Origin of the sequence: Streptomyces sp. NPDC090077, from assembly GCF_044747545.1 — a bacterium.
Classification (GTDB): domain Bacteria; phylum Actinomycetota; class Actinomycetes; order Streptomycetales; family Streptomycetaceae; genus Streptomyces.
Window position 1 is genome coordinate 1 of record NZ_JBIVEG010000043.1, and the last position, 52,696, is coordinate 52,696.

Below are 52,696 nucleotides of genomic sequence, written 5' to 3' on the forward strand. Positions count from 1 at the left end.
TGAGCGTTGCTGTCTTGCGCATGTGTGTATTCCCCGTTGCTGAAGATCCGTTCTGGTGCGGTAACGACCGTAGATCATGCCGCCGCTCGGGTGGCAACCGCCCGAGACGGCGGGGGCTAGAACAGGTCAGGGGTCCAGGTAGGGGCGGGGTGGTCTGGTGTGCCCGGATGGCGTCCCGCAGGTGGGCGCGGCCCCGAACGTCTCGGTCCGACGGCTGGGCAGCGGTGAGGAAGGTACCGTGCCCGTTGGCACAGAGCTCAAGCGGGGGCAACGGCGGATCGGGTCCGCGTGGCACACCGGGGATCGTTTCCGGTCCGGGCCGGCGAGCGGGGTGTGAGGAGTGCGGTGGCAAGCCACAACAGGGCGCCGACGGCGGTGATGAGGGGCGGAAGGCCGGCGTGGTGCGCGGCGACCAGCACGGTGGTGGTCTCCAGGGCGCCGGCGGTCGTCGCAAGGTCGCCGTGCCAAACCGTGCGGTGGAGCATGTGCTCGATCAGGCGGCGCACGCCGGTGGCGCAGGCGACCAGGGTGGGCCGCCAAGGACGCTGATCGCGAGGGCGTGCGCCCACAGAGAAACATCGGTGACGAGGACGGTGAGTGCCGCGCCACCGGTGAGGGCCAGGAGGGGCATGAGGGCGCCCGTAGTGATCCTCAGCTGATCGGGCTGCGGGGGCTGGGGCGAGGCGAGGAAGTAGAGGACGGCGAGCAGGAGCCCGGTATGCACGCCGAGGCCAGCTGTCCAGAGTGTCGACAGAGGGATGGCGAGCGAGAGGGCGCTGGTGATGGCGGCCGCCGTCAGGCCCGCTGCGCAAATGGTGCTGGTACGGGCGCCCGGCTCGTGGTGGCGGCCGACCGGGGTGCTGGAGGGGGTCGTGGTCGGCTGCTCGAACTGGCCTTCCGGATCCGCGCCCACCCGCACTGGCGGGAGCACCAGCCGACCCCCGCGGCCCGGGCCGCCCTGCACCGGGCAGCCGTCGCCTCGCCCGACGGGGGGCCGGAGGTGGTGAAGAAGGCCGTCGATGGCTGGCTCGTCGTCGTGCCGCCGGGCGGTGTGGGCCCGGGGCACGACGAGCGCGGCTGAAGAGAGCAGGGTCTATTGCGGGGCGGGGGTGTAGGCGACGGTGTCGGTGCCGCAGCCCGCGGCGATGTCGAGGAGCCGGCCCTGTTCGGCAGCGTCGACGGCCAGGTCCCAGCGGAGCTTGGTCGCGGTCCACTCCGAGACGTACCGGCACAAGGCCCCTGGGGCCGGCGGCAGCACCAGCCTCGGGCCGAGGCGTACGGCCGGGCCCGCCTGCCCGGATGCGCCGGCCACGGCGGGGCCGGAGGTCCTACTCGGGTGCTCTCGGTGTCAGCACGGAAAGCCAGTCGCTGTCGTCTGGAGAAGGGCCCGCACCGCTCGCTCCGGGACCGGGGGCGGGCTTGGTCTCCATGGACTTGCGGAGGTGAGCGACGGTGGCCTGGGCGGCCGCGCGGAGCTGGGCGTCGTCGGACTGGCAGGCGGTGGCGTCGAGGAGGACAACGGCTGCCTGGAGCACACCGACGTGCACGGGCACGGTCAGGAGCGCCGCGAGGGCTGCCGCCGCCTGTTCGGCCGGCGCGGCCGGGGAGTGGGGAATGAGCTGGGCAACGCCTCGGCCGAGGCCTCGCTCGCGGGAAGGTGTCGTCACGAGAGGAAGTCTGCGGCGCAGGCGCCCACCCGCCCAAATCCCGTGGGCCAAGCCCCAACTGCGGGTACGAAGCAGATCTTCCTACCCCGGCCGGGCCCGGCCACGGACACGCCGGACGCCCCTGCGTCGTACGTGCCCGGGCCGTGCTGGGTTGGCGGAGTCAGGTGCGGAAGACGCGCAGTTCATTTGTGGTGAGGGGGTCGAAGTCCGTTGGGGGTGCTCCTTCCCTGATGCCGGTGGGGGTGGTGTAGGTGTGCGGGACGGCCAGGTGCATGTTCTCCGGGGTGAGGGCGGGTTCGGGGTCGGCCGCGAAGAGGTACAGCCGGTCGCCTTCGGGCCGGGCGGCCAGGTGCGGGCCGGGGGCCGCGGACAGTTCGACGTCGCGGATCGCGCCGGCGGGCAGGGGGGTGCGGAAGCGGTTCCGGAGCCGGTCCAGCGCGGGGCGGCTCAGGACGTCGGGCCCGGACGCCGCCTCTGGGACCTCGTCGGCGGCCGGGCCGTCGGCGGGCAGCTGGGCCCCGGCTAGCAGCAGGGTGAGGAGCACGGGGACGGCCTTAGCGGTGAGGGCCTGCGTGGCGGCGCCGAGTCGGTGGGCGCTGCTGTAGGGCAAGGAGAGGGCCAGGCTGCCGGCCTCCGTTCCCAGAGTGACGGGAACGGCGGCGCAGACCGTGTGGGAGGAGTACTCGCGCAGGTCGTAGACGGGGTCGTTGGGGGTGACGCGCTCAAGCCGGTCCAGGAGGATGCGCGGGCTGGTGATGGTGCGCGGGGTGAGGGCTGCGGCCCGGTACCGGGCGAGGTGGTCGACGCGGGTGGCGGAGTCAAGCTGGGTAAGCAGGCATTTCCCGACGGCGCTGGCGTGCGCGGCCGCGCGGAAGTCGACCCACTCGGTGACGGCCGGCGTGATGGGCCCGTCGGCCATCTGCGTGATCCGGACCTCGCCGTCGGTGTAGCGGCTGAGGTAGACGGCAGCGCCCGCGCTGTCCCGGGCCAGCGCCAGGGTGTGCTGGAGCTGCGTCGCGAGGCCGCCTGGGGAGGCCAGGCGGGCCAGGGCAGGGCCGGGGGCGTAGCCGCCGCCGTCGCTGACCGGCTGCACGAACTCCTCCTCCATCAATAGCGCCAAGACCTGCCGCAGCTGTTGGGCGGGGATGTGCGACTCGCGGGAGATCTGCCGGCCGGACACGCCCCGGGGGTGCTGCTCCAGGACGCGGACCACGCGCTCGGCGAGCCGGGCCCGGCGGATCGCGTCGCTGTCTAGCGGGTCGGGCCGCTCCTGGGCACGGTGGGGCGCCAGCACGAGCGACCAGCCGGAGTGCGTGTCCCCGCCGGTTGCCGGCTCCGGGTCTTGGCGTTCGGGGAGTTCAGCCTGCCGCAGCAGGCGGGGCGCCCCGCCGGGTTCGACGAGCTCCTGGACGAACTCGACGAGGCCCTTCTTCGGAGCCGGGATCACGCCGAGGAGGTCGTCGTCGTACTCGCCGAGGCATGCAGTCAGCGTCGGGGGCAGGGCGCGGTTCTTGGACGGGACGCTGCCGTAGGGGCCCCAGCGCCGGAACGGAACGAACTTCTCGTGATCGAGCCAGGCCGCCCACACCTCGGCGTCCTCGTACTCCCCCTGCCGGCTGTGGTCGAGGAAGAGGCAGTAGACGGCGGTGTCGCTGCCCGCAGCCGCGGCCAGCTGCCACCAGAACCTGGCCCCCTCATGCCCGAGCAGGTGCAGCAGGCAGGCGAAGACCAGAGGGCCGTGCCAGTCGGCCGGACCGTCCTGGACGAGATCGTCCAGGGCAGAGCCGGAGTCGGGCGTGAACACCGTCCGCAGGCACACCGCGCCGAGGGCCCGCCGCGCCTCCAGGGCGTCGGCAGGATGGTCGTGGCGGGGGTCGAGCCAGTGCTCAGGGCGGAGCGGGGCCGCGGCTGTCTCGGGGCCCGGTTCGGGAAGTTCCGACACCAGTCCGCCGCCGGAGCGCCGGCCGCCCAGGAGGGCCGCCGTATCGAGGCCGAGCAGACGGGCCCGGGCTCGGGCCATGTCGGGGTGGGGGTAGCGGTCGGGGACCTGCGGCCTGGCGTAGATGTCCGCCAGGTGCTTGAAGAACTCGCGGTCCCTCATGTTCTGACCTTCCTGTCTCCGTTGGTGCTGCCGGGGTGGGCGAGTAACTGGAGGAGGCGGTTGCGGGCCAGGCGCAGCTGGGAACGGACCGTTGCATCCTCGATGCCCATGAGCTCGGCCGTGGCGGCTGTGGAGAGATCGAACCCGTAGTGCAGGATCACTGCGTCTCGTTGTCGTTCGCTCAGCCGCCGGACCGCCGTGTAGAAGTGGATGGTCCCGGCGAGGACCTCGTAGTCGTCTTTGCCATCGGCGAGGACCGCCTCAAACGCGGTCACGTCGGTGGGTTCGGGCCGCTTGGCTCTCTTGCGCCGCTCGTCGATGATCCGGCCCTTGAGGATCGCCCAGGCGTATCCGTCGAGGCTTTCGAGGCCGAGCATGTACAGCCACTTCTTCATGATCTGCTCGAAGGTGTGGGCGACGGCCTCCTCGGCGTCGGCGTCCGACCCCAGCTGGACGTAGGCGTATCGCAGGTATTCGGCGTAGCGCCGTTCGTGGAAGGCCCAGAACGTCACTTTGTTGTCGGTGGTCCAGTCGCTCATGGCCGGACGGCCCGCGGAGTCCGCGGCGTCTTCGGCCCCGCCGGAAGTCTCCGGCCCGCCGTGAGTCACCGCCTGGCCCGGTGGTGATCGTCTGGCTCGGCGCCAGCGCGACGGGCGGCTCCCGCCATGGTGGTGATCCCGATCCGCACGCCGGCGGCAAGCAGCCGCCGGCAGCAGCGCACCGCGTCCGGTCCGAAGACGCGGATGGCCAGCGTGACCTCCAAGACCGCCAACCACGGAGCAGCGTCTCGCTGCACGTGCCCCTCCCAAGGGATGTCGTCCAAGGGCGCCGCACCCCGCCGTCCGCGGCGCCGGAGGCGTTCTCGCCTCCACCCCTATACCGGTTGGGACCCCTCCGAATGTGCAGGCCAAAAGCGATCACTTCCGAAGCCCCACCCGAAACTTCCCGCGCTTTGGCGATCCTCCGCCCCGTAGCGGTCTGGTCGGCCCGCTGAGCAGCAGGTACTGAGACCGACGACCGCGAGCCTGAGTCGCATCCCGGCTTCGCGGGGACTGCTTCCGGCAGGTCATGGCGTGCGGCGTGCCCGCTACGGGGCAGAGGGATGGCCACGGTCAGGGGGCGAAGGCGATGTAGGTGCCGGTCGTCAGGCCGGAGAAGGTGATCAGCTGCCGGGGCTTGAGGCAGCTGAACGCGGCGTGCATCGCGATGCCGGCGACGACGGCGTACGGCATCGTCTGCGGGATGAGGAGCGCGATGGGCAGCGCGAGCTCCGCCGTGATGACGGCGGCGGCAGTCAGCCGCCACAGCCGGATGTCGCGGTCGGTGAGGTTGCCCAGGTGGCGGCGGACGAGGGCGGGGACGGCGTACTGGCCGCGGCGGTGCGGGAGACGTTCGCGGACCTGGGTGTAGGTGTGGACCCACTGGGCGAGGTAGAGGCCGCTGCGGAACTGGTCGCTGCGGATCTTCTGCCAGGCGCTGTTCCAGTAGATGTCCGTGGTGATCAGCACAAGGAGGCACAGGGCCCACGTGTTCGCCGCGCTCGGGCCGTGCTCGATGCTCAGCCCATGGCCGAGGTCGCCAGCGAGCAGGAGGGCGGTGCCGGTCAGCAGCGTGTAGCGCACCGCGTTGGGGCTTTTGAGGTACAGCAGTTCCATGGCGGCGCCGGCCAGGACCACCAGCAGCGCGAGGCGGGGGACGAGCCCGAGCGCCAGGGCGAGTGCGGCGACCGTACGGATGAGCAGCGAGGGCCGGTACACGCTGGCGAGGAGCCGGGCCCGGCGGGGGCCGTAGCGCTGTTCGGCGATGTGGAGGCTGAGGGATGCGGGGGCGAGGCGGTCCCATCCGCCCTGGCCCAGGGCGAGCGTGAACCGGGCGGTGAGCACAGCGGCGAAGACGATCCGGAACAGCTGGAGCCGGCCCGGGTCGGTGGGGCGGGTGAAGCCGGAGGCGATCGCGTCAAAGAACCACACGGCTGGCCACCACCTTCATGAGCTGTTCGCCGCGGGCCGTGAGGACGCGGCCGGTGCCGTCGATCCGGTCGTACCGGCCGCTCGCGGTGATGTGGTCGAGGATCGCCTGGAGCTGGGGCGGGCCGAGGATGAAGGAACCGGGCGAGAGGTGGTCGTAGACGTTGACCTGCTCGGCGTGGCCGTCCTTGGTGCCAGTGAGCGTGACAATGGTGAAGGTGGCGCGGCAGAACATCTTCCACCGCATCCAGCGGCCGGGCAGGGGCGTGAAGCCGGTGATCATCCACGCCACGAGGGCGACGGTGAGCACGATCTGGGCAGCGGACAGCACGGATTCGCGCATGGGTTAGAGACCTCCGTGTCGGGAGGGTGAAGGCGACGGCGGCAGGCCCCGTGGGCCGGGGGTGCCGCGGGGGTCAGCGCTCGGGCTTGGGGGGCCGCTGCATCAGCGCGGACGCGGCCTGGTCGAGCGTGACCTTCTCGTGCAGCAGGTCGGAGATGATCTCGGTGATCGGCATCTCGACGTCGTGGGCGCCGGCCAGGGCGAGGATCGCCTCGGCGCTCTTGACGCCCTCGGTGGTCTGGCGGGTGGCCGCAGTCGCCTCGGCCACGGTCAGACCGTGACCGAGGTGGGTGCCGAAGGTGCGGTTGCGCGACAGTGGGGAGGAGCAGGTCGCCACCAGGTCGCCCAGGCCGGCGAGCCCGGCGAGGGTGGCCGGGTGGGCGCCCATCGCGGTGGCCAGCCGGGTGGTCTCCGCCAGGCCACGGGTGATGAGCATGGCTTGGGAGTTGTGTCCCATGCCCATGCCGGAGGCGATGCCGACCGCGAGGGCGATGACGTTCTTCACCGCGCCGCCGAGCTCGCAGCCGGTGACGTCGGTGGAGGTGTAGGGCCGGAAGTACGGGGTGTGGCACGCGTGCTGGACGCGGTGGGCTGCGTCCTCGTCAGGGCAGGCGATAGTGGCGGCGGCGGGCTGGCCGGCCATGATCTCGCCCGCGAGGTTCGGGCCAGACAGCACCGCGACCCGCTCGACGCCGATGCCGGTCACCTCGGTGATGACCTGACTCGCCCGCAGCCCGGAGCCGGTCTCGATGCCCTTCATCAGCGACACGATCACGGTGTCGGGGCCGATGTGCGGGGCCCAGGCCGCGAGGCTGGTGCGCAGGGACTGCGCGGGGATGGACAGCACGAGGAAGTCCGCGCCGTCCAGCGCGGCGGCCGGATCGGTCGTCGCGGTCACCGTGTGGGGCAGCTCGACGTCCGGGAAGTAGCCGGGGTTGCGGTGCGTGGTGTTGATCGCGTCGGCGATCTCGGCGCGGCGGGCGTGCATGATCACGCTGGTGCCCGCGTCCGCCATGATCTTGCCCACGGCGGTGCCCCAGGAACCAGCCGAGAACACCGCCGTACGGGCGTGGTGCTGGTTCACTGCGAGGTCTCCTTGCCGGACGCGGGCCCGTCGCCGGGGTGGCGGTCGGGCGCGGTCATCCTATCGGCCGTCCCGTCTTGGGCCGGGTCTGCCGCCAGGTGCCGCAGCGTCAGGAGGACGGCCCGTCTTCCGCGGATCTTGGGAAGCATCCGGTGTGCTTCGCAGAGCATGTTCTCGGCCGGAGCCTGGCCCAGCTCGCGCCGCAGCTGGCCGGCGTGGGCGATCCACAGCTGGTAGAGCCGCTCCCACATCACGGGCTCGCCGGGCCGCTCGTCCAAGTGCTCCTGCGTCAGGCCGGCAGCGGTGACCTGCTCGTGCCACGCCGGTTCCGCACCGCGCCGCAGCGCGCGGGTGACGACGAGCCGGCCGCCGGGGGCCAGAACGCGGCCGAGCTCACGCAAAGCCGCCCCGCGGTCGGCGGCGCCGCCGAGGGCGTCCACGCACACGATGCCGTGGGCGGCTCCGTCGGGCAGGCCGGTGTGCTCCAGCTCCCCCACGTGGAAAACGGCGCGGCCTGCGGCGGGGCCGAGGAAGTGCGCGCGGCGGGCGGCGGCCTGGACGACGGCGACTGGGGACAGGTCGAACCCGGCTACGCGGACGGCGAGGGCGCGGGCCAGCCACAGGCCGATGCCGCCGGTGCCGCATCCTGCGTCCACGAGGAGCTGTCCAGGACGCAGCCGCAGGCGCGCGGTCAGCAGCCCGAGCAGGGGCCAGTCGCAGGAGCTGGAGGCGGCGACCTCCACCGGGTAGTCCTCGCCCATCGCCTCGGCGTACAGGCTGGCGACCAGGTTGGTGCGGGCGCGGGCGGCGTGGAAGACGTCGTACTGCGCCGAACGCCCCTGCGCGGGTGCTCGCGGCGCCGGGCTCTGGCTCGGGGTCGGGCTGGTGGGTGTGGGGTTCATCGGGGCACTGACCTTCTGATCCGGGAGCGGGTGCCGGGGCAGACGACCTGCACAGCGTGGACGGGACAGTCGGGGGCGGACAGGTCCAGGGCGACCGGCTCGTGGGCGGTGACGTGCTGGACGCGGCGGGCGATGTCCTGGGCCTGGCCGGCGAAGCCGCCAGCGGCCGGGGTGAAGCACGCCGTCGCCTGCGGCCACGGCGCGAGCCCTGCGGCCTGGGCGGGGCGGAAGGGCGAGGTGTCGAAGCTGCCGAGGTCGGCGGGGAGGTCGTCGCGGGTTCCGGCGATGGCGGTGAGCCGGGACTGCGCGGCCTCGGTGACCGCCCGTGTGAGCGCGATGTCCGGGCTGCTGTGGCAGCCGCCGCCGGCGAAGACGACGGGGTAGTCCTCGGACCACAGGTACGCGACGCACACCGGGAGCCCGTACGGGCCGTCCACCAGGGCGATCTCCAGCGCCATGCCCGCGGCCGCGAGGCGGGCGATCACCTCCCGGCCGAACGGGTCGGCGACCGAATCGGGGTCGATGAGCGTGCGCCGCCGGCCACCGGCCTGCGCGTCCCGGTACAGCACGTCACGCTCGACGACCTCGAACAGGGCGTGCACCGCCGCCTCGTCGCGGGTGTTGCCGCAGGCGAGGCCGGTGCTGGTCGCCCGCCACACGTCCGGGGTCCACGGGGGGCGCTGGCCGCGGCGGCGGACCAGGTCGACCGGCAGCAGCGTCTTCGCCCCGCTCACCAGGCCGGCGCCGGGCGTCCACTGGCACTCCACCCGGGCGAGGGCGTCCTCGGGGTACGGGGCGGTGGTCGGCAGCGCGGTCACGGGGCAGTCGGGGGCGACCTCGGCGGCCGGGCCCACCGCGGCAACGGACAGCGGCTGCTCGACGTGCCACAGCTCGATCGCCTCCATCACCGCCGACAGCTTCGCCAACAGCGCGGTTGCGCCCTTGCCCTGCGAGGTGGACAAGGTCTTCGACGCGGGCCGGATCGCCGTCCACACCGGCAGCCCGATCACGTCCAGGCCCGTCAGGTCCGCGACGCGGGAGATGCCGAATTCATCCAGGCGGCCAGCCACCGCCTCCCACGTCTCCTGCGGCGTCCGGGCCCGTACGGTGCCCAGCAGCGCCACCAGCTCGTCAACGCCCACCACGGACCGTCTCCGTCCTCTTGGTCTCTTCCCGGAAACCGGGCACGAACCGCTTGGCCGCCTCCACCGCGCTCGCCGCCCCCACCAGCCCCCGTGCGGACGCCTCCGCGTCGAACTCCCCCTCGTCGCACCGCCACACCCCCAGGAGAAAGTCGCGCGCCACCCCATCGCGGACCGCCGCCGTCGAGAACCCGGGCCGACTGCGGCGAGCCCAGGCGAGGGCCTCGGCGTACCGGGCGACCGCGCGCCGGTCGTCGGCACTCTCGCCGCCCAGCAGCAGCGCCATGGTCTGCTCGTCGCGCAGATCGACCGCCGGGCGGAACACACGGTCGGCGGGCAGGTCCCCGCCGCCCGCCCGGGCCAGGCGCTCGGCGAGCGGCAGCCCGGGCCCGCCGTCGGCAGGATGCAGGGAGAGGTGTTCGAGGTAGGCCGACCACCGCTCGCCGAACGCGGGGTCGAAAACCTGCTGGTACACCAGGCGGTCCTCGGTGGACAGCACCATCCCGTCCACGCACCCGCGCGCGGCGGCGTTGGACCAGCGGCGGAAGTAAGCCGTCTCCCACCTCGGCACGCCAGCAGCCTTGTCCGTCGTCTCCGTGGGGCCGTCGAGCGCGGTCCGTACGGCGGTGAGCGCGTCGGCGCGCTTGAGGTCACCGAAGTGCCGGTCCTGCTCGCGCCGCTCGGTCAGCCAGCCGGCGAACGCCGTCTCGCCCTGGCGGCGGCACACGGCCCGTACGGCGGCCCACGTGCGCTGCGGGTAGTACACCGCGCGCAGCGCCTGAAGGAGCCCGGCGGCCCGATCGTCGTCGAGCAGGCCGGCCGGGACGGCCAGGTCCAGCACGTGCCGGAGGTTGACCAGCGGCCAGGTCAGCGCGTCCCACGCGCCGTCCGGGGCCTGCCCGACCGCCACCTCGTCGTCGCCGTCGATGTCCCCGCGGACGTAGGCGGTGTAGATGTGGCCGACGCCGAGCATCCCGTACGGCGCCAGTTCGGCCGCCCGCAGCGCGCCGATACTCGCCGCCCCGACCACCCCGACGCCCCGGCCCATCGCGGCGAGGATCTCCTTGTGCCGCAGCGCAGGCGCCTGGTGATACACGCCGTCGATGAGGACGACCGTGTCACCGCCGCTGATCGCAGTGTTGAACAGGTCGCCGTGCCGCGCCGGCGGCCAGACCCGCACACCCGGCGCGGCGAGCTGCGGCTCGGACCTCGCCAGCGTCGGCCCGACGAACACGTGAATCACTACCGGCCTCCAGGGTGAAGCGAGAGGGGCGCCCCTTCCCCGGCCCGCGAGCTGGGGAAAGGGCGCCCATGCCAGGGCGAGGACGGGGGCGAGGACTACTCCTCGTCCTCCACGTCGACGGCGACCACGACGGGCCCGGTGACCTCATCGGTCTCCTGGGCCGGCGCCTGGGCGCTGATGGCGGCGAGGGTGGACTTGGACTGCGCCATGGGATAGCTCCTTCTCTGCGGAAACGGCGGTGCGGGACGGCTGCCCGCCTCCGGTGGTGCTCCGGGCCCGGGGGTTCTCACCCCGGGCCTGGCCTGCCCGCCCCTGGCCGGGGCGGGAAGCTGATGGGCGGGTCGGACGTTGCCGACGGCGGTGGTGAACTCCCTGCCGGACGCGTTCCTGATATACGCGAGCTCCATCCAGCGCTCGATGCCGGTATCCGAGACGTTCTCGTTGATCACGGCCATCAGCTCGCCCTCGACACCGGACGCGATATCGCGGACCCGCTTCCGAAGGAGGAGGTGAGGCTGGTACTCGTAACGCTCACTCACCGGAGGCCTCCCCCGTGGTCCTGAGGAAGCGCTCCCAGCCGACCCGGGCCCGGTCGAGGAGATCCAGGCTCGGCTCGGGCACAGGCGCCAGCCGCTGATACGGATCGTCGGAGGTGTCGATGCCGAGGACATCTCGGGTGCAGTGGCGAATGATGCGGCCGGTCACAGGTCACTCCCTACCGTCGTCAGCGGGTCGGCAACTCGGATCCGCTCGAGCCGAGTTGCCCGTGGAAGTAGTCTGGATCTCACGGACCGTGAGCAACATCGTTTGCATGTCCGCACCTGTCCGCAGCGGTGCGGACAGGTCCGGATCCTCGGAGGGGACCCGTGCCAGAAGCCTTTGGTGAAGCTCTACGACGCCTCCGAGGAAGCCGCTCGGTGCGGGACGTCGCGCAGCTGGCCGCGTGTGGAAAGACGTACGTCAGCGACCTGGAGACCGGCAGGAGACAGCCGACGGCAGCGATTGCCGCCGCCCTGGACCACGCACTTGGCGCCGGGGGCGAGCTGATCGCCCTGGCGGACGTCCGCCCCGGCGCCTCCCCGCTGGACCAAGCGGACGCGCTTCAGCAAGGCCTCCATCAGGCGCTCGCCGCTGGTCCGCTGACCGATGCATCGCTGGACGAGTGGGAGTACACCGTCAGCCGGCACGGCAGGGCGACACGGTACAGACCGGAGGGCGAGTTACTGCCGGAGCTGCTCGCGGACTTCACGGACCTGCGGCTCGTGCTGACACACCGGCAGTCGACGGCGGCCCGGAAGCGGCTGACCATCGCCGTGGCGCAGATGTCGGGGCTGATGGCCCTGACCCTGCTCAAGCTGGGGAACCAGCGCTCGCGGGCCTGGTGGCGTACCGGCAGGGCGGCGGCCGCAGCAGCTGAGGACCGGTCGACACTCTCGTGGATGTACGCCCAAGAGGCATACCAGCTGTACTACAACGGCGACCTGGAGGGAGCCGTCGAACTGGCGGCACGGGCCCAGCATCTGGCCGGAGGCCTGCCCTGCGTGGGACCCGCTCTCGCCGCTCCCCTAGAAGCCCGCGCACTGGCCCTCCTCCAACAACGCGACGGTGCCGAGGAGGCCCTCGGTCGCGCCGAGGCGGCCCTCGAACGGCTTCCGGCAGCGGAACGCATCGGGTCCGCCTTCGGGTACTCGGAGTCGCAGCTGCGCTTCCACGCGGGCAACGCCTGGACCCACCTCGCGGAAATCGACCGGGCCGCGGAGCAGCAGGCGCGCGCCCTTGAGCTCTACCCACAGTGCGATCACACCGATCGAGCACTGATCGCCCTCGACCAGGCCATATGTGCCGCCGTTGCCGGTGATGCGGCCGCCGCTGCGGCCCACGCGACGACCACGATCGTAGGCCTGCCGGAAGAGCACCGCTCCGCACTGATCATCTACCGGGCGCGCGAGGTGGCGGCTAGGGTGCCCGAGGCACGGACCGTGCCAGAGGTGCGGGTGCTGCGCGAGGTGCTGGCGCTGCCCCCAGGCGAGAGGGAAAGCGGTGCGGATCGAGCAGGCCACCGAGCAGGACATTGACGTCATCTCCGTGATCCTCGGCGAGATCGAGGCCTACTACGGGGGCAAGCCGGTACCAGGGAGCCCCGACCAGATTCGGTCTGCCCTGTTCGGGAGCCGGCCCGCCGCGACCGTCCTGCTCGCCCGTGACGACGACGAGATCCTCGGGCTCGCCAGCTACTCGTTCCTGTGGCCGGCCGCCGGCGCGGACACCAGCCTGTACCTGAAGGAGCTGTACGTCCGCGAGTCGGCCCGCCGCCAGGGCGTGGCGGCCGCCCTGATGCGGGAACTGCGGGCAGCTGCCGACAAGGCAGGATGCTCGCGGGTCGAGTGGACGGCGGACCGTGACAACGAGGCCGCGCTCGCGTTCTACGAGGCGCTGGGCGCGACCCGACACGACGGGAAGGTCTTCTACCGGGCGGCAGGCTAGCCCGTGGCCCGCGCGACGGCGAGGAGGATCCTGCGGGCCTACCGCCACGCGCAGGTTTCGCCTGAGGTGGAAGGTGCTAGCTCGGATTGAGCGGGTAGATCCCGGTTCCCTCATAAGCCTCAGGGGCCAGCGAGAGCACAGTGACCGGATCCCCCGACTTCGCCGCCTGCCAGGCGATGGCCGCCGGATGTGTGACCGCCCAGTCGGTGGCGGGCCAGGAGCTGGCGTCCAGGGCGTGGGCCGCGGTGAAGGGGACCGTCGCGGCGAACCGTAGGCGCGCGGCGTGGGAGCCGGCGCCGGGTGCCGTCCGCTCTGCGGCCAGGACGGACAGGGCCGGGATCAGGACCCGGCCGGTGCCCCGGGACGACTCGATGTACAGGCCGGTGAAGAACGGGTCGGCCCGGTAGAGAGCGACGAGCGCTGTGTGATCGAAATCAGCCGTCAGGTTCACGCGGCGGCGCCGCCCTGATGTGCGCGGATCCTGTCCCAGGCCGACTGCCCGGCCTGCTGGACCTGCTCGGTGTACTCCAGCCCCAGCTCCGCCGCAGCCTCCAGCACCCGCTGCTCCTGCTCGGCCCGGGTCAGCCGGCTGTGGGCCAGCTCCTCGAGGAGCTCGGTGATGGTCGTGCCGCGCTCCTGCGCGAGGAGGCGCAGCCGGTCCCGGGTCGCCTCGCTCGTCTTGATGCTCGTGGGCTTGCTGTCACTCATACAGATATTCTGCCGACAGTAGAAACCCGCTGCCATGGCATCTAGCTGAGCCCGGAGTCCGATGCCAGGTCGCCCTGTTGCCTCTCAGGGAACCTTCCGACGGTCGGCCGGCGGTACGCGCTCGCCGGTTCAGGCCTCCACAGGGTCGTGACCCTCCTCGAAGACGCCACCGGGAAGCGGCTGGCCACGGCCACCACCGCCCGCCTCGCTCTCGCCGAACTCGGAGTCCCCGTGTGCTGGACGTGGAACCGCCGCGGGGCCGTCCCCGCGACTACGCCCGGGGCCGCGAGGTACGCCAGGTCGGTGCCTGGCCGGATTCGGCCAGGCACCTACGGAGGGTGGCGTGCTGGCGATGTCGGCGGACTGGACCTCGGCCGCCTCGACCTGGCCGATCTAGGGAATGGGCCAGGTCTCGAGAAAATAGTGCTCGCCGCTGTCTTCCCCAGGGCCTGTGGTATCGATGGCTTGTCCTTGATCACGTCCGCGGGCACTGATGCGGAGGTGGTAGAGGCCGGGGCCGTGTGCGGCAAGGTCGGGGAGATCCTCGATGGCGCCGTCTTCCCAGGAGTGGACGAGCAACGATCCGGTGGTGGATTCGAGGGTGCCTTCAGAGCTGGTCCCCCAGGCGCCCGCCGGCAGTGTGTCTGGACGCTGGGGAAGGCACTGCGCCGAGACCGTCACGTACCCGGTGTTCAGCCCGGTACGGACACAGGCGCCGTCGCGTCCCGTGGCGAGGATCCCGTCGGTGGCCTGTTCGGGCGTGGGAAGACCATCGGTGCCCAGCTCGGGGTCGGCGAGGTAGAACTGCGCGTAGTGGACCCAGACGCGGGCTTGAGCAGGTGCGGAAGGGGTGCTGTCGTTCATGAGACGGCTACCCAGAAGGCGTCCCCGTCGATGATTCGGTGGTTTTTGTAGGCTCTGAGGAGGTAGTTGGAGCCCCCGGCGGTGGAGTTGTGGTCGGCGTTGATCATCCGCCGACTGTAGATCCCGCTGGCGCCGCCTTCCTTGGTGGAGGCGAACGGATACTCGTCGCAGCTCTGGCCCGCCGGCCGCTCCAGAGACTTCGGACAGGCGGCACCCCGGTTCGCGGCGATCACGCTCTTGTCCATGGTCCGGTGCAGCGGCTTCCCATCACCTTGCCGGCCAGGATGCCCGGCCAACTGCCCCTGGGCCTCGAGCACGTGCTCCGCGGCCTCCCGCACCAACGGGTCCGTACGCGCGAGGGAGAACACGGGGACCGCGGCCGGGTGGACACAGCCTCCCTTGGCTGTCGTGATGCCCTTCACGGAGTCGCAGCGGACCGTGCCCAGCTGAGGCAAAGTACCGGTGGTCGGCGGGCCCCCACTCGGCGTGAGCGCGATGAACGGCTGCTCCTTGTGGGTGAGCGTTTCACTGCCGGGCGAGCTGAGGGTGAACTCGAAGACAGCGTCCTGGCCCACCGTCAGGGTCCGTGCGGCCGGCGCCTTGTCGACCCTGCACGCCTTCGCGCCGCTCCCACACCCCATCGTCACCTTCACGAATGCCGAGCGGGCCGCGCCGTCCGCGAAGGTCGGACGCAGGGTGACCCGATGCATCCAGGTCCTCGAGTCCCGGGCTGCCAGGACCGTGCGCTGGGTGACCCGCACCTTCATCGACCCGATGCGCCCGCCCTTGGAGTTGGTCACCACCAGCTCACCCGGGGCGATCGAGCAGCCTTCATGCCGGTCGTAGGAGAGCTTTCCCTCGACGCAGACCGCACCCAGCACCGTAGAGGGCGCAGCCTGCGGGGCAGCGAAGTTCAGCGATGACACGCCCCGGCCAGCAGGCACCGCCTGCGCCCCCGAGAGCACGGGAGCCGACACAAGCACGGCCCAGACCAGCACTCCTACCGTTGCGACCCGCCGGGCCCGCGTTCCCATCCGCACTTCGTCACCATCCGCAGAAGACCGTCCGCCCGCGCGAGAGCTGCGCCGGCTTTGGCCAGGCTCGTACGTTCAAGGGGGATCAAAGACGCCCGGAGCCCACTTAGGGCTGGATCCCGCCGAGCCCCGAAACACCTGCGATGGTCGACACAGGTGTACCGAACTCCAGCGGCTGCTCGACCAGGGCGCCCCCCAGGAGAAGCATCCTGACGATCTCCTTGTCGTACGCGTCGGCCTGGGCCGCGGGAGCCGACAGCGCGACAGCCGCCGCAGCAAGCGCCACCGGCGCCAGAAGTCTCTTGATCATGCAAGGCCAACGACCCGCACGGACCCTGGTCACTCATAACCGCAAAGAACGGCCTTCAAGAGGAGGTGGCGCCGGTGCGGCCGCGCTCGGCGCCCGCATCCGGCCGCCCGTGCACCTGCAGATCCCGGCGACCGCGCCGAGGGCTCGATGCCTCCCGTCACGGCCCAGTAGCCGTTACGGGGCGGGACAGCCGCCGCGCCCGGCGAGGCCGAGGCAGTCCGCGAGCAGGGGCGAACAGCTGCTCCTACGCGCCCGGGGCACCGAACTCGTCAACGAGCAGGTACGGCGGCTGCAGCTCGGCAGGCTTCACCCGGTGCTCGGCGACGCCGCAAGGCAGGCACCGTCCCCGCTGGCCGACGAGCGAGCGGCGGATCGGCGAACCGGACCGACGGCCGTGCGCTCGACGAACGGGTTGTGCGCCTTGCTCCGGCCGGTCGGGGTCTGCCCGGCGAGCTCCTCGTCGGCGAGGCGCTGCAGCAGGGTGCGCCAGGCGGGGCGACGTCCTTCTCGTCGGCGCCCGGCGAGGTGATCGCCTCGACCGCGGCGGTAGCTGTCCGGTGGCGGCCGACGCTCCACCGGCGCGGCGGGTCCGGTCGTCTGCAGGACCGGGTCGCTGGCCGTCGCTGCGGGTCCGACCTTCACGGGCGCGGTCGGCCGGGCGCGGACGTTCGCCCTCGGCGCCGTCTGGTCGGCCGCCGTGATTAGCTTCGGTACTCGCTCAGGGTTCTGCAGATCTGCCCCTCGACGGCGGCCTGGTGCGCAGGGTCCACCGTTCTGGCAGCCCTGGACTGACGCTGTGCGGCGATGGCCTCGCGGTACCCGGCCAGGGTGAGCGCGAATGCTGTCGCCTGACGGCGATGGGCACGGCACAAGGCGGTCGGCCCTAAGGGGAGTTGTTCAGAAGACCAGGACGTGCGTGATGACGACCTGCGGCGGGTCCTCGTCGCGGCTGATGACGTACTCGGCGATCCCGAGCTCACCCTCGGCGCCGAGCGCAAGCCGGCGCTGCTGGGGCCTTCGCGGAGACGCGGTGCTCCCCGGCACGAGCCCGCCTGTCTCGCCGATGGTGACCATCGCGGCCACGATCGCGCCGAAGACGCCCGGCGGCAGCGAGGGATCCATCATCAGCTGGGAGACGGTCTCGGACAGCACGCACGGCAGGGCTTCGTCGTACGGATCAGTCAACGGGGAGCCCCGCCGCCCGGCGTCGCACAAGGAGGTCGTCCAGCGAGACGGTGGGCACCGCGCCGGCCAGCACCGCGTCGGCCCGCGCGTCGGCGCCCGGATCGGTGTCGAGCATCGCCTGGCCCCACCACCGCAGCAGCACGCCCTTGGCCTGCTCCGGCGTCGCGGCCAGGAGCTCGGAGTAGAACTCCTTCGCGCCCTCCACCGTCAACGCGGCAGCGATGCCCCTGGCATTGCGCGGTACCCGCTCCGGCTCGTGCCGCTGAATCGGCTGTGCGCTCATCGCCCGCCCCTTCCCTCCGCTCCCAGTCTGCCCTGCCGGGACCGTCCCGGTCGATGGCCTCTCCGGGAACGGCCGCGGCGTTCACGGACACCTTGAGGTCTGTCACCGGCGAGGACCTCGACCGTCTGCCGCTGCCCACCGCGAAGGCGGCGGCGCTGAATGCGAACCTGCTCGATGGAGGCCGGCACAGCGTCCGCGACGAACTCCGCCGCCGCTCCGGTCATGCGGAGGACCGCGGCGACCACTCGGGCGCCTTGGCCGACGTCACAACGTGCTCGTGCTGGACACAGTCGACCAGGCCGCCGCCGAGCTACGCGACCGTCTCCTGACGCTGCCGCAGCTGCGCGAGCGCGGCGATCCAGTCCCGGGTCTTGGTCTCGGTGTCGACGGCAATCTCGCGCAGCGGCTCGGCGTTGTCGAGAAGCGAGGCCGACGTCGAGCCGGCGGGCGCGGCCAAGCCGACGTCCGAGGCGGCCGGCGCCGCGCGCAGAGTTGCCGCAGGTGCTCGTCAGCGTGCACGCAGCGGGGGTGTATGTATTCGTCGCGCCCCGGTAGGCCAGCCGCCCTGAGATCAGCAGCCGGTCGATCTCCTCGCGGGCCGGGTGCGCGCACACCGGGCGCGGGGATCAGGGCGAGGGCGCGCGGTTGAGGTATTCGTCGCATCCCAGCCGTCCTACGTCGGCAGACCACGAGGCAGGCCGGCCCGTGCAGCCTCGGCGGCCTGGTCCTCGCGCCACATCTGCAGCCCAAGGTCACGCCCGGCGGGCAGCTGGTACGGACATAGCCGTCGCCGGGCTCGGCGGCTGCCGGTCCACCAGCGCCCCTTTCACGCTGCGCTGCTCAGTGATGACGGTCAACGGTCACCTTCAGGCGGGGTTTCCGTGAACCTCTCACGCTCCGAGTAGAGCAGGCTTCGCTTACTGTCGAATGCTCGGATCTCCTTCATCTCGCCAGGCGCCGCGGCGTACGCAAAATAACGCTTCCCGTCTTTCCCGCTTCCCTTCTTCAGGGCGAGTTCGACAGTCTCGTTGGACGCGACCAGAGAAAGTGAATCAACGTCGCCAGAAACGGCCCCGTAGGCAAGTCGAATATTCCCGTTAAGCCCATTGTAGGCAAAATTTACAGGCATGTCTGGGGGTGTGGGAATGCTGCATGCCGTCCCAACCTGCTTCGCCCCTACGGCAGCTACGATGCATTCCTCGTCCCGGCTCCTCCCAAGGGTGACGCTCCATTCCATTCCCTGGAAATCACCTTTGCCTACATTGGCAACAACCGTAACCGGTGGCGCAGAGGCCTGGGCTGAAGGTTTTTCCGCACTGCAGCTTGTAACGGCCAAGGCCGAAGAAAGCAGGATGACAGCGTAGGTACGTCGCAAGAGCACTCCAGGGTTTGCCGCTACAGAAGGATGGGGGCCCAGCGATCCGCAGCGGCACTGTCGTCCCCGGCTGGGTCAGCGAATGGCGCTGACGCCCTGGCAGGGTGCCTTCTTGCCGCCGTTCCCGTACCAACGCAAATAGTAGGAGCTGTTCATGTCGACCCCTACCCATTCAGGGCTGTCGACCCACCCTCCTGTGATGTTGAAGTAGATTCCGTTGTACACCGCACTTTGCGTGGAGGTCTTCACCAGCTCGGTCCTTGACGAGGTGGCGGCGCCACCCGTGCAGCCCTTCGTGCCGAGGCGGATGGCGGGACCCCTGGGGATGAAGTCCTTGCTCGGGCGGTAGCTCGCACTGACCCCCCATTCCTGGGTAACGTCAACTTCCACCGCCTGGGCCGGAACCGCTAATGCGACGACACCAGCCATTCCCGCAACTCCGACAAAAATGCGCCGACCGATCATTCCGGCTCTTCCTTTCGCTCCGGGATTTCCGCTCGGGTCACCTTAGTCAACTGTTCAAAATTTTTGCAATGAGAAGTTGCGTCGTAGGCCAGATTTGATTTCGGCTGTCCGTAAAGAACTTCTTGACGTCGCGAAGGTCATCAAGTAGTCGAGATCTTGAAACTGCTTTCATGCTGACGGTGGTCGACGGCAGCCTGGCCGTGCTCCGCGACGGCGGCATCGCCACCGCCCGCCGCCAGGACACCGCCGATCAGGCCACATCGTGGAGGCCTCAACGCTCAACCCTGAGCCGCCGGTGCCGTCGAAGCCCACCTCGCCGCCGCCGACTGCCTGGTCACGCACACACGGGCGGATTGAGCAACAGCTCCGTCCACGACAGCACGCGGGACGGCTCCCGCGACGTTCCCGTCCGGGCAGAGCCGACCGGCCTCGGTCCGGAGTCGAGGAGCCCCAGCTCGCCGTCGAGCCGGCAACGCGGGCACGCGAGGTGCCGGACCAATGAGCGCTCGCGCGGGCCCGGTACCGGGCTGCGGCCGCAGCGGCGGCAAACTACCGGCGCCGCAGCAGGACAGCGATGCCGACCAGCGCCAGCTCCCCGTACGCGAAGTCCTTGCGATCGGGGAAGGCCCGCCGGCCGAGCTCCCGCAGCGCGGCGTCCTGCCGCTCGACCGCCCCTTCGCGACGCCGGGGTCCACCCGGCGCGGCACCGCGACGGCCTGGCGCGCGGCAAGCGCGCGACGGCAACCCTCGCACGCTGGCCGACGGGCACCGCACGGTGACACCCCAGACCCCGGTCGACCAACAGGTCCGAGAGCTCCGATCTACCGCCTCAGGACTCGCTTCGATCGCGTCACGCGAGACCGGCAGCTCGCTCCACTCGCCCCCGGTGCGCCCCACGTGGGGAACTGCAAACCTGGCCAGCTTCACTGCCGCAGTCGGGGCACTCCACACCCAGTACTGCCTGCGAGCCCGGAGGAAGGGACCTTGCCCTGCGCTGGCGTGCCCTGATCTTGCGTTCCTCCAGGATGGGCCGAAGCCGCTCCTCGTGAGGCAGTGCCCGGACTCTCTTCTTACCGGTCCGATCATCATTGACGCAGTCCTTGCCCGCGACAGCGAAGCACTGCGGGCACTGTTCCCTGATCCAGAACCGGCGCGCCACCTGCTCATGCCCTGGCACTGCCGTCCTCGGAGCAGCTCGGTTACTCGGCCGTGTCGGCGTCGGCACCACAGGCGAGGCTCCATTCGCACTTTCGAGACCCGCGCGCACCTTCCATTCAGAGATCTTGCTCACCTCATCGGGGGAGAGGAGGTCGCCTGCGCCAGCCGCCGCACGAGACAGCCTTTCCACCAACCTGCGCACGACCGTTGTCGGCGTACGGCGACGGAGGCTATCGAGGCTCTCCAAGGCCCGCCGAACCCGCTTCGCGGCCTTCCGTTCCATCAGCTGCCTCTGCTGCTGCAGGTTAAGCATCTGCAGACCAGCCCCACGGGCGACGAGGTGGGCAGTGGCTGCATCCGCGATGCGCCGTTCCTCCTCCGTGCGCTCGTGACCGGCTGTCGCGTTGGCGCGGACCAGAAGCTGGCGGACCCGGCTGGTGTTTTCATCGGTCACCGCCTCCCCGAGATGGCAGAACAGCTCGCGGCGGACTTCAGCCTGCCCATCCAGCCAATGGCGCGCGTCCTCCACAACAACTGCGAGCTGCCCGCGAGTCTCTCCGTGCACTTCGATCAGTGCCTCGATCTCGTCGCACAACCTGCTCACCACGACCGCCGACTCCACCTTGCGGGCATCGGCCAGGCGGCGAAGCAGCCCGAGCGCGCGCACCGGGGCGTCCGGCTCTTTCCTGGCCGTACCCGAAGTCCACGGGGACGACGGACGGGTGCTCCGGGACCGCACGATCTGTTCCACTGCCGGAGTTGAAAGCCCACGCTCGGTCATCTCGCAATCGTGCAGCCCGAACCACTCAATGGGCCGTGCGAACGCCTCGGTGCCGACCTGTACCCGGCGGGCGGTGCCTTCGCTGTCCAGGCGGATCCGGTGCACGTACCAGCGGCGGATCAGGGTGTCCCGGTCGACCGGCACCGACATCCCCAGCACCGGCTCGATGCCGTCGTCGTCCCACACCGGCGCCACCGCCTGGTCCAGGTGCACGCGCAGGCGGCGGTGCCGGGAGGTGATGTCCACCAGCGAGCCGACTGGTGCGCCGTCCGGCTGGGCGAAGGCGATGTCGGCCTCCTCGCCCCTGTTCCGGAACCAGGCGGCGGCCGCGGACTTCACGTACAGGTGGTCGGCGCTGGAGATGCCCCGGGCGCGGCGGCCGCAGATGTGGGGTTGGCCGTCCGGGCCGGGGTGATGGGCGAAGTGACAGACCCGGTCGGTGTAGAGCTTCGTGGTCAGCTGGGCTCCGCATCCGCCGAGCAGCAGCCCGCACCAGAACGTGTCCTGCTCGTGCTGCCGACGGAAGGCATCCAGCTCGATCGCCTCCAGCGGCAGCATCAGCGGCGCCTCCGAGGCCGCATCACCCAACACCGCCGTCTGGATCCGACGGTTGTCACCCCGCACGCTCCCCACCCCCGTCGACTCGGCGCTTGTCCGTCACGCTACGCCGAACGAACCGACAGCGGCAGGGAAATGTGATCAGGCGTCACGCACACCCGGCGACGGACCCAGCAGCATCAGGGGCAGCACCGTGACGGGGAGCGAGCTGAGACAGGATGACCGCGGCCCCCGTCCGCCGGGCGCGCTCGGCTCAGGCTCGGTACGGAACACCCCCGCGTCGGCGGGGAGCACCCTTTCAGCGTCACCTCGGCCTTGTAGAGGTCGGCGATGTCGTAGACGAAAGCGTGCTGCTTTCCGGCGTGGACGAAGCCGAGTGCCGGTAAGCATCCAAGGGCCAGCAGTGCCGCGTGCAGGATGCCGTAGAGGCATGTGTTGGCTACCGAGAGGGCCAGGTTGACGGGGTCCTGCTCATGCCACTGGTCGGGGTGGTAGTTCCGGCGGAACCTGCCGATACCGTGCTGCTGGGCCAGGAGACGGTACAGGGTTCTCATCCGCTGGCCCTCCATGCCGCGGAGGATATCCAGGTTGATGCCGGCTGGGACTTCATCGTCGAAGCGCATCTCGTACATGCTCACCGCGACGGCCAGCCGGCGTTCGATGTCGGCGTAGGAGTGGACCTGGCGTTCGAGCCAGGTGGTGGTGAGGGAGTCCGGTAAGACGGAGGCATAGGTGCGCACGCCTCCTGCTCCGGTCATGATCACACTGGTTCTGTGGCGGGCGAGGGTGGCCATGGCGCGGGTGGTGATGGAAACACCCGGTCCGAGCAGGAGACACGACAGCGCCGCAGTAGGGATGTAGACGGTGTCGGTGCGCTGCTCATCGAGCGAGTCAGACTACGAACCACACAGCGACCTGACACCAACGTCACGCAAACCAAAACCAGCTAGGGTCTAGCTGTGAACGCATCCCTCAACGCGCACAATCAGGCAAAGGAACTGCAAACCCGCTAGAACGTTGCAGTTCACGAAGGGTGCTCCCCGCCGACGCGGGGGTGAACCGGTGTGGCGTGGTGTGTATCACGAGGCGCTGCTGTGCTCCCCGCCGACGCCGGGGTGAACCGGCACCCCGCCCCCGCTGGGCGGTACGTACCAGGTGCCGCCCAGCGGCCCGGCTGTTTGCTCCGCCGTCACGCCGTCATATGCAGCGCAGCAGGCTGCTGTGGGAGGGCGGTCTGCGTGCTGGCCTGTCGGTCGATGCGTTCGGCACGGGCTCGGCGCAGGGCGGCGGCCTCGGTCACCGCAGCCTGGCGGAGCCGCTGTGCGCGGGCAGGATCGATCGGGGTCGGCGTATCGTCCGGGAATGCGCGACGGGACAGCTCCCGCGTCGCGGCGTTCTGGCGTTTCACCGCCTCTGGGATGCCCGGGTCTGTCCGGCGCGGCGGCGCGGCCTCCTGGTGGGCGGCGTCGGCGCGCCGGTAGCCCTCGCACGCGGTCTCCCTGGTCCTCGGCGGACCGGTGGGGGCGGCCGGGGCCGGGTCCATCGGAGCAGCATTGGTCGGCCCGGGAATGGGCGCGGCGCCGGGTGACAGGATCCGCAGGGAGGTCACCACGGTGCGGACCGCCGCCCTGTCGGCGGCCGCCATGAGGCGGGTCTGCTCCAGCCGGGCCTTCGTCGCCCAGGCCGACGATTCCGGGCACACGGTGAGCCGGCCGGAGCCGGGGTCGTACAACACGGCGGCGACGTGACCGGCGAGCTCGGGGGGCGATGGCTACCCACCGCTCTTGCAGCGTCGCGCCAGCAGCTGGCAGCTCCCAGGCCCGCTCGGTGACCAGCGCACCGAGCGCCGTACTCAGTCCCATCGGCTCGCGGCCGTCCCGCCGCACTGTACGAATCGGTCGCGGCATCGGCTTCGCCTTCTGGCCGCCGCCGTTCTTCCGGGCCGCCTCCATCGCGGCCCGCAGCGCTACGCGGGCCAGGTCCACCCCGGGCGTCTCGATGCCGCTCATCTCTGCCCCCAGGTGGTGTAGCCGAGGTCCAGGTGACCGAGCCCGGTCAGGTGCTGTGCCTGGTCAACCAGCTGGTTGCTGAACAGGCGCCTGGCCGACGGCTCGCCGTAGCGGTCGATGTGGTCGAACACCACCTGGTGATCCTTCAGCGCCCGCACCCGCCAATCGCGCACCTGCTCCCGGGTGAGGTCCTCAAGGGCCAGCTCCTGGTCGTCCTCGACGGCGGGCTCCGGCTCCGGAGCAGGGACAGCGGCCGGGCGCTGCGCGGGCAGCACGACCGGGACCATCGGCGCGGCCGGAACCTCGAAGGCTGGCTGCGCGGCCCCGGCTTCTGCGCGGTGGGCCTTGGCGGCGGCCTGCTGCTCGCGGACCTGTGCCCACCGGTGCTCGCGGATCCACGCCTGCTCGGTCACGTCCTGGTGCAGCTGCTGCTCGGTCACCGCCCGGCGCTCCGCCTCGGAGGCACCGGGCATCGCGGCGTCGACGGCGGTCGCGACCGTACGGCGCTGGTCGCGGCGGTCGTCCTGCTTCTCCGCGCAGTGCGGGCAGTCCCGGCCGGAATCCAGCAGCACCCGGTCGTCGCACCGCACGTCGCCGCACCGCTGACGCTGGGGCAGGGCCAGGCCGATCAGCCAGCCCACGGGGTCCTTGATCGGCCCGGCCAGACGGATCTGGTCCTCCAGGCGCCGGGCGATCCGGTCGGCGAGGACCTGCGGAGCGTCCATACGGCCGGCGAACCCGACCACCCGCTCCAGCTCGCTACGGGCAGAGGCCTCCACCAGCTTCCGGGCGCCCCGACGCTCCAGGCGCGCCCAGACCAGGTCGACCGGAGCCAGGACGATCCGCAGGTCCTCCGGTGGCAGAGGCACCCTCCCCCGCTGCTGCCTGCCCTGACCCAGACCGTCCACGACCCGCACCGAGCCGTCGGCCATCGGCCCGCAGCCGCCGTTCATGCCTTCGACGACCGGGGAATCCTTCGGCTGTTCCCCGCGGAGCGGGCCGCCGTCCTCGCGCGTGCACGCGCGGTCCGGCACACCGTGGTTCCCACCACGGCCTTCGCCGGAAAAGCCACCAGAAAGCTGCGGGGGAGCGACGGGAGTAACCAGGTGAGGGTGATCAGTGTGAAGGGCTGCCGCAACGTCGGGCTCTGCAACAGCAGCCTCATCCTTCACCGGGCAGCCGCTGACCTGTGCTTCCGTCACCAGGTCCGGCGACTCACCAGGCCCTGCCATAACGTCGGGGTCTGAAAACTCGGGCTCCAGGGCCTCCACACGGTCCTCCTGGACGGCGTCAGCGACTATACGGCCGTGCGCGGCGGCGACCGCCGGCACCATCAGCCGCGTCCGGGCCGCCAGCCCGGAGCCCGTCCGCAGACGCACCCGCAGCACCAGCTCCCGGTCCTCCAGGCGCTCCAGCACCCGCTCCCCCGCCGACGCCGTGCAGCCCAGCAACCGGGCCACCGTCGCGGCCGCCCGGCCGCGCTTGGTGTCCACCGTGCCGCCGCACTGCCGTACCCGCCCGGATTCCCGAGCCTCCAGCACCAGCAGCAGCAGTGCGAGGCGGTCCGTTGCCGCGCCGCGACCAGTACGCGTACCGATCAGCCCGGCCGGGGTGACCGAGCCGTCCCGGTGCGTCCAGCCCGGCGCCATTACGGCCTCCAGCAGCCGCAGCAGCGTCGCGTACTCCTTTTTCGCCAGGTTCAGCGGGTGCCCGGCCACGTCCTGCGCCGCCCACAGCGGCAGCACCCTGCACTTCAGCCCGTCGTCCTGGCCGTACTCGCCCTCCGCTGTCTCCACCGACACCACGCCCGAGCGGCGCAGCACTGGCACCACATTGGAAGCCACGTGCGACGCGGACAGCCCGATCCACCGGCCCAGCTCCGAGGTGCGGATCTCCACCACACCGGTCTCTGACGGCGTCCGCGACGCCAACACCACCACCGCCAGGCGCACCGCGTCCGAGACACCGTTCAGGCCGGCCACATCCAGCAGCACCCGCACCGCACCGCCCAGGCGGGCGCGAGCGTCCCGCCCGAGCGACAGCGGATGCCCCCCCGCCCGCTCCGGGACCGGCCCGGCCGGGACGGACAACTCCGTACGGGGACGCGGGAACACAGCGGCCGGCGCCGCCACGGCGCTCACCGGCCCGTCCGGACGGACGAGATAGAGATCATCTCGGCAGCCTGGCGCAGGCAGCCTGTGGACAGAGTCCCGGAAGCGGCGGGAGCCCTGTTCCGTCCCGCGGGGCGGGCAGAAGTCTGCGAGCACGTCCCGCCCTGCGGGACGGAGCTGTGGAACGTTCTGGCCACGAGTGCCGTCAGGAGGACATGGGCCCCCCTCCTGGTATAGGTACGCCGGACCGGGGTCCGTGTGACACTACGACCCCAGGAATCTTCGTGGTTAATGCCGTGAACAGGGCAAACAGGGGCAGCTGATTCCGTCACACGGGAAGCGCGGGGAGCTCGAATCAGGCCTAATCGGACAAGGCCGAGCTGACAAGGAGCGGTGACGTCGTGCACTATTACGGGGACACCAACCTTCATATAGATCGCCACAACCGCGACCAGGCCCCTGCCAAGGGACCCGAACACGGCCAAGCGCTTCGTATGGATGGACACCAACGCGGAGCCCCGAGCCCGACGGCCTGCCAAAGCCGCCGAAGCCCGGGATGAAGCAAGAGGCTCGACAGAGGCCCCCTGCCAAAGGGGCACCTGCCGTGCCGGGTGGCCCGCTGCCAAGCGGACCGGTGGACCCGCCTGCCAAGGCGGGGTGTTACAAGGTGAGAAAGACCAGCTCGATGAGCTGGAGCCCAGAACCGGCACCAAAACCGGGGACTGGGCGGCCGATACGGGTGCGAAGTCCGATCGGCGAGACGGGCCGCGCGGGGCCAGGTGGATGCCATTCCACCTATCGGCGCGCGTGGCCGGTGACGCTACGTCACCCCGACCCCCTTCAATTCGAGGCGGGCGTCGGCATACCCGAAGGCGCGCCCGATGGTGTGATCGCGATGGTGAAACGGCGCAGCAGCGCGTGTAGTTCCGCGAGTGCGGGTAGCCTTCATCCCGCGACCACCTCCCATCAGGTGTCGCCCAAATGGAGCTTCGCCCTGTTCGAGAACCCCTGGACTCTGGACGGTCCGGGGGTTTACGTCGTTTTCAGTGATCCACAGCCCAGCCCCACAACCGGACACAACGGTGGGACGAATAGGAGCGATGCTGAACGCCGCACTGGTCACTGGCCACCCCGAAGTTCGCGAAGGTGAGCGACGAATGCCTGGGCCTCGGAGGCGTGGGCGTATTGCGACTGGAGGGCCTGCCCCAGGTCGGCAGCCACCATTGCGAGCGACGGCAGCGACTTCCGCTCGCCGGCGAGGGCTTTCTCCCCGAACGCCAGCGCGGTGTCGAGGTCTCCTTCGCGGGCCGCGACCACTCCGAGAGTGACCCGGGCCTCAGCGTTCCGCATCGGCGAGCGCTCCGTGCCGTCGAAGTCCGTCCCGGCCCTGAGTACCTGGTTCGCCAGCTGCTCTGCGAGACGGTTCTCCCCGACCCGACGCAGCGCGTCCATCCGGTAGAAGTCGTACTTGGCGGGGTCGACGACGAAGTGATTCTCGATGTTCTCCGGGTACGGAAGGCGCTCCAGGAGCAGGCGTCCCTTGTCCAGCGCCACCTCGGTCTGCGACCGGTCCCCCAGCCGGGCCCACGCTTTGGCCTGCTGCGCGGCCACGCTCTCGTTTGGCGCCACGGCGATCCCGGCCTCCGCGGCCGCGATGACACCGCGGTAGTCACCCCGGGTCAGCGAGAACCAGGCACGCATCTCGTGCGCCCAGCCCTGCACGCTCAGCTCCCCGGCCTCCTGACCGAGCATCAGCGCGGCCTGCCGAGTCGCTTCCGCGTCGCGGGGAAACCCGGAGTCGTACTCCACACAACCCACCAGGAGTGCCAGCTTCCCGGCGAGGGTGATGATTTCCTGGTGCTGGGCCAGGCTCACGCGCTGGTGCTGGAGACCGACGACCCGGGCCAACCACGCCTTGCCTTCGACGAGCAGCTGCTCGGCGGGCATGTACGCGTACTCGCAACACAGCCGGTCCACCGTGATCCGCAGCGCGTCCAGCGTCGAGACATCGACCTCCGATGCCCGCAGCCGCGCGATGATGTCTATGGTGTCCATGCCGGTGACCTGCAAGATTTCAGCGCGTCCGTCACGGCGGGGCTTCTCGGGGAAGAACGCGCCGGTGGTTGTGCCGAAGGTCTGGGCGATCACCGACCGGTACTTCATCGGCTGCGCTTCCCCTGCTTCCCACCGCTTCCACTGCCGCAGCAAGTCCTGCTCGCTTAGGACCTGGTCCTCGGGAAGGCGGGCCATTAAAGCGCGGACCGCATCGAGCTGAGACCAGTCCCGCGCGGCACGTTCCTCCACCATCCGGCGCGCCCAGGCCGGGCGCTCGTCCACCATCGCGATCCCCTTCCCCCTACCGTCCAGCGACGCAGCCTGAGCTCCGTCCGGGTGATGCCCGCGGAGTGGAGGCCGGCCCTTCTGCGGCCGAGCATCGCACGGCCTGTTGATCGCACGGAGGTGACAAGTGGCGGTGACATTCAGGATGTCACCGTGTCCTGTCACTTTTCGCGGCGGCAGGACCCGAGCACGGTCATGGTCAACATATGCCCGGTGCTGCGTGTGGGAGGTAGGGGTCAATGGGGGCCGCCATCCGAGGAAGGGCGTGCACGGCGGAGCTCCGCCAGGACATGCTCCGGATGTCCGTCGTACAGGATGTGCGGCTCTCCGTCGGTCGGCGGGACGAAGCGGGCCGCGTGGCGCAGAAGGTCTTCCTCGCTGAAGTGGATGCTGTTGGCGTCGGTCAGCGACTGCTCGTTGCGTTCCTGGATCCGGCCCCAGCGCACCTCGTGCGGAACCGGCAGGTAGACCAGTACGGGCGTGCCGCCAGCCTCCATCACGGTCGCTGCCCAGTGGGCCCGTTCTTCGTGAGTCCAGAAGCCGTGGTCGACCACGACGTCGTGCCCAGCCGCAAGGAGCTCCTGGAGCTCAAGGGCGATCTCCTTCAGGACGGGGGCTTCCCGGACCTTGAACTCGCCGCGGGGGAAGTCTCGGCCGTAGTGGCCGTACCGGCGGAACATCTCCTCGTCCGGGCAGAGGCGCCGGAATCCGGCCTGCTCCAAAGCGCGGGCGAGGAACGTCTTGCCGGATCCCTGCAGGCCGGACAGGAGGACTGCGCGTGGAGCAGGCCCCGGTTGGCCGGACAGTGCTGCGGAGATGCGTCGGATCTCGAATCGTCCTTCCGGAGGCAGGGTGTCGGTGCGCTGCGCGTGCAGGAGTACGTCCAGCCGGCGCTCAAGGCAGCCAGCGAGGGTGTCGTCCAAGAGCTCGGCCTCGCGTGTAGTCACCGCAGGACCTCTGAGGTCGTCCTGCGCGTCCGGCCTGGGGCGCCCAGGTCCACGCCGTACTCCAGCACCTCGCCATCGGCATCCATGAACCGCGCGGTGAGGACCAGGATCGCCGCAGTCGTGCCGGCCTCCAGCTCAAGGAGCTCGAGGTCGTCCGCGGTAGCGATGCGTGCCGACTCCTCGTCAATCCGCCTAGCAACCTGCCGTCCTGTGGCCTTAGCGATCAAGTCGAGCGACAGCCCGCCCTTAAGCCGCGCGCTGCGCGCCAGCTCCGGGAGCAGTTGGGCGAAATCGGCCAGGATCCAGGACGTGGAGTGGGAGACGACGCCGTGATCGTCTCGGTAGACACGGCTGCGGCGAATCACGTCGTCACCAGGCGTAATGCCAAGCGCGTGCGCAACATCCTCGGGAGCTTCGACTATGCCGGCCGTGTGGCCGGACGACAGTTCGCCAACGCCCCAAGAAGACTGAGTCTTGTTGCTGCGGTCGTGACGCTCCGATCCGGAGGACAGCGAGATGGGGCGAGCCATCACCTCCGTGCCCACGCCCGGGATGCCCTGCACGAGCTTCTCTTCGCGGAGCAGCCGCATCGCACGGTCCGCGGTAGCGGTGCTGACGCCCCATTCGGTGGACAGCGTCTTGATGCTGGGCAAGAGGTCGCCGGGCGCGAGGGCCCCGGAGCTGATGAGGTCGCGGTAGTGGCCCGCGATGCGCGCGTACGGCGGCCGATTGTCGGCTCGGGGTGGCCCGGACATGTGCCTTCGCCTCCTTCAGGTTCATCTGGTTGCCTCACTATACCGCTTGACACCTGAGGGTACCTGATGCAACCTGATGCATGTAAGACGGTGGTCCTCGCGGAACACCGACTACCGCAAGACCGTAGGAAGTTGTCCGCCTCGTAAGAGGGGGCCGGGTCGATGGCAACACCAAATCCCCGGGTTCTCGACTTCCTGCATGCAGCGCTATGCGCTGTCCGTCCGTCAGGACGCCGGGATCACCCGTGCGGCCTGGTGGGCGGAGAGAGCACCGCGAAGCGCTTACTCCCCCTCCCCTTCGCACATGAGGAGATTTGCAATGGCCATTACTGCCGCGATGCCCACCGCCAAGGAACGCCCCCGTCGGACCCGCACAAAGCGGGTGAGCGCCTTACCCGCCCTCAAGCTCTCCAAGCTTCTGCCCTCGCACGTCGACCTCCGTGACCCGCTCAAGGCCGTTCTGGTCTGCGGGGACTGCGGCACGTGGGTGCCGATCACCGGCATCAACAGCCGCGTGCAGAAGTTGGTCCCGCACCACACCGGCAAGGCCAGCGTTGCCGACGCGATCCACTGCAAGAGCAGCAACCGCCGGATCGAGTTCGACATGACGATCCCCGAGTGGCGCCAGGCCCTGACCGACGCCGCCACGGAAGCCTCCAGTCGCCAAGCCACCACGGTGCTGGCCAAGGCGTTCAGTTCGCAGACCGACCGGACGTTGCGGGCTCGTGCCGAGCGCACCCCGGCTGGCCGCGTGGCCGACTGGGAGGCGGTTCAGGTGCAGGTTGGCGTGGCCGACGCCGCACGGAAGGAGTTCCCGGACGGGGAGCGTCCGGCTGATGGCCCCGAGGTTCCGCAGGAGCCGGAGCACCTGGAGCGTCACGATCGGCGGCAGGCGGAGCTGGGCAGGTACACCCGTGACGGTCATCCGGCAGAGGGGGCTCCTGCGCAGTCCGAGTGTGCGCACTGCGGGACCACCGAGCTGAATTTCGTTCGCGCAGCCGCTGCCGGATGGCGTCAGGTCCTCCGTCGGACCCACTGCGGTCGGTGCGCTGGCCGATTCCCGGCCTGGATGCGCACCCAGTTCTGACTCGCACGCGGAGACGATCGCCCACGGCCCCGGCCGCCCCGCACTCGGGGGCGGCCGGGGCCGTGGCTGCTCGTACGAACAGCCTGAACAGCACGACAGCCCCGGTGACTTGAGACCCTCCGGGGCTGTCCAGGACCCGCTTGGAGACCTGATGCCCACCAGCATCGCACGGAACGACAGCGACTCCGACCCGATCATGGACGAGGCCCTCCGCCGCGTTCGCGAAGGGCGGTGACCGGCATGGACTGGCGACACAACGCGGTCTGCCGCGCCGAAGACCCCGAGCTGTTCTTCCCCATCGGCAACACCGGTCCGGCGCTCCTGCAGATCGAGGAGGCCAAGGCCGTCTGCCGCCGCTGCCCCGTCATGGAGCAGTGCCTCCAGTGGGCGCTGGAGTCCGGCCAGGACGACGGCGTCTGGGGCGGCCTGTCCGAGGACGAGCGGCGGGCGATGAAGCGCCGCGCCGCCCGCAACCGGGCCCGGAAGGCGAGGAACGGGGCGGGGGCGGCGGCATGACCGACGCCGACCAGAAGCGCCTGGAGGACAACCTCCGCCGCACGAACCAGGAACACGACCTCGGCCGGCGCCTGCACGGCTGAGCCCCGGTATGGCTGACCGCGGTGCGGGACGGACACCCAACTCCGATCCCACACCGCGCTGCTCCACCAGGCCGGTCGCCCGCCACACGGGCAGCCGGCCTTTCGCACGCCTCCCGCCCGGGAGACTCTCGGGCCCGCATCCCCGCAGGAGAGCCCATGCGTACCAGCACCGACACCGCGACGACCGCCGCCACCACCCGGCTGCCGGAATCGCTCTGCACCCACAACCCCGCCTGCCCGACGGCCGACAGCCCGGACCGCGAGGCCGCGCGCGTCGTGGCCTCCCACCCGGAACAGGGCTGGAGCCTCCTCTGCAATGCCCTGATCACCTTCGACGACACCGGTGAGCTGCTCCCCGACGGCCGGATCGTCGCCCCGCACCGGCCCACCGGCGCCGTGGACACCGCGCTTCCCCTCCTCGCGGGCACCCACCCGCTCATCGGCGGCACGACGCGCAGCGGGAAGGCCAGTGCGGCCGCTTCCCTGGCCAGCACCACCGCGTGGTCGGCCTGACGGCTGTCTGATCCGCCCGCACCGGCCGCCGAATCTCGGCGGCCGGTGCGGGCGGTGACTGGGAGCCGGACAGTCCGGACCACCTGAACCGCCAGGAGTTGCCGTGCGCGACACCACCCAGAGCACCGCCCCCGCGACCACCTACAAGCGGGGTCAGTACGTCCTCTACCGCAACCCGGAGATGGTCTGGACCGGGCAGGAGGGCCACACCTTCGTCTGCCGTGCCGAGCGGATCTGCGTGGGCGGTGCCACCTACGACCTGGCCCCGCTGCCGTCGGGTCGCCAAATCACCGCCGTGAGCCCCGACTACATGAGGCTGCTGCCGGCCATCGACGCGATGCGCGACATCGACACCGCCCCGCTGAACACCGACACGGCGGACGACATGACGGCGGCTGCCATGGCCTGGCTTGCCCAGCAGGCCGCGACGGCTAACCGGCGACCGGAACTGCCCGCCCAGCGCTGACCGCCTGTTCCGCGCAGACGGCCCTTCGAGTCCCCGGCATTTGAGCTGCCGGGGTCCCGGAGGGCCTGGGACGACCTTACCCACCGCCGTAGATCCACGGTGCCCTTTCGCGGAGGCGCCCGGAAGAGAGAGGACATTCCGTGGCCACCAAGCCCGCCGCCCGCCGCCGGCGCCCCGCGGCGAACCCGAAGACCCGCAACGGGCGCGCCAAGGCCCCGGCGACGCCGGCCTCCGTTCCCGCTCAGGCCGCCGCCCCCGAGGAGACGGTGCTGCTGGTCTTCCCGGAGGCCGACCCGCTCCTGGCCGACGCCGCCGACCGCGCCGCCGACCTCCGGGACCAGGCTGCCGAAGACGTCGCGCGGATCCTCGCCGACGGCCAGGTGCTCGCCACCGAGCTGCTGGACGGGGCGCGCACTGAGGCGGCCTCGATCACCGAGGCCGCCCACGGCGAGCGATCCCGCCTCCTGGACGCCGCCGCGACGGACGCCGACCGGGTCCGCGCGGAAGCCGCCACCACCGCGGCCGCCGACGCCGACCAGGTCCGCGCCCAGGCCGACGCCACGGCGGAGCAGCTGCTCGCTGACGCGCGCACGGCGGCCGACACCGTCACGGCGACGGCGGCCAGGGAGGCCGACCAGGTCCTCGCCGACGCCAACGCGGCTGCCGAGCAGCTGCTCGCCGACGCCCACCGCCAGGCGCAGGAGGCCGCCGCCACGGCGGCCGCGCAGGCGGAGCAGGTCCGCACCGAGGCCGCGCAGAGTGCCGCGAAGGCCCTCGCCGAGATGGAGATGGTGCGCACCGAGCTGCTGACGGCTGCGGAGCGCACCGCGGCGGAGATCTGCACCCGTGCCACCACCGACGCTGACGAGCTCCTGGAGCAGGCGCGCGGCGAGGCTGAGCGGCTGCGTGAGAGCGCGGGCGCCCAGGCCGCGCAGGTGAAGGCCGGGGCGGAGAAGGCGGCCGCCGAGCTGCGTGAGGACGCCGCTCGCGAGCGGGAGGAGTCCCGTGCGGATGCGGCGCGTACGCGGACGCTGGCTAAGGAGGACATCGGCCTGCTGCGGGCGACGGCGGCTGAGGATGCGGACCGTCTGACCCGCACAGCCCGCGAGGAGGCCGACCGCATCCTGGCCGCTGCTCGGACCAAGCGGGACGCGGACCTCAAGGAAGCCGAGCGGGCGCTGGTGCAGGCCCGGCTGAGGGAAGCGGACGCGGAGGTCACGCTGAAGGCCGCCGACGACTTGGTCGCGGAGGCCGGGGCGCGGATGGCGCGTGCTATGGACCGCACGGAGCGGGCGCTGGAGCGCAAGCGCCTCAAGCTTGAGGCTAAGGGGCAGCGCCGGGACGCGAAGGAGGCCCGCAGGGCGAAGCTGCGGGAGCTGCGGGCCGCGGACCGCGCCGGGAAGCCGTCCGTGGCCGACCGCGTGAAGAAGTTCGTGAAGGTCAATGCGGAGCGGCTGATGGTGATCGGCCCGATCACCGCGCCGATGGCCGTGGCGTGGACGGGGCAGGCCGGCTTCGCTGAGGACATCCTCGGCTGGGTCGTCCCCTTCACGATCCTGTTCGCGGCCGCCTGGGAACTCAGCACGGCGTTCGTGGGCTGGATGTACCACCAGGCCCGCCAGGGCGGCGACGCCGGAACCCTCTACCGCGTCTCCACATGGATCTTTGCCCTCGGGGCGGCGGTCATGAACTTCTGGCACGCCTCCGGTGAGCCGGTGCCCGGCAGCCGGGTGTGGGACGCGAAGAAGGAGATCTGGACGGAGCAGATCACCTACTGGCACTTCACGCCGAAGGCGGTCGCCTTCGCCGCCATGTCCATCGTGGGCATGGTGCTGTGGGAGCTGTACGCCTCGCTGATCCACCGCCGCAAGCTCCGTGAGGAGGGCAAGGTCGCCAAGGCCCGCCCGTCCATCGGGGCGGTCCGCTGGTTCCGCTACCCGCGCCACAGCTGGACCGCCTGGTCGCTCGCGATCACCGACCCGAACCTGACCACGCTGGACCGGGCCTGGACCGCAGCGGGCGCGGAGCTCGCGGACCGCAAGGCGGCCCGGACCGGTCTGGCCCTGCACCGCGTGGTTGTCCCCCGCATTGCGGCCGACGACCACGGACCGGCTGCCATCCCCACCGTCCTCACCCTGACCCGCATGGACCGGTCCGGACCGGTGGCCAGCCTGGTTCCGGTCCGCCCGGTCCAGCACGGCGGCTATTCGGTCCGGTCCGGTCCGGGCGACCGGAACGCGGTCCACGGTCCGGTCCGAACCGCCGGGGCCACGGACCGGACCGGCGGACCGGCGCTCGCCCTGGAGGCCGGTCCGGCTGGACCGCAGGGCGCTGACCTGCGGACCGGATCGGGTCCGGACCGTGGATCCCGGGCCGTGCCCGCCGCCCAGGGCCCGGCAGCTGGCCGGGGTGTGACGGTCCGGACCGCCGATGCCGCTGCCGGGCCGCAGGAACCGGATCGCACCGGACCGGCCGACGAGGAAGCCACGGAGGGCGACTTCGGTCCGGATCGGGGAGAGGACGGTGGTCCGGACCTCACGGTCATCACGCTCACGGACCAGGAGCGGACCGCGCTGGACCGGCTCCGGACCGCGAAGGAGCCGCTGAACCGGACCAACATCGCCAAGGCGGTCCGGACCGAGGGCGGCACCATCGCCACGGACCGCGCCGGACAGATCGCCGTCGCCCTCAAGCAGCACACGGTCCGCTGACCGGACCGGCCGCACCACCGTCCTGCCGCACATGGTCGCCCCCGGTCCGCGCTCCCTCCGAGCGCGGACCGGTGACGGCCACGGCCGGCAGGCCGCTCGCCCACACAGCGCCCCCGAGCGCAGACAGCGGGCCAGGCACAACCGAGCACCACCCGTCCCGCGCCACGACCGCACCCATCTCCCCTACACCCAGTTCGGGCACCGCCCCGAGCGGCTGGAGATCCCCGACGCGCGTTCAGGCGCACGCAGGCCCCCCGCTGGAGCGTGATCAGCGGGGGGCCTCGCCTTGTCGACTCACGCAAGAAAGGAGCACAGCATGCCCACGACGACCGGGCGCTTCCCCCGTACGACGACCCCGCCGGCGCCCGCGCTGGCACCCCCCGCGGTGATCCCGCCGGCCCTGGAGATCTGGGCGCCCGACCCCCCGACCTGGGGCCAGCGACTGATCCCCAAAGGGGTCCGGTCCGCGATGGCTGACCTGGGGCTCTGGCAGGAGCCGCGTCCCTTGAAGCCCTCGTTCCACCTGGTCCAGGTGATCGAAGTCCTCACCCGCTACGGCTGGTGCCAGTCCTTCGACTTCTCCCCCACCGGACGGATGTGCATCCGGGGCGCCCAGACCTTTCTGGAATCCACCGGGCACGTCACCACCATCGACCGGGGAAAGGCCGTGAATTACCTCCAGTCCCAGCTCGCCCGCCAGGGCGTGAACATGCAGTTCTGGGAATGGAACGACCTTTCCCACAACACCTTCCGAGGTGTGGAGGCCACCATCTCGACGGCCTCCGACATGGCACGTAAGAACGGAGACTGAAATGACACCGGACGAAGAGAGGGCATTCGAAGGAATTCAGGCCGGAATGGCAGCAGGAATGACCTTCGGAAACAGTGCTCCGGACGCTTCCCCGTACGCCGAAGAAGGGCCGTACGGGACCCCGGTCGTGCACAAGAAGGCCGGTCTGACCCGCCGGGGAAAGGCCGCCATCGCAGTGGCCGGGGCGGCCATCGTCGGTGGCGGAACCATCTGGTTCCAGGTCCACTCGGCGGCCGTCGCGAAAGACGAGAAGGAAGCCGCCGCCCTCCAGATCCAGATGAAGAAACTGGAGCTCGAGGAAATGAGGATCCGCAACGAGCAGATGAGCAGCGACAAGAAGGCCGCGACCGCCTCCGCCGAGAAGATCCAGGCGGCCGTCGACAAGTGCGTGAAGGACTCCTCCAGCCAGCTGGACAAGGGGTACGGATCGCCCCCGAGGAGCGCCGTCGTGGCGGACTGCAAGCAGCAGTACGAGACCACCGACGCATCCGGCATGCAGGCCGCGGGCAGCGCCCAGGCGGCTGCCGGGAACGCGGGGGACGGCGGGATCAACTCCCCCGCCCTGCTGGGTCTCGTCGCCGGCGGCGCCCTGGCCGTCGCGGTGTTCGCGCGCAAGGGCAAGAAGGCCGACGCATAGTTACACATGGTGATTACCTACTCCCTCCCTTCCTGGCGGAGAGCACCGCAATCGGTCCCCCCATGGCCCGGTGATCGGCTGCTCTCCGCTGGAAGGGAAGGAGTAGGGAACCATCGGCGACCACAGAGAGTGAGGAATGATGGCGACCGATACGGCGCCCCCGGTCCCTGTGGGGCCCCCCGAGCCGCCCGCTGCGCCGGCCGCCAGCACCGCGCCGGCCCCCGCCGCGGACACCGGCATCATGGCCGCCCTGATGGCTGCGGTGGAGCCTGCCCGACCGGTCACCGCGACCGGCGCCGGGGCCAGGCCGGACGGGGACGACCCTGCCGCGAAGGCGGACCCCGACGGAGTGGTGGACCGCTCCTCCCCAGGCGTCACCAGCGAGTCGTTCAAGGCCCCCGAGGACCTGACCGGCGCCGGATCCGACGCGGCCGGTACCCGGCACAAGGAGGGTGTGTTCAAAACGCTGATCCGGGCGGGCGCGACCCGCTGGGCGAAAGGCGGCGGGACCGTGAACAAGCGGCTGGACCTGGAGAAAGCCAGAGCCAGCGCGCACCAGGTGAAAGAGACCCGGAACACCACGGTCATGAACTCGCCCGGACTTCCCACACGAAACGGCTCCGGAGGGGCCGGTGGAGGGGACCACAATTCCGGCGGAAGCAGTGGCGGGAATTCGGGCCGCAATTCCACCGGGAGCGGCTCCACAGGGACCGGACGCGGCGGAAGCGGCGGCGCCACCGGAGGCGGCGGGCGCGGCTCGTCCGGCGCCAATGGGAACGGCGGATCCGGCGGCGGGCGCGGCAGCAGTGGAAACGGCAGCAGCGGATCGCCGAAGGACACCAGCCCCAAGGGCCCGAAGGACCCCGCAGGGAAGGGGAAGGACGGCTCCGCGGGAAACGCGGGAGCTGGCGGAAAGGCCGGTAAAGACGGAAAGAGCGGTGCCTCCGGAAACGGCGGCGGCTCGACGTCCGGAGGCTCTTCCGGCGGTAATTCCGGCAGCTCGAAGGACAAGGCCGACCGGGGCAAGGACGCGAGGGTCGACCTGAAGAAGGGCGGCGGTAGCGGCCAGGGCTCGGGCGGCTCCTCCGGGACCAGCGGCGGATCCGGCTCGCGCGGCTCCTCGGGGAGCGGTGGCGGATCCGGCAAGAGCGGCTCCGGGAGCGGCGGCGGATCCGGTTCGAGCGGCTCCTCTGGCAAGAACGGCGCGGCCAGCCCCGGCAGCCGGACCCCGCTCCAGCGTTCGCGGGAGGTCGGTCACGGCGACGGCTCCGCGGTCCGCAACGCGGTCGATCACGTGAAGGCGTACGCGCAGGGCGCGAAGGACGGCTACCAGGACAAGAAGGAGGAGAACGGCAAGGAGCACGCACGGCTGGACAAGGCGCACGCCGACCACAAGGCGAAGCAGCAGCAGGATCCGAAGAAGGACAACCCGAAGGGGACGACGGTCACCGGGCCCAACGGCCGGACGCTCGTCATCGCCCCGCCGGATGAAGGAGACGACGGAGTGAGCACGGACGTGAAGCCCCTCCAGATCAGGGACATCGACGCGAACACGCTGAACCTGGGCGTGGGGTCGATCAGCCGTAAGGAGCTGCGCAACTTCAAGCAGTACGAGCGCAAGCTGGGGTCCAAGGAGACCTACCTGATCAAGGTGGCCGAGGCGTGCAAGTCGCTCCAGGCACAGGCGGCGGACGAGGCGAAGGACTGCCAGGACCTGGCCGACCAGGCGAAGGCCGTTGCGGGCGGGGAGAAGCTGGCCGCGAAGCTGACGAAGCTGGCCGAGGCGGCGAAGGGCCAGGCGGTGGAGGCCGCCGACCTCCACCGGCGCGCGAAGCGTGCGGCGGAGATGTGCAAGGTCGTCCTGACCAACATCGGGACCCGGTACGCGCCGCTGTACAAGGCGGTGGTCGACAGCGACGAGACGAAGCCGGCCGAGCTCCGCTTCTACAACGACAAGGGCTCCTACACGCCCGCCGCGTAGGAGAAGACGGGAGAGACGATCATGGCGGAGCTGACGTACAAGGCCCTGGTGCGAAGGACCGAGGCCAAGGAGAAGGCCCTGGCCCGCAACGCGGAGAGCGTCAAGAGGGCAGCGGAGAACATCAAGATCCTGGCCGATGACACCGCCTCCGACGCGGACGCGCTGGGCGCCAAGAGCGTGGACCGCGACTCCCTGTCCGAGTGCCAGGAGCTCGCGAAAATCATCCGCGGGGTCTCGGACAACGCGATCAACTACGCGGCAAGGACGGCCGACACCGCGAGGGCCGCGAAGGCGGCGGGCGACCAGGCCCGCACCACCCACGGCGGGTTCCAGGAGGCGTTCGACCGCTCCAGTGTGTCGGGCCTGGAGAAGGTCTCGCGCGACTGGTTCGAGCAGGAATAGCACCACCCACCAACAGAGCGGCCGGCCCGGGGAACGGATCCCCCGGGCCGGCCGCTCCCTTTGCGGATCACCCCAGGATCCAGACAGGAGTAGCCCCCGATGTCCACCCTCACCAAGACCGTGCCGAACGCGGAGCCGGCGGAGCGCGCCGCCGCGGCGCTCCAGGTCGTCCTCCCTGTCGGGGTGGGCATCCTGGCCCCCTTCCTGGACCCGAACGCGGCGGCCTACGCCGGCGCCGGGTTCCTGGTCGGCGCCACGTTCGCCGGCGCCAACTACATGGGCCGCCTGGGCCGCTGGGCGAACCAGCTCCCCGGAATCGACATCGCGCGGGCACACCGCGACACCATGGGGATCGCCACGATCACCACCGGGATGGGCCTGGCCCTGGGCCAGCTGGGCGGCGCCGAGGCGTCCGAGACGCTGCTGGCCGGCGTCTTCGAGCCGACCACGGTTCCCGGGATTCTGTCGCTGGGCTGGTGGGCCGCGGTCGCCTTCACCGGCTGGCGCCTCCGCGGTGTTTTCGGCCGCCGGAGGATCGAGGTGCAGCAGGCGCCGACGCAGGCCGCCCTGTCCCACACCGGCACTCCGGGCCCGGTGACCCTGGCCGACAAGATGATCGCGGCCTGGGGGCGGGTGATCAGCGACCCGAAGAACGGCCGCCACCGCAACCAGGTCCTCTCCGACGTCGTGATCTACGCCGATCGCTGGGAGGGACGGATCACCGCGGCCCTCGGCGACTCCGTGAACGTGTCGAAGGAGGCCGTGAGTAGCCTCTTCGGCCGGTCGGTCGACGACATCACCCTGAAGTACGGGGCGCACTCCGGGGAGGCGTTCATCACCGTCTGGTACAAGCAGCGCGCCGAGCTGGACCCCTCCACGCTCCAGGGCGCCTGGAAACGAGTCCAGGCGCGCGTCCTGGCCAAGACCCACCTGGAAGAGGTCGGCGAGGACGTGAACACCGGCGGCCAGGTCGCGCGCGTCGTGGCCGACGACGACCTCGACGCACTTCCCCGCGTCGTGAACCTCGGGGAGCTGGCCGGCGCGCTGCGCCGTTCCATCGACCTCGTCTCCTACGAGCCGGGACGACGGGACCCGCGCCGCGCGATCATCCGCGTCATGGACCACAACCCGCTGGAGGCTGGCCACGACTTCCAGGGCCTGGACTCGCTCAAGGCCACCCCGGGCGGCTGGGTCAACATCGGGAAGATCGTCTCCGGGTTCCCCGCGAAGATCCAGCTGTTCGACCCGAAGCTGGGCGCCCTCCACGTGGTGATCGCCGGTACCACCGGATCCGGCAAGGGCGGCACGGGCCAGATGATCAGCCTGGCCTACCACGCCAACAAGATGGCCCAGATCTACGGCGACCCCAAGGGCGCCAGCAATCCCGCGATCCCGAAGATGGCGGCCTACAGCGGCCTGACGCAGTACGGCGCCCTGGGCGCCATACGGCTGTCCTGGTGGGTCCTCCAGCACCGGATCGAGGAGGCAGCCCGCCTGGAGCTGAAGAACTTCGTGCCCTCCGACATGCGGCCCTACTGCGCCACGATCCTCGACGAGGCCGCCCAGATGCTGGCCCCCGGCGCACCCAACCGCAAGGAGGCAGTGAAGATCGTCAAGGACGGCGCCTCGCTGACCCGCTCCATGGGCATGCCCTGGGTCCTGATCAACCAGACCGTCAACCTCGACCAGCTCGGCGGAGAGCAGGCGATCCGCGCCAACCTCCTGGCTGGCGGCACCTGGATCATCCTGCGCACCGACAGCGACCAGGTGAACCTGGGCGACCTGCCCCCCGGCTTCGAGGGGATCGACCCCTCCCTGATCCCGCCGGTGTGGGTGGAGGAGGACGACTCCCTGGTCTACGACCCCACGCTGGCGGAGTCGGACCCGCGCCGCACCTTCGGCCTCGGCTACGTTGCTGCCCCGGGCGGCCGCGCGGGCATGATGCGCATCGACACTCTCGAGGACGCCACCGAGCACATCCGGCCGGAGAACATCCTCGCGCCGGTGGACGTGCCCTGGTGGGGCGACGAGTCGCACATGGAGATGCTGGCCATGACCCCCATCCCCGGCTTCGAGGAGAAGGACGGCGAAGGCGGCACTGGCGAGGCCGGGACGTCGTTCGCCGGCGTTGACCTCCCCAAGGCCAAGGAACTGACATCGGAGGAGAAGGTCCTGGCCGCCCTCCGCGACCAGTCCGACCCCATGTACGTCGACATGCTCGACCAGGGCGACGAGATCGACCCCGACGACATCGACTACGTGGAGCGGGGCCAGCTCCAGGCCGCCTGCGGAGTCGGCGAGTCGACCTTCGCGAACGTGCTGAACAAGCTGGAGAAGGCCGGGAAGATCCACCGGGTCAAGGAAGGCAAGACCTCGAAGGTGGCCCTGGGCCCCCGGCCGGAGGCCGGCGAAGAGGCCGCCTGACCGCCGCCCCGCAACGGCGCGCTTCCCACACGGGAGGCGCACCGTCCCTGTCCCCCCTCAACCCCACCCCCCGGCGCTGACCCGCGCCCGCTCGTCCAATGCCACCACCGAGCACCGAAGGAATGGCATCAACGCCAAGGTCACCGCCACCCTCGACGACACCCGCCCCGAGCCGTACGCCTGGACCTACACCTGTACCTGCGGCGCGCGCCGATCCTTCCCGACCAAGGACGAGGTGTTCGACACCGCCTGGCGGCATACCCACCCCACCCGCCTCGATCGGCTGCGGACCTGGGCCGCCCGCCTGCTCCGCGCCCGCGCCGCCCGCTGACCCGACGCCCTGCCTGGCCCTCGCTCACCCGCCCTGCGCGGTCGGCGAGGGCCGGACAGGCCGCCCGGCCGCACGCACCACCACATCCGCGAGCGAGAAGGAGCACACCGCACGCCTGCGGCCCACAGACCCGCCGCATAGCCGTTCCGCCCGCTGCGCCCCGCCGACACCAGCACAACGTCGGCGGGGCGCAGCGCTGACGACCGCCGACCAGCAGGAGAAGGACCCGATGTACGAGCTCGACGAGCACACGCCCTACCGGCACGCGCGCTACCAGTCCACCCCGCTTCCGCTGATCCAGCGCGGGCTTGCTTTCCATGAGGCCGGGCACACCGTGCTCGGCCAGCTGGCCGGGTTCACCTGCGAGCTCGTCCGGGTTCACCCGATCACCCGCGACGGCTTCACCGGCTGGACCGGCGCCACCACCTGGGCGAGGTCCTTCGGGACCTACCTGGACGTCGCCGTGGTCTGCGGTGCCGCCGGTCAGGCCGCCGACCTCCACCAGCTCGCCGAAGCGGGCCGCCTCACCTCTGAGACGGCCCGCCTGTGCACGGCCGAGCACGACAAGCAGATGGCGCTCAGCATCCTTGCCGCCGCGGGCGTCCAGGTCACCGAGACCGGGCCTGCCCCCGACGGCGGCTTGGCCTGGGACGACGTCATGGCCACCGCCCGGCAGAGGGTCGAGCGCGAGTGGGACCGCATCACCGCCGTCGCCGAAGCGCTCCTCGCCGCCCCCGGCTTCACCCTCACCGGCACCCAGGCCGCGCAGATCGCCGGCATCACCACCGCCTGACTGACAAGGAGCAGCTCCCATGGCACTTACCTGGTTCACCCGCCGTCCCGAGCCCGTCGAAGCGCCGGCCCCCGAGCCGTGGCCGGAGACCGCCGAGACCTGGACGCCCGAGGGCGTCACCGTCGTCGAGCGGTACCTCACCCTCGGCTACGCGGTCGTGCTCGTCTACCGCTGCACCGGGTTCCACGTCGTGGCCTGCCTCGGCTGCCACCACCAGACCACCAGGCTTACGTCGAAGTACGGCACCCTGCTGTCCCTGGAGCAGGCGGCCGAGCTCGCCAACACCCACGCGGCCGGATGCCGGGCGGTGCCCCGCGCAATCCCCGCCCGCCCCGATGACGCGGCCGCGCGTGAGCAGCTGCGTACCCTCGTGCGCGGCCTGCGGGCCCGGGACGAGAACGTGAGCCTGTGCCTGTTCCACCTCGACCTCCACCGCCTGTCCCTCCAGCGGACCAACGGCTGGATCACGGTTGAGCTGGAGCGCCTGGCCGACGACGAACCCGAGGTCCTGAAGGTCTCGGTGACCGCGTGGAGCACGGACTTCCGCCTGCAGGCGCTCCCCGAGAGCTGACCGGCCGGGCTCTGTCCGGCCCCGCACGCCGGCCGCCGGGGCCGGGCGGTGTGCGCCCGGTCACCCGAGACCAGGCGACCGGCCCTCCCCCGGAGGTCACCGTGTCCCCCGCCCGCCGCACCCTGATGGAAGCCGCCGCTCGTGCTCATCCCCCGCCCGCGCCGGCGGATCGGCCGGCCCCGCCCGCAGCGCCCCGGCCCCCGCTACCCCCACCATCCCGACAGCCTCCCCACCGCCTGGAGCAGGTGATGCCGCGCCCGCGGAAGAAGCGCCGCGAGGTGAACCGGGTGCCGCGCAGCGACGCGCTGATGCCCGAGTACGACCGCGGGGCCGTCCCCGACGGCCTGGTCACCCGGCGCCAGCTACGGGAAATGGGCCTCAGCCCCGGCGGCAACGACGGTTCGGTCGCGATCCTGCGCTGCAAGTGGTGCTCCTACCGGCTGCAGTGGTCCTGCAGCCACCCCACCCGCGGGTTCCTGCTCCGCGTCGACTTGGCGATGCCCAAGCGCGTCCCGACGGTTGCGCAGGAGCGGGCCCTGGACCAGGCGATGGCGGCCCGGCAGACCTGCGGTGAATGCGGCCGCCGGTTCTGCATCTGCCTTTCCAAGAGGCTCGGCTGCTGCCTGGGGTGCTTCGACGGTACTCCCGTGGACCCGAGCAGCTGCATGACGGCCCCGGCCCCGGCCTCGCACCGGCTGGCTGCATGAGCCAGTTCTGTCCCGACCGCAACGGCCAGGACAGGGCTGGCGCAACCAGGCGGCCGTATCACCGGCAAAGGCCAGCCGGCCGCTCCCTCACCCTTCGAGATCAGGAGAGATCCAGCATGACTCACCGCCCCGCTGTCTTTGCCGCCCTCCTCGGACTGACCCGCGCCGGAAGCGCGATCGGCGACTTCTGGGTCCAGAACGACTACTGCGCCCGGGTGAAGGGCGCCTCCGACAAGCACCCGGTCATCTACAAGGACCCCGTTACCGAGAAGGAGACCACTCACGGCAGCGTCGACGGTCGTGCCGCCTGCCTGCACCACTGCCTGACCTACGTGGCCACGCAGGCGATCGTCGCGGGGCTCGGCGCCCGCGCGCTCGGCATCCGGGTCCACCCTGCCGCGGCCGCCGCCGCGCTGGCGCTCTCGTTCAGCACCCACTACGCCGCCGACCGCCGCGTCCCCGGCAAGAGTCTGCTGGAGATGCTCGCCGACAAGACCGGCAAGGGCGGCTTCTACCGGCTCGCCTCGCACGGCGTCAACGGCGCGTTCCACCTCGACGGCGCCTTCCACCACGGCTGCGAGACCGTCGCCGCGCTCATCGCCACCACCAGGGCCACCACCCGGTGACCAGTCCGCGCACCGACCGCCTCCGCATGTCCGCCGGGCTCCCCCGGCAACAAACCCGTGCTCTCGACCCGCAGGGAGAACCCCGCATGAAGCCGCTCCGCCTGGACAACGTGCTGCCCGTCGACATGACCATCCCCGCCCCCTCTCTCGTGGTCCTGATCGGTGCGGCCGGGTCGGGCAAGTCGACTTGGGCGAGGACCTGGCCCGACACCCAGGTCCTGGAACTCGACCGGTTCCGGGCCCTGGTGAGCGATGACGCCGGCTGCCAGGAGGCGACCGGCCACGCCGTGCTCGCGCTTGAGGCCGTCCTGGAGGCCCGCCTCGCACGCCGCAAGATGACGGTCGTCGACGCCACGAACTGCGAGCAGGCTGTACGCGCCAACCTGATCGCCACCGCCCGCCGCCACGGCATGCCCACCGTCGCACTGGTCGTGCCCACCCCGGCCTCCGTGTGCGTCGCACGCCAGAAGGCCCGGCCCGCGAACCGGCGCGTGCCCAAGCACATCGTCCTCGCCCAGCACGCCGCCATGGTCGACGCCTGGCGCGGCCTGCCCGGCGAGGGCTTCGACCACGTCGTCGTCGCGGACAACCTCCACCGCCTGGAAACACTGCTCACCCCGCTCAGCGACGCCCGGCACGCGGACCTCGGCTGGGACGGCAGCGAGGGCCTGGGCGACCTGCTCCTTGTGCGCCGCTACTTCGGCCCCGAGCTCCTGCCGCTGTGGCGCTGGCGCGACGGCTCGCAGCTCGCCGACGGCGACCGCGTCGCGGAGATCCGCCTCGGAGCGGACCGCATCGTCCTCACCCAACGGACCGATGTCGACGGGGCGGGCGACGTCGGCTTCGACGTCCTGGTGGGCTGCCCCGCCGCCGACGAATGCGACGGCCAGGCGTGGGCGCCGGTCTACAACGTGACCGATCTCCTGCGCGCCCTGACCGGCGAGCTCATGAACGACCCGGACGTGCGCTGCACTGTCCACGGCCCGCACAAGAACGATGGCCAGGAGGACGACCCCGAGGGCCGCGCCGATCTGGAGGCCCAGTACGCGGAAGCGGTCTGGGGATGAGCCGCGCCGCCGACGGCCCGCAACCGCACCCGCTCACCCCGGCCGACCTCCCGGCCGGCGACGAGTGGCTGTACGGCTGCGACGAGTGCCAGCTGCCCATCCAGGGCGGCGCCGCCGGCCTCGCCGCGCACCGCCGCACCGTCCACAACCCCCGCCGCGACTACGGCGCCCGCCGCATTCCCATCACGGTCCACCTCGACCTCGGCTTCTGACCCGAAGGAGACCCGTCCATGCCCACGTCCGAGACCGCGAAGGCGTACTACGCCGCCCACACCCAGGCCCTGCGCGACCACAGCGCGATGAACGCGGCCCGGCTCTGGCCGCGCCAGGCGCTGCAGTACACCACTGTCAACGGCGCCCGCCTCCTGCCGTTCCCGTCCCGGCTGCCCGACAGGTCCGTGGCCCCGGCCGTCCGCTCCGCCCTCAAGAAGCACACGGTCCACGAGTACGACGTCGCCGCCCGCGACGGCTCCCCGCTGCACATCGTCTACGTCCGCCACGCCCCCGGCACCTGGTCCGGCGGCGAGGACGTCATCGACGTCTACGAGGTCCCCACCCAGGAGCTGCCCGCGCCGTAACAGGTGATGGCCTTCCGCGCCGCCCCGGCCCCGTTCGACGGAGGCCGGGGCGGTCGCGGTGGTCCCTCACCGCCGAGAAGAACGAAAGGAGATGGACGTCATGACCCTGCTCCCCCTCTACGAGGTCGACGTCACGATAAGCAGCACCGCCGGCCTGCGCGGTGTGCACGTCTTCACCGGCCACGCCGACAGCCCCAGCGCCGCGGTACGGATCGCCCACGAGGTCTACGACCAGGCCGCCGCCGCGCGGCAGGCCGGGCTCGAGCTCCCCGGCAGGCGGCCGGACGGATGGACGGCGCGCGGCTACCGGCCCGGCTGGGAGCTCGACTGGAAGGCGGCGACCGCCAGCCGCTGGAACGACCCGTACAGCTGGACCCGCGCCGACGACGGCGACTTCGAGCTGTAGCTACGCCCCGGGACAGGCGCCCAGGCGTCCAAACCGATCGCCTGCCCCGGGCCTTCCCATCCCGCACGAGACGAGAAGGAGATCCCCAGTATGGACTCCGTCCTGCGCACACAGGCCCGGTTCGGGCAGCGCGCACTCCTCCTGACGACCGCGGCCGTGCCGCTGACCGGCTGGGCCGTCCACGCCATCGCCCTGCACAAGAAGATCGCCGCGAGCCGACGCGACCCGCTGACCGGCCTGCTGCGCCGCGATGCCTACACCGCCCGCGCCCGCCGGCTCCTGGCCCGCCACGGCGACGACACGACCGTGGTCATGGTCGACGCCGACAGGTTCAAGGAGGTCAACGACCAGCTCGGGCACGCGGCGGGCGACACCGTCCTCGCGTCGGTCGCGGCCCGCCTCATGGCCTGGGCGGGCCCGCGCGCTGCGGTCGGCCGGCTCGGAGGCGATGAGTTCGCCGTCGTCCTGGAGCTGCCCGCCAGCCGCCGCGCTCTTCGCCTGGAGCAGCTGGTGCAGATGCTGCACACGCCGGTCACCCTGGACGACCAGCGCACCGTCTACGTCGCCGCCTCGGTCGGCGCCGCCACCCCGGACGCCGTCGGCTCACGCGACCTGTCCGCCTTGCAGCGGGCTGCCGATGCCGCCCTCTACGACGGCAAGCACTCGGGCCGCGCGGTCCTGGCGACCACCGCGCACGCCGCCGTGCCGTCCGTCAACGGGCGCCGCGCGGGCAGGCCGGGCACGGCCGTGTGGGGGCGAGCGGCATGAGTACCCCGACCCTTCCGCCGGCAGGCGACTGGATCCGCGGCATCACGATCCGCCAGCCCTGGGCCACCTGCATCCTCGCCGGGAAGAACACGGAGAACAGGTCCGCCCACTGGCCGTGGCGCGGCTGGGTCCTCGTCCACGCCGGGAAGGCGAAGCCGGACCCCGCCCTGCTGCGCGACCCGTTGGTGGCCACCGCGATCCGCGGCCGCGCACTCCACCGGGGAGCGGTTATCGGCGTCGCCCGGCTCACCGACTGCCACCTCGACCAGGGCCCGGAGCGCTGCCCCAGCCCCTGGGCGCAGCGCGAGATGCACCACCTGGTCCTCACCGACGTCCATGAACTGCCGCTGCCCGTGCCCGCCACGGGCGCGCTCCCGGCCTGGAAGCCCACGCAGGCCCTCGTGGACCACGTCCTCCAGCAGCTGCCCGACCTGCGGCCGTGACCCGCACGTCCCGCAGGAAACCGCTGTGGGAACCGGGCCTGATCCCGGTCCCCTGCGGCCTGCTGGACTGGCGCGACGCCCAGCACTACGACCGCTGGACCGACCGCCCCTGCGCGCGGTGCGAACGGCCCACGCCGATGCGCTCCCACCACGGGGAGCCCGTCCACAAGGCGTGCGCCGAATCCTGGATCGCCGCGAACCCCACCGAGGCCCGCCTCGGCCGGTTCGCCTCCGACATCCAGCCCAAGCGCCGGCGCGACGACGACCACGCCTGAACCCCTCCACCCAGAGGCCCTCATGGCCCACAGCACACCGAATGATGTCGACCACGCCCTGGCCTACCCCGAACCGCCGGCCTCGCCCCTCTGGCACCGGCACCGGGCGAAGGCCCACCCGCTCACCCCCGAACAGCAGCGCCGCAACCGCGAGCTGCTGGACATCGCGCAGCGCACCACCCGACCCCGCTCCCCTCGCCCCACCGAGACCCTGGCGGAGGCCAGCTGATGGAAACCAAGCACTGCGCCGTCGACGGCTGGGTCGACGCGATACCCGTCCTTGGCCCGCGCGGCATCGTCTCCTTCGACCTGGTCGTCCGGCCCGTCGACATCGACGCGCTCGACGACGACGCCCCCGACACGATCGTCAGCTGCACCAGCGGCGACCCTCGGATCACCCACGAGCTGCTGAACGGCATCCAGCCCGGCGACCTGCTCCGCGCGACCGGCACCCTGGTCCAACCGCCGGCGCCCGGCGAGCCCGCCCGGCTCACCGTCGACGCCCTGGAGGTCCTGGACACCGCACTGGTCCCGGTCCTGCGGGAGATGGTGCTCGACAGGTACGGCGACTACGTCGTCATCTTCGACGCCGACCGCGACCAGGTCCCCGTCTTCACCGCGCACGGCACGTGGGTCGGCTTGGCGGACAACCCCGACGCCATCGCCACCCTCATCGACATCCACGAGCGCGTGAACGGAGGCGACGCCTCATGACGGCCACCACCGCCCAGGCCCGCACCGTCCTGCAGTGGTTCCCCGCCGGAGGCCCCCGCGGCTCCTGGCCGGCCGAGGAGTACGCCGCCGCCCAACGCGCCCAGGGCACGAAGGCGCAGGTCGTGATGGACCTGCCCACCGACCAGTTCCTCGTGGTCACCGAGACCACCACCCCGTAGCCCCACCCCGCAGCTCCGCGCCCCGCCCTCCCCGGCCGGGCGCGGAGGCCCGAACGCCAGCCCTCTCCCACCACCGAGCAGGAGACTCCTTTGCGACCGATCCGTCTGACCTCGTTCGGCTACCTGCACCTGCCCACCGGCCCGGACGGCTCCCCCGTCCCGCCCGCCGCCGACCGGATCGAAGACGTCCGCGACCGGCTCCGCGACCCCGCCGCCGCCCGCGACATCCTCGACCTCGACGGCCTCAACCCCCGCGTCCAGGACATCGTCCTCAACACCCCCGGCGCCCGCGAGCTGCTCGCCAACCTCGCCGACTACGCCGACCTCCCCGCCGGCCCCAGCCACATCGCCATCGGCTGTGCCGGCGGTGCTGGCCGAGGTGGTCGGATACCTCTCGCTGGACGGCGGGCTGATCGCCCCGCAGGCCATGCATCAGCCGCTCGCCTAGGTCAGCGTGCCCGGGCGAGGTCCAGCAGGTGGTGCATGACTGCCACCGGCAGTGCCGGATTGCCTGCGGCAGCGGCGGCATGTGCCGGCAGGGTGAGCCGCCGGAGCAGTTCGTCGGCGGGCAGCCTGGGGTCGCGCACCGCCCAGCCACCCACCTCAGGGTCGTCGGCCAGCCGCAGCACCAGCTCCGGCCCGGCCTCCGGGTCGTCCAACGCGGCGTGCCGCAGCCGAGGGTTGGGGTCGTCGGCGAACCGCGCCAACCCGGGCCGGGCGAAGTTGCGGTGGTTGCGGTACCCCGACCAGTACCGGTCCTGCACCGTGGCGTACAGCTCCACCAGCAGCTCGTGCGGCGCGTCCTCGCACGATTCGGCCAATGTGCGCCGCACCCACTCGTCCTCGTCCGCGGCCAGCAGGGCCACCACGCCCGGAGTCAGGTGTGGCTGAGCCGCGAGCACCCGCCGCAGCCCGACGTGCGCCGACCGCGCGATCCGGTGGGCCGCCTCCGGGTCGGTCGCCTGCCGTGCGATCCAGGGCGGCGGCGACCAGAAGTGCTGCCACACCGTGCAAGGGATGGCCGTGCGCTGTTCCTCCGTCAGCTCCTCCCGCATCGACACCGCGAGCCGGACGTCGTTCTCGGGATCCTCCGCCAGTCGCAGGGCCAGGACGGTCGGTACCTCGGGGTCAGCAGCGGCCTTCATCCGCACCGCCGGATCCGGGTGCGTCACCCGCTGCTCTGCCATCAGCACGGGCGGCGGCTCCTGCACCGTGACGGGCGGTTTCTCACTCTCGCCGACGATCCGCCGGATCTTCGGTTCCAGGTCCTGCTCCAGGATCTCCAGCACCCCGGAAGGGATACGGCGCTTGTACTCGAAGAGCGTCACCGCGTACACGAACCGGACCCGTGGTTCCGGATCCCGCGCGAGCCGGGCCAGCACGTCGACGTCCGCCGTCGCGTTCTCCGTCACGTCCAGCCGGTGCTGGATCTGCGGCGAAGCCACCAGCAGCTCCGTCGCTGCGGCATCCAAGGTCCTGTACTTGAGCCAGAAGCTCGGCATCGGCAGCTCGTCGAACTCCAGCAGCCGGGCCAGGATCTCCACCGGCAGCACCTGATTGCCCGCCAGCCCCTGGAGCCAGCCGTCCACCACATCGCCATCCGCAGTTGCCCGCTCCAGCGCCCCACCCAGTCCGTCCATCCCGCCATTCTCGCTGCCCCGACGCCGTGGGTTCGCCGTTGGCTGGCGCCACCAGGCCCGCCCAGCACGGGCGCACGCCCGGCCATGGAGGAACAGGGAAAGGGACGCTGGGGCCCGGTCGCGGCTGCCGTCGCGATTTCGTGATCGGCGATTGCGGGGCTGCGATTTCTCCGCGTAATCCCCCGCCCCACTGGACCCCGGTGACCGCTCAGACGGCTACACGAATCGGCATAGCGTCCGCACGTCCGTAGGCGAGTACCTGGGCGAGGACTTCTCGGAACAGGACGACGTCCTCGGCCGGGGCCTCAATGACAGCTTCGATCTCGCTGTCGCTCAACCGCAGGTCATCCAGCGCTTCAGGGTCGAGCGAGACGCGGAGGATGTTGCCTGTTAGAACGGCTTCGCGCACACAGCCGTACGCGGTCCCCTGTCCGGCTGTGACCAGGCAGTGTGTGTCCATGCCCAAGGCGACCTCCTGATCATCTGGGTCGTCCTCGCCCACCATGAACATCAAAATGAATCCGCTTCCCTCCTCCCCTTCGGCCAGAGCAGCCTCGGTGAAGTAGCCGTCAGGGTCGATCTCTGTTGTGGCGACACGAGCAGTGAACCGGTATGTCATGACGGGGTTCTATCAGGGCGTTCAGCTGAGGCAGGACACAGGGGCGAGGCCAGGTGAACCGCGACTGGTTCCCACCGAAGCAACAGCTCGCAATAGGCGAGAGAACAGGAGGCAGGCACAGGGCATCCGGACTCACTGAACTCCTCGGCCGCGAACTCCGCGCCCGTGGCCGCGCGGTCGTCATCGAGCACCTGCACGTCCATCTGCCGCGCGTCCTCAAGACGCCCACCACCCACCCCGAGCAGGAAGGCAGGAGCACCTGATGATTCGACGCTTCCTCCGCTGCGGCAACGCTCCCAGCACCCTCGCTCCCGAGGACCAGGCCGCCGTCAACGAGTTCCGCGCGATGCTCGCCGCCGTACGCTCCCCGGAACCGTGGACGCCGGGCAGCGGCCGGGACGTTGCCGTGCGGATCGGCCCGTTCATCGAGCGCGCACACCCCCGCCCCGGCGACGACCACGGCACCGAGATGATCGCCGTCGCCCTGGTCCACCCCGACGCCCCGAACGCGGCGGCCCACCGACACGGCCACGACCTCGGCTACACCGACCGGGGCTGGCTGCGCTGCAAGACGACCGCGATCCTCGGCGCCTGGCAGCCGCCCTACGCCATGCTCTCCCATGCCGCCGCGAACCTGCCTCTCCCCCACGACCTCGCCATGGCCACCGCCCACTACGGCGTCCACGTCGAAGCCCGCCGCCCCGACGGCAGCGGCTACACCCTGCTGCGCCTCGGGCCCTATGCCCAGACCTGGCTCGCCTCCCGCGACGCCGACCGCCTCAACACCCACCTGGCCGGCCGCGCCGCCCACGGGCACGGTCGAGAGCGCCGCGGCCCAGTTCGGGAAGTTCCGACACCAGTCCGCCGCTGGAGCGCCGGCCGCCCAGGAGGACGGCCGTATCGAGGCCGAGCAGACGGGCCCGGGCGCGCCACGTGCGGACCCTCCCGCCGGGTGAGTCCGGCCTCGCGAGCAGCCCGGCATGTGTCAGCGGCAGGACACGGTGGGCTGGCCGGTGTTACTCACTGGCGTCCGCGTACGAGCCGGACGTCCCCGCGTGTACCCGGACCGACACCCGGCCGTTCCGCGGCCGCCGCTCATGCTGCGGTGGCTCATGGCGGCCCGTCTGCCCGCAGCCTCACAAGCCCCGGCGCTAGTGCACCGGTTCGGTGCCCTGTACCCGCTGCCGACATGTCGCAGAGGGCCTGCCGGGCCTGGCGGCTTCGTTGCGGTTGGGTGCCGGACGGGGAGTCCGGCGGCGACGCGCCTCCCTTAGGGTGATCGTTTCCAGAGGGAGTGAGGAACAATTGAAGACGATGCGCATCCGGCGGCGCTTGGTGGCCGGTGTGGTCATGGCGTTGACGGCCGCGACGGCGGGATGTTCGCAGGCGCCCGACCGTCTTGACGCGGTACCACCCGCAGTGAAGCAGCCCGTGGTACCGCCGAGGGTCGCCCACGACCCGCCGGCGACGTTCAGGCCGACGGGAGTTCTCATGCCGTGGGAGGCCTACTCCGGCCTTCTGAACATCGCAGG

Annotated in this window: 58 protein-coding genes and 5 pseudogenes; 30 read left to right on the forward strand and 33 right to left on the reverse strand. The window is 71.2% G+C overall.

What is annotated here, in order from left to right; translation table 11 throughout:
* Nucleotides 1-493 precede the first annotated feature (493 nt).
* Nucleotides 494-724, reverse strand: a complete 231-nt coding sequence (locus ACIPW5_RS36855; protein WP_401254918.1) for a hypothetical protein — start codon at nucleotides 722-724, stop codon at nucleotides 494-496.
* A gap of 114 nt (nucleotides 725-838) precedes the next feature.
* Between ACIPW5_RS36855 and ACIPW5_RS36860 the strand changes: the two genes are divergently transcribed.
* The gene (locus tag ACIPW5_RS36860; RefSeq protein WP_401254921.1) at nucleotides 839-1,081 is read left to right on the forward strand and encodes a hypothetical protein; all 243 of its coding nucleotides are present in this window, start codon (nucleotides 839-841) and stop codon (nucleotides 1,079-1,081) included.
* A gap of 12 nt (nucleotides 1,082-1,093) precedes the next feature.
* On the opposite strand, the gene ACIPW5_RS36865 is transcribed toward ACIPW5_RS36860, so the two are convergent.
* The 12 genes and pseudogenes from ACIPW5_RS36865 to ACIPW5_RS36920 all read right to left on the reverse strand — a co-directional run bounded on the left by ACIPW5_RS36865 (nucleotide 1,094) and on the right by ACIPW5_RS36920 (nucleotide 11,154).
* Nucleotides 1,094-1,312, reverse strand: a complete 219-nt coding sequence (locus tag ACIPW5_RS36865) for a hypothetical protein (protein ID WP_401254923.1) — start codon at nucleotides 1,310-1,312, stop codon at nucleotides 1,094-1,096.
* Nucleotides 1,313-1,328: 16 nt separating this feature from the next.
* Complete coding sequence (locus ACIPW5_RS36870) at nucleotides 1,329-1,667, reverse strand: hypothetical protein (protein WP_401254926.1); 339 nt, start codon at nucleotides 1,665-1,667, stop codon at nucleotides 1,329-1,331.
* Nucleotides 1,668-2,190: 523 nt separating this feature from the next.
* Nucleotides 2,191-2,907, reverse strand: a pseudogene (locus ACIPW5_RS36875) (IclR family transcriptional regulator C-terminal domain-containing protein); the annotation flags it as partial.
* An 857-nt stretch (nucleotides 2,908-3,764) separates the two neighbouring features.
* Nucleotides 3,765-4,307, reverse strand: coding sequence for an RNA polymerase sigma factor (locus ACIPW5_RS36880; RefSeq protein ID WP_401254929.1), 543 nt, complete (start codon nucleotides 4,305-4,307; stop codon nucleotides 3,765-3,767).
* A 573-nt stretch (nucleotides 4,308-4,880) separates the two neighbouring features.
* Nucleotides 4,881-5,738: a hypothetical protein gene (locus tag ACIPW5_RS36885; RefSeq protein ID WP_401254932.1), complete on the reverse strand. Its 858-nt coding sequence runs from the start codon at nucleotides 5,736-5,738 to the stop codon at nucleotides 4,881-4,883.
* A complete protein-coding gene (locus ACIPW5_RS36890; RefSeq protein ID WP_401254934.1) occupies nucleotides 5,725-6,078 on the reverse strand; it encodes a hypothetical protein in 354 nt (117 codons plus the stop codon). Before ACIPW5_RS36890 ends, ACIPW5_RS36885 begins: the two co-directional genes overlap by 14 nt.
* A 73-nt stretch (nucleotides 6,079-6,151) precedes the next feature.
* Nucleotides 6,152-7,162: an NAD(P)H-dependent glycerol-3-phosphate dehydrogenase gene (locus ACIPW5_RS36895; RefSeq protein WP_401254936.1), complete on the reverse strand. Its 1,011-nt coding sequence runs from the start codon at nucleotides 7,160-7,162 to the stop codon at nucleotides 6,152-6,154.
* Complete coding sequence (locus ACIPW5_RS36900) at nucleotides 7,159-8,064, reverse strand: class I SAM-dependent methyltransferase (protein WP_401254939.1); 906 nt, start codon at nucleotides 8,062-8,064, stop codon at nucleotides 7,159-7,161. The genes ACIPW5_RS36895 and ACIPW5_RS36900 overlap by 4 nt, the downstream gene beginning before the upstream one ends.
* Nucleotides 8,061-9,209, reverse strand: a complete 1,149-nt coding sequence (locus tag ACIPW5_RS36905) for a YcaO-like family protein (RefSeq protein ID WP_401254942.1) — start codon at nucleotides 9,207-9,209, stop codon at nucleotides 8,061-8,063. Before ACIPW5_RS36905 ends, ACIPW5_RS36900 begins: the two co-directional genes overlap by 4 nt.
* The gene (locus tag ACIPW5_RS36910; protein WP_401254945.1) at nucleotides 9,196-10,449 is read right to left on the reverse strand and encodes a TfuA-like protein; all 1,254 of its coding nucleotides are present in this window, start codon (nucleotides 10,447-10,449) and stop codon (nucleotides 9,196-9,198) included. The genes ACIPW5_RS36905 and ACIPW5_RS36910 overlap by 14 nt, the downstream gene beginning before the upstream one ends.
* A gap of 308 nt (nucleotides 10,450-10,757) precedes the next feature.
* Nucleotides 10,758-10,988, reverse strand: a pseudogene (locus ACIPW5_RS36915) (hypothetical protein); the annotation flags it as partial.
* Entirely contained in the window at nucleotides 10,981-11,154 is a 174-nt protein-coding gene (locus ACIPW5_RS36920; protein ID WP_401254948.1) for a hypothetical protein, read from the reverse strand. The pseudogene ACIPW5_RS36915 and the gene ACIPW5_RS36920, both read right to left, overlap by 8 nt.
* Nucleotides 11,155-11,315: 161 nt before the next feature.
* On the opposite strand from ACIPW5_RS36920, the gene ACIPW5_RS36925 reads away from it, so the two are divergent.
* Nucleotides 11,316-12,524, forward strand: a complete 1,209-nt coding sequence (locus tag ACIPW5_RS36925; protein ID WP_401254951.1) for a helix-turn-helix domain-containing protein — start codon at nucleotides 11,316-11,318, stop codon at nucleotides 12,522-12,524.
* Nucleotides 12,490-12,933 (forward strand): GNAT family N-acetyltransferase, encoded by a 444-nt coding sequence (locus ACIPW5_RS36930; RefSeq protein ID WP_401254954.1) that lies wholly within the window; start codon nucleotides 12,490-12,492, stop codon nucleotides 12,931-12,933. Before ACIPW5_RS36925 ends, ACIPW5_RS36930 begins: the two co-directional genes overlap by 35 nt.
* Nucleotides 12,934-13,009: 76 nt before the next feature.
* Here the strand turns inward: ACIPW5_RS36930 and ACIPW5_RS36935 are convergent, their stop codons facing one another.
* From ACIPW5_RS36935 to ACIPW5_RS36965, 7 genes are all read right to left on the reverse strand, one after another.
* Nucleotides 13,010-13,384, reverse strand: coding sequence for a PIN domain-containing protein (locus tag ACIPW5_RS36935; protein ID WP_401254957.1), 375 nt, complete (start codon nucleotides 13,382-13,384; stop codon nucleotides 13,010-13,012).
* Nucleotides 13,381-13,641, reverse strand: coding sequence for a CopG family transcriptional regulator (locus tag ACIPW5_RS36940; protein ID WP_401254960.1), 261 nt, complete (start codon nucleotides 13,639-13,641; stop codon nucleotides 13,381-13,383). The genes ACIPW5_RS36935 and ACIPW5_RS36940 overlap by 4 nt, the downstream gene beginning before the upstream one ends.
* Nucleotides 13,642-14,034: 393 nt before the next feature.
* A complete protein-coding gene (locus ACIPW5_RS36945) occupies nucleotides 14,035-14,505 on the reverse strand; it encodes a hypothetical protein (RefSeq protein ID WP_401254963.1) in 471 nt (156 codons plus the stop codon).
* Nucleotides 14,502-15,503, reverse strand: a complete 1,002-nt coding sequence (locus tag ACIPW5_RS36950) for a NucA/NucB deoxyribonuclease domain-containing protein (RefSeq protein WP_401254966.1) — start codon at nucleotides 15,501-15,503, stop codon at nucleotides 14,502-14,504. The genes ACIPW5_RS36945 and ACIPW5_RS36950 overlap by 4 nt, the downstream gene beginning before the upstream one ends.
* Nucleotides 15,504-15,645: 142 nt before the next feature.
* Nucleotides 15,646-15,849: a hypothetical protein gene (locus ACIPW5_RS36955; protein ID WP_401254969.1), complete on the reverse strand. Its 204-nt coding sequence runs from the start codon at nucleotides 15,847-15,849 to the stop codon at nucleotides 15,646-15,648.
* A gap of 897 nt (nucleotides 15,850-16,746) precedes the next feature.
* Complete coding sequence (locus ACIPW5_RS36960) at nucleotides 16,747-17,034, reverse strand: hypothetical protein (RefSeq protein ID WP_401254972.1); 288 nt, start codon at nucleotides 17,032-17,034, stop codon at nucleotides 16,747-16,749.
* Nucleotides 17,027-17,317 carry a hypothetical protein gene (locus tag ACIPW5_RS36965; RefSeq protein ID WP_401254975.1) on the reverse strand — a complete coding sequence of 97 codons (291 nt, stop codon included), beginning with the start codon at nucleotides 17,315-17,317 and terminating at the stop codon, nucleotides 17,027-17,029. Before ACIPW5_RS36965 ends, ACIPW5_RS36960 begins: the two co-directional genes overlap by 8 nt.
* Before the next feature lie 53 nt (nucleotides 17,318-17,370).
* Here ACIPW5_RS36965 and ACIPW5_RS36970 point away from each other — a divergent pair, with 53 nt between their 5' ends.
* Nucleotides 17,371-17,646 carry a hypothetical protein gene (locus tag ACIPW5_RS36970; RefSeq protein ID WP_401254977.1) on the forward strand — a complete coding sequence of 92 codons (276 nt, stop codon included), beginning with the start codon at nucleotides 17,371-17,373 and terminating at the stop codon, nucleotides 17,644-17,646.
* Here the strand turns inward: ACIPW5_RS36970 and ACIPW5_RS36975 are convergent.
* From ACIPW5_RS36975 to ACIPW5_RS37025, 11 genes and pseudogenes are all read right to left on the reverse strand, one after another.
* Nucleotides 17,628-17,774 carry a hypothetical protein gene (locus ACIPW5_RS36975; protein ID WP_401254980.1) on the reverse strand — a complete coding sequence of 49 codons (147 nt, stop codon included), beginning with the start codon at nucleotides 17,772-17,774 and terminating at the stop codon, nucleotides 17,628-17,630. The genes ACIPW5_RS36970 and ACIPW5_RS36975 overlap by 19 nt on opposite strands.
* A gap of 396 nt (nucleotides 17,775-18,170) precedes the next feature.
* Nucleotides 18,171-18,554 carry a hypothetical protein gene (locus ACIPW5_RS36980; RefSeq protein WP_401254983.1) on the reverse strand — a complete coding sequence of 128 codons (384 nt, stop codon included), beginning with the start codon at nucleotides 18,552-18,554 and terminating at the stop codon, nucleotides 18,171-18,173.
* 213 nt (nucleotides 18,555-18,767) lie between these two features.
* Nucleotides 18,768-19,157, reverse strand: a complete 390-nt coding sequence (locus ACIPW5_RS36985; RefSeq protein WP_401254985.1) for a hypothetical protein — start codon at nucleotides 19,155-19,157, stop codon at nucleotides 18,768-18,770.
* 549 nt (nucleotides 19,158-19,706) lie between these two features.
* Nucleotides 19,707-19,901 carry a hypothetical protein gene (locus ACIPW5_RS36990; protein ID WP_401254988.1) on the reverse strand — a complete coding sequence of 65 codons (195 nt, stop codon included), beginning with the start codon at nucleotides 19,899-19,901 and terminating at the stop codon, nucleotides 19,707-19,709.
* 106 nt (nucleotides 19,902-20,007) lie between these two features.
* Entirely contained in the window at nucleotides 20,008-21,720 is a 1,713-nt protein-coding gene (locus tag ACIPW5_RS36995) for a hypothetical protein (protein WP_401254991.1), read from the reverse strand.
* Between the two features lie 233 nt (nucleotides 21,721-21,953).
* Nucleotides 21,954-22,538, reverse strand: a pseudogene (cas1e, locus tag ACIPW5_RS37000) (type I-E CRISPR-associated endonuclease Cas1e); the annotation flags it as partial.
* 305 nt (nucleotides 22,539-22,843) lie between these two features.
* The gene (locus ACIPW5_RS37005; protein ID WP_401254993.1) at nucleotides 22,844-23,386 is read right to left on the reverse strand and encodes a hypothetical protein; all 543 of its coding nucleotides are present in this window, start codon (nucleotides 23,384-23,386) and stop codon (nucleotides 22,844-22,846) included.
* 273 nt (nucleotides 23,387-23,659) lie between these two features.
* On the reverse strand, nucleotides 23,660-25,657 hold the full coding sequence (locus tag ACIPW5_RS37010; protein WP_401254996.1) for a hypothetical protein: 1,998 nt from the start codon (nucleotides 25,655-25,657) through the stop codon (nucleotides 23,660-23,662).
* 1,236 nt (nucleotides 25,658-26,893) lie between these two features.
* The gene (locus tag ACIPW5_RS37015) at nucleotides 26,894-28,114 is read right to left on the reverse strand and encodes an XRE family transcriptional regulator (protein WP_401254998.1); all 1,221 of its coding nucleotides are present in this window, start codon (nucleotides 28,112-28,114) and stop codon (nucleotides 26,894-26,896) included.
* Between the two features lie 236 nt (nucleotides 28,115-28,350).
* Nucleotides 28,351-29,037: an AAA family ATPase gene (locus ACIPW5_RS37020; RefSeq protein WP_401255001.1), complete on the reverse strand. Its 687-nt coding sequence runs from the start codon at nucleotides 29,035-29,037 to the stop codon at nucleotides 28,351-28,353.
* A 20-nt stretch (nucleotides 29,038-29,057) separates the two neighbouring features.
* Nucleotides 29,058-29,816, reverse strand: coding sequence for a GntR family transcriptional regulator (locus ACIPW5_RS37025; protein ID WP_401255004.1), 759 nt, complete (start codon nucleotides 29,814-29,816; stop codon nucleotides 29,058-29,060).
* A 319-nt stretch (nucleotides 29,817-30,135) separates the two neighbouring features.
* Here ACIPW5_RS37025 and ACIPW5_RS37030 point away from each other — a divergent pair, with 319 nt between their 5' ends.
* The 25 genes and pseudogenes from ACIPW5_RS37030 to ACIPW5_RS37150 form a co-directional block, all read left to right on the forward strand.
* Nucleotides 30,136-30,903, forward strand: a complete 768-nt coding sequence (locus ACIPW5_RS37030; RefSeq protein ID WP_401255007.1) for a hypothetical protein — start codon at nucleotides 30,136-30,138, stop codon at nucleotides 30,901-30,903.
* Between the two features lie 240 nt (nucleotides 30,904-31,143).
* The gene (locus ACIPW5_RS37035; RefSeq protein WP_401255009.1) at nucleotides 31,144-31,419 is read left to right on the forward strand and encodes a WhiB family transcriptional regulator; all 276 of its coding nucleotides are present in this window, start codon (nucleotides 31,144-31,146) and stop codon (nucleotides 31,417-31,419) included.
* A gap of 239 nt (nucleotides 31,420-31,658) precedes the next feature.
* Nucleotides 31,659-31,904 (forward strand): annotated as a pseudogene (locus ACIPW5_RS37040) (DUF5999 family protein); the annotation flags it as partial.
* Between the two features lie 214 nt (nucleotides 31,905-32,118).
* Nucleotides 32,119-32,481, forward strand: coding sequence for a hypothetical protein (locus ACIPW5_RS37045; protein ID WP_401255012.1), 363 nt, complete (start codon nucleotides 32,119-32,121; stop codon nucleotides 32,479-32,481).
* 140 nt (nucleotides 32,482-32,621) lie between these two features.
* The gene (locus ACIPW5_RS37050; RefSeq protein ID WP_401255015.1) at nucleotides 32,622-35,192 is read left to right on the forward strand and encodes a hypothetical protein; all 2,571 of its coding nucleotides are present in this window, start codon (nucleotides 32,622-32,624) and stop codon (nucleotides 35,190-35,192) included.
* 316 nt (nucleotides 35,193-35,508) lie between these two features.
* Nucleotides 35,509-36,003: a hypothetical protein gene (locus ACIPW5_RS37055; RefSeq protein WP_401255018.1), complete on the forward strand. Its 495-nt coding sequence runs from the start codon at nucleotides 35,509-35,511 to the stop codon at nucleotides 36,001-36,003.
* A gap of 46 nt (nucleotides 36,004-36,049) precedes the next feature.
* Entirely contained in the window at nucleotides 36,050-36,640 is a 591-nt protein-coding gene (locus tag ACIPW5_RS37060) for a hypothetical protein (protein WP_401255021.1), read from the forward strand.
* 241 nt (nucleotides 36,641-36,881) lie between these two features.
* On the forward strand, nucleotides 36,882-38,621 hold the full coding sequence (locus tag ACIPW5_RS37065; RefSeq protein ID WP_401255024.1) for a hypothetical protein: 1,740 nt from the start codon (nucleotides 36,882-36,884) through the stop codon (nucleotides 38,619-38,621).
* A 21-nt stretch (nucleotides 38,622-38,642) separates the two neighbouring features.
* Complete coding sequence (locus ACIPW5_RS37070) at nucleotides 38,643-39,023, forward strand: hypothetical protein (RefSeq protein WP_401255026.1); 381 nt, start codon at nucleotides 38,643-38,645, stop codon at nucleotides 39,021-39,023.
* A 99-nt stretch (nucleotides 39,024-39,122) separates the two neighbouring features.
* The gene (locus ACIPW5_RS37075; RefSeq protein ID WP_401255029.1) at nucleotides 39,123-41,447 is read left to right on the forward strand and encodes a hypothetical protein; all 2,325 of its coding nucleotides are present in this window, start codon (nucleotides 39,123-39,125) and stop codon (nucleotides 41,445-41,447) included.
* A gap of 560 nt (nucleotides 41,448-42,007) precedes the next feature.
* Nucleotides 42,008-42,571, forward strand: a complete 564-nt coding sequence (locus tag ACIPW5_RS37080) for a hypothetical protein (protein WP_401255032.1) — start codon at nucleotides 42,008-42,010, stop codon at nucleotides 42,569-42,571.
* Between the two features lie 19 nt (nucleotides 42,572-42,590).
* The gene (locus ACIPW5_RS37085) at nucleotides 42,591-43,142 is read left to right on the forward strand and encodes a hypothetical protein (protein ID WP_401255035.1); all 552 of its coding nucleotides are present in this window, start codon (nucleotides 42,591-42,593) and stop codon (nucleotides 43,140-43,142) included.
* A 248-nt stretch (nucleotides 43,143-43,390) separates the two neighbouring features.
* The gene (locus tag ACIPW5_RS37090; RefSeq protein WP_401255038.1) at nucleotides 43,391-43,849 is read left to right on the forward strand and encodes an RRQRL motif-containing zinc-binding protein; all 459 of its coding nucleotides are present in this window, start codon (nucleotides 43,391-43,393) and stop codon (nucleotides 43,847-43,849) included.
* 116 nt (nucleotides 43,850-43,965) lie between these two features.
* Nucleotides 43,966-44,475 carry a hypothetical protein gene (locus ACIPW5_RS37095; protein ID WP_401255040.1) on the forward strand — a complete coding sequence of 170 codons (510 nt, stop codon included), beginning with the start codon at nucleotides 43,966-43,968 and terminating at the stop codon, nucleotides 44,473-44,475.
* A gap of 86 nt (nucleotides 44,476-44,561) precedes the next feature.
* On the forward strand, nucleotides 44,562-45,542 hold the full coding sequence (locus ACIPW5_RS37100) for an AAA family ATPase (protein WP_401255042.1): 981 nt from the start codon (nucleotides 44,562-44,564) through the stop codon (nucleotides 45,540-45,542).
* Nucleotides 45,539-45,754 (forward strand): hypothetical protein, encoded by a 216-nt coding sequence (locus ACIPW5_RS37105; RefSeq protein WP_401255045.1) that lies wholly within the window; start codon nucleotides 45,539-45,541, stop codon nucleotides 45,752-45,754. Before ACIPW5_RS37100 ends, ACIPW5_RS37105 begins: the two co-directional genes overlap by 4 nt.
* 18 nt (nucleotides 45,755-45,772) lie before the next feature.
* The gene (locus tag ACIPW5_RS37110; protein WP_401255048.1) at nucleotides 45,773-46,120 is read left to right on the forward strand and encodes a hypothetical protein; all 348 of its coding nucleotides are present in this window, start codon (nucleotides 45,773-45,775) and stop codon (nucleotides 46,118-46,120) included.
* A gap of 100 nt (nucleotides 46,121-46,220) precedes the next feature.
* Nucleotides 46,221-46,526, forward strand: coding sequence for a hypothetical protein (locus ACIPW5_RS37115; protein ID WP_401255050.1), 306 nt, complete (start codon nucleotides 46,221-46,223; stop codon nucleotides 46,524-46,526).
* Between the two features lie 90 nt (nucleotides 46,527-46,616).
* Nucleotides 46,617-47,294, forward strand: coding sequence for a GGDEF domain-containing protein (locus ACIPW5_RS37120; protein WP_401255053.1), 678 nt, complete (start codon nucleotides 46,617-46,619; stop codon nucleotides 47,292-47,294).
* Complete coding sequence (locus tag ACIPW5_RS37125) at nucleotides 47,291-47,737, forward strand: hypothetical protein (protein ID WP_401255056.1); 447 nt, start codon at nucleotides 47,291-47,293, stop codon at nucleotides 47,735-47,737. The genes ACIPW5_RS37120 and ACIPW5_RS37125 overlap by 4 nt, the downstream gene beginning before the upstream one ends.
* Nucleotides 47,734-48,012: a hypothetical protein gene (locus tag ACIPW5_RS37130; RefSeq protein ID WP_401255058.1), complete on the forward strand. Its 279-nt coding sequence runs from the start codon at nucleotides 47,734-47,736 to the stop codon at nucleotides 48,010-48,012. Before ACIPW5_RS37125 ends, ACIPW5_RS37130 begins: the two co-directional genes overlap by 4 nt.
* A gap of 22 nt (nucleotides 48,013-48,034) precedes the next feature.
* On the forward strand, nucleotides 48,035-48,241 hold the full coding sequence (locus ACIPW5_RS37135) for a hypothetical protein (protein ID WP_401255060.1): 207 nt from the start codon (nucleotides 48,035-48,037) through the stop codon (nucleotides 48,239-48,241).
* The gene (locus tag ACIPW5_RS37140) at nucleotides 48,241-48,726 is read left to right on the forward strand and encodes a hypothetical protein (RefSeq protein ID WP_401255062.1); all 486 of its coding nucleotides are present in this window, start codon (nucleotides 48,241-48,243) and stop codon (nucleotides 48,724-48,726) included. Before ACIPW5_RS37135 ends, ACIPW5_RS37140 begins: the two co-directional genes overlap by 1 nt.
* Nucleotides 48,723-48,905 (forward strand): hypothetical protein, encoded by a 183-nt coding sequence (locus tag ACIPW5_RS37145; protein ID WP_401255064.1) that lies wholly within the window; start codon nucleotides 48,723-48,725, stop codon nucleotides 48,903-48,905. Before ACIPW5_RS37140 ends, ACIPW5_RS37145 begins: the two co-directional genes overlap by 4 nt.
* A 90-nt stretch (nucleotides 48,906-48,995) precedes the next feature.
* Nucleotides 48,996-49,271, forward strand: a pseudogene (locus tag ACIPW5_RS37150) (hypothetical protein); the annotation flags it as partial.
* An 83-nt stretch (nucleotides 49,272-49,354) separates the two neighbouring features.
* On the opposite strand, the gene ACIPW5_RS37155 reads toward ACIPW5_RS37150, so the two are convergent.
* Complete coding sequence (locus tag ACIPW5_RS37155; RefSeq protein ID WP_401255066.1) at nucleotides 49,355-50,545, reverse strand: hypothetical protein; 1,191 nt, start codon at nucleotides 50,543-50,545, stop codon at nucleotides 49,355-49,357.
* 208 nt (nucleotides 50,546-50,753) lie between these two features.
* Nucleotides 50,754-51,164: a hypothetical protein gene (locus tag ACIPW5_RS37160; RefSeq protein WP_401255069.1), complete on the reverse strand. Its 411-nt coding sequence runs from the start codon at nucleotides 51,162-51,164 to the stop codon at nucleotides 50,754-50,756.
* 1,305 nt (nucleotides 51,165-52,469) lie between these two features.
* Between ACIPW5_RS37160 and ACIPW5_RS37165 the strand changes: the two genes are divergently transcribed.
* Nucleotides 52,470-52,696 (forward strand): hypothetical protein (locus ACIPW5_RS37165; protein ID WP_401251152.1); only part of this gene is annotated, 227 nt, incomplete at its 3' end.

Excerpts from the sequence above, each read along its gene's own strand:
- ACIPW5_RS36880 (WP_401254929.1), bottom strand. The coding sequence starts at position 4,307 with ATGAGCGACTGGACCACCGACAACAAAGTGACGTTCTGGGCCTTCCAC.
- ACIPW5_RS36890 (WP_401254934.1), bottom strand. The coding sequence starts at position 6,078 with ATGCGCGAATCCGTGCTGTCCGCTGCCCAGATCGTGCTCACCGTCGCC.
- ACIPW5_RS36900 (WP_401254939.1), bottom strand. The coding sequence starts at position 8,064 with ATGAACCCCACACCCACCAGCCCGACCCCGAGCCAGAGCCCGGCGCCG.
- ACIPW5_RS36940 (WP_401254960.1), bottom strand. The coding sequence starts at position 13,641 with ATGAGTGACAGCAAGCCCACGAGCATCAAGACGAGCGAGGCGACCCGG.
- ACIPW5_RS36945 (WP_401254963.1), bottom strand. The coding sequence starts at position 14,505 with ATGAACGACAGCACCCCTTCCGCACCTGCTCAAGCCCGCGTCTGGGTC.
- ACIPW5_RS36955 (WP_401254969.1), bottom strand. The coding sequence starts at position 15,849 with ATGATCAAGAGACTTCTGGCGCCGGTGGCGCTTGCTGCGGCGGCTGTC.
- ACIPW5_RS36965 (WP_401254975.1), bottom strand. The coding sequence starts at position 17,317 with ATGAGCGCACAGCCGATTCAGCGGCACGAGCCGGAGCGGGTACCGCGC.
- ACIPW5_RS36970 (WP_401254977.1), top strand. The coding sequence starts at position 17,371 with ATGGCCTCTCCGGGAACGGCCGCGGCGTTCACGGACACCTTGAGGTCT.
- ACIPW5_RS36980 (WP_401254983.1), bottom strand. The coding sequence starts at position 18,554 with ATGGAATGGAGCGTCACCCTTGGGAGGAGCCGGGACGAGGAATGCATC.
- ACIPW5_RS36985 (WP_401254985.1), bottom strand. The coding sequence starts at position 19,157 with ATGATCGGTCGGCGCATTTTTGTCGGAGTTGCGGGAATGGCTGGTGTC.
- ACIPW5_RS37015 (WP_401254998.1), bottom strand. The coding sequence starts at position 28,114 with ATGGTGGACGAGCGCCCGGCCTGGGCGCGCCGGATGGTGGAGGAACGT.
- ACIPW5_RS37025 (WP_401255004.1), bottom strand. The coding sequence starts at position 29,816 with ATGTCCGGGCCACCCCGAGCCGACAATCGGCCGCCGTACGCGCGCATC.
- ACIPW5_RS37030 (WP_401255007.1), top strand. The coding sequence starts at position 30,136 with ATGGCCATTACTGCCGCGATGCCCACCGCCAAGGAACGCCCCCGTCGG.
- ACIPW5_RS37035 (WP_401255009.1), top strand. The coding sequence starts at position 31,144 with ATGGACTGGCGACACAACGCGGTCTGCCGCGCCGAAGACCCCGAGCTG.
- ACIPW5_RS37055 (WP_401255018.1), top strand. The coding sequence starts at position 35,509 with ATGCCCACGACGACCGGGCGCTTCCCCCGTACGACGACCCCGCCGGCG.
- ACIPW5_RS37060 (WP_401255021.1), top strand. The coding sequence starts at position 36,050 with ATGGCAGCAGGAATGACCTTCGGAAACAGTGCTCCGGACGCTTCCCCG.
- ACIPW5_RS37065 (WP_401255024.1), top strand. The coding sequence starts at position 36,882 with ATGGCCGCCCTGATGGCTGCGGTGGAGCCTGCCCGACCGGTCACCGCG.
- ACIPW5_RS37070 (WP_401255026.1), top strand. The coding sequence starts at position 38,643 with ATGGCGGAGCTGACGTACAAGGCCCTGGTGCGAAGGACCGAGGCCAAG.
- ACIPW5_RS37075 (WP_401255029.1), top strand. The coding sequence starts at position 39,123 with ATGTCCACCCTCACCAAGACCGTGCCGAACGCGGAGCCGGCGGAGCGC.
- ACIPW5_RS37080 (WP_401255032.1), top strand. The coding sequence starts at position 42,008 with ATGTACGAGCTCGACGAGCACACGCCCTACCGGCACGCGCGCTACCAG.
- ACIPW5_RS37085 (WP_401255035.1), top strand. The coding sequence starts at position 42,591 with ATGGCACTTACCTGGTTCACCCGCCGTCCCGAGCCCGTCGAAGCGCCG.
- ACIPW5_RS37090 (WP_401255038.1), top strand. The coding sequence starts at position 43,391 with ATGCCGCGCCCGCGGAAGAAGCGCCGCGAGGTGAACCGGGTGCCGCGC.
- ACIPW5_RS37095 (WP_401255040.1), top strand. The coding sequence starts at position 43,966 with ATGACTCACCGCCCCGCTGTCTTTGCCGCCCTCCTCGGACTGACCCGC.
- ACIPW5_RS37100 (WP_401255042.1), top strand. The coding sequence starts at position 44,562 with ATGAAGCCGCTCCGCCTGGACAACGTGCTGCCCGTCGACATGACCATC.
- ACIPW5_RS37105 (WP_401255045.1), top strand. The coding sequence starts at position 45,539 with ATGAGCCGCGCCGCCGACGGCCCGCAACCGCACCCGCTCACCCCGGCC.
- ACIPW5_RS37110 (WP_401255048.1), top strand. The coding sequence starts at position 45,773 with ATGCCCACGTCCGAGACCGCGAAGGCGTACTACGCCGCCCACACCCAG.
- ACIPW5_RS37115 (WP_401255050.1), top strand. The coding sequence starts at position 46,221 with ATGACCCTGCTCCCCCTCTACGAGGTCGACGTCACGATAAGCAGCACC.
- ACIPW5_RS37120 (WP_401255053.1), top strand. The coding sequence starts at position 46,617 with ATGGACTCCGTCCTGCGCACACAGGCCCGGTTCGGGCAGCGCGCACTC.
- ACIPW5_RS37125 (WP_401255056.1), top strand. The coding sequence starts at position 47,291 with ATGAGTACCCCGACCCTTCCGCCGGCAGGCGACTGGATCCGCGGCATC.
- ACIPW5_RS37135 (WP_401255060.1), top strand. The coding sequence starts at position 48,035 with ATGGCCCACAGCACACCGAATGATGTCGACCACGCCCTGGCCTACCCC.
- ACIPW5_RS37140 (WP_401255062.1), top strand. The coding sequence starts at position 48,241 with ATGGAAACCAAGCACTGCGCCGTCGACGGCTGGGTCGACGCGATACCC.
- ACIPW5_RS37145 (WP_401255064.1), top strand. The coding sequence starts at position 48,723 with ATGACGGCCACCACCGCCCAGGCCCGCACCGTCCTGCAGTGGTTCCCC.
- ACIPW5_RS37155 (WP_401255066.1), bottom strand. The coding sequence starts at position 50,545 with ATGGACGGACTGGGTGGGGCGCTGGAGCGGGCAACTGCGGATGGCGAT.
- ACIPW5_RS37160 (WP_401255069.1), bottom strand. The coding sequence starts at position 51,164 with ATGACATACCGGTTCACTGCTCGTGTCGCCACAACAGAGATCGACCCT.